Here is a 54927-nt window from a genome sequence, read left to right on the forward strand (position 1 = left end):
TCCAAGGACGATTAGCTCAGCGGGAGAGCGCTTCCCTGACACGGAAGAGGTCACTGGTTCAATCCCAGTATCGTCCACTGGATCTTCTCGAAGGTCCCATCCCGCGCGATTAGCTCAGCGGGAGAGCGCTTCCCTGACACGGAAGAGGTCACTGGTTCAATCCCAGTATCGCGCACGCAGTGCCCATGATCCGCTCCATGGAGTGAACTCGACTGGCGTCGATCGATCGTGGTCCCGAGGACGATTAGCTCAGCGGGAGAGCGCTTCCCTGACACGGAAGAGGTCACTGGTTCAATCCCAGTATCGTCCACACACCGAAGAATCCCCCGGCCGTCTCGTACGGCCGGGGGATTCTTCGTGTCTCAGCTCGAGAAGAGCATGTGGCCGAAGCTCTTGTGGCGGTGGTGTCCGCCGTAGTGGCCGCCTTGGTGGTGGCCGCCGTGCTGCGGGGCGCCCCAGGCCGGCGCGGGCGCGGCGGGGTAGCCCTGTTGCGGGGCGGGCGGCGGCGGGCCGGGCTGGGACCACTGCGACTCCAGGCGGGTCAGCGCCTCCAGTTCGCCGTAGTCGAGGAAGATGCCGCGGCATCCGTTGCACTGTTCTATCTGGATGCCGTTGCGGTTGTAGGTGTGCATCGGCGCATGGCACTTCGGACACTGCATGGTTCGGCTCAACTCCTCGTCCTCGGGTCCTGCTTGGTGTTTCCCCAGGACAGACTCCGTCCTGTCCCGGCCGGTTGCAGCCTATTTGAGGAAATCGGCGGCCAACCGGTCGGGGGCGCCCGGCATTCGGGCACACGCGTCCACGACGGCCTGCTCCACCTCGTCCAGCGGGCGCCCGGCGGTGAGGGCCTTGGTGAGGGCGAGGGCGGCGGTCTGCACGGTGAGCGCGCGGGCGGGGACGTCCAGTACGGGCCAGGGGTCCGCGTCCTTCGGGACGGCGGGGCCGCCGGCGGCCTGGTAGGCGGCCAGGAAGCGGAGCCATTCGTCGGGCGGGAGGAGCCCGCAGGCGTACCAGGCGGCGGGGCGGGCGAGGTCCCAGGCGGGGTCGCCCGCTCCGAGGTCGTCGACGTCGATGAGGTGCCAGGGCCCGTCGGGCGCGGGGTGGCGGACGAGTTGGCCGAGGTGCAGGTCGCCGTGGCAGAGGAACGGGGTGCCGGGGGCGGGTACTTCGGCGCGGGCCCAGGGCGGGAGGGCGGCCCAGGCGGCCAGCACGGGCGGGGCCTCGGTGGAGGGGTGGTCGGCCAGGGTGCGGCGCAGGCGGGACATCGCCAGGGCCGCCTTGGCCGGGCCGCGCATCGGGGGCAGTCCCGTGGGCGGAGGGGTGCGGTGGAGGCGGGCGAGGAGGGTGGCCGTGGCTTCCCAGGGGGCGGCGTCGGGGTCGTCGCGGTCGACGGGGGTGCCGTAGGGCCAGTGGGTGATGAGGCGGCCGTCCAGGCGGGCCGGGGCCGGCGTGAGCGGGGCCAGCAGGATGCCGGGGAGGCGGGCGGCGGTCTCCAGGCGGCGGGTCAGCTCGTGCGGGTCGGTGTCCGGGGCGTGGGCCTTGGCGACGGTCGCGCCGTGCCGGACGACGGTGGCGTCCGGGCGGTCGGCCAGCGCACCGCAGACGCAGCCGCACGGCCCGGCGCCGGGATGCACGGCCGCCCTGAGCCGGGCCGTCAGGGCCGGGGCTGTTTCCGCTGTCACGGGAGGCGAGCGTACCGGGGTGGGCGGAAACGCAATGCCGGCGCAGCTCCCCAGCTACGCCGGCATTGCGTGCCGTCCGTCGCACCCCCGTCCCCACGGGGTTTCCTGGATGTAAGGGAGAGATCCCGCCCGGACCGCTCTTCCGGGCCTGGGCCGCCTCTCAGCGGCCCAGCATCGCACCCACGGACGACGCCTGTGTGGCCACCGTCTCCCAGCCGTCGAAGACGAGCAGGAGCAGGGCCGCCAGGGGAAGGGCCATCAGGGTCGCCACCAGGGGGTGGCGGCGGCCCGCGCGGCGTCGGAGGGGTGTGTCGCGCCTCGGTGCCGTGGGGGCCATGGTTCCTTCTCCCGGCCGATTCGGTTGTTGGCAGCGGCGGGCGTGTGGCCTCGGGGGGCGAGCGCCGGGCCCGCCGCTTGACCTCAAATCTAGGTTCGTGGCGCGGGGCGGGCGTCATGCCCTCGTACCGAATGGCGGGCCTCCCGGAGGATGAGCCTCCTGTCCGCGCGTACTCCCCTGGGTGGAGACGTGCGGTGGAGTCTCAGGGTCTTCCCGGAAGGGTCGCGGGCGAGCGCCCCGGCGTCTCCTCCCAGGGGTGGATTGGCGTGACTTCAGTCACTTTGGCCGTCCGGGGGCGCGGCCGGGAGGAAGGGAGGCGGCGCCCGGCACCGCGGCGGTGGCCGGGCGCTCCTCCCCCGCCTCGCGGGGCGGTGCCCCCTGCTGCCGGTTGACCAAAAGTCAACATCCGCCCCAGGTCAGAGGGTTGACGACGTCCTTACATCAACCACACAGCAAGATCCGTGTCGCTGACCGCGTTTCACCTCGGGCGTGGGGTAGGCGCAATCCATCGGCCCGAGAGGGCGCGGCCTCTGCGCGCGGGCGGCCGTGGAAACGTAAGCTGGGCACGTCACAGGGACCGGGCAGCGGGGATGAACATGGCGATGATGCGCCTGAGGCGCGAGGACCCGCGCGTCGTCGGCTCGTTCAGGCTTCACCGACGGCTCGGCGCGGGCGGGATGGGCGTGGTCTATCTCGGCTCGGACAAGAAGGGCCAGCGGGTCGCGCTGAAGGTGATCCGGCCCGATCTCGCGGAGGACCAGGAGTTCCGGTCGCGGTTCGCGCGCGAGGTGTCGGCGGCCCGGCGCATCCGGGGCGGCTGCACGGCCCGGCTGGTGGCGGCGGACCTGGAGGCCGAGCGGCCCTGGTTCGCCACGCAGTACGTGCCCGGCCCCTCCCTGCACGACAAGGTCGCCGAGGAGGGCCCGCTGTACGCGGCCGACGCGGCGGCGATCGGCGCGGCCCTGTCGGAGGGGCTGGTGGCGGTGCACGAGGCCGGTGTGGTGCACCGGGACCTCAAGCCGTCCAACATCCTGCTGTCCCCCAAGGGCCCGCGGATCATCGACTTCGGCATCGCCTGGGCCACCGGCGCCTCCACGCTCACCCATGTCGGCACGGCGGTCGGCTCCCCCGGCTTCCTGGCGCCGGAGCAGGTGCGCGGCGCGGCGGTCACCCCGGCCACCGACGTGTTCTCGCTGGGCGCGACCCTGGCGTACGCCTCCACCGGTGACTCCCCGTTCGGGCACGGGAGTTCCGAGGTCATGCTGTACCGGGTGGTGCACGAGGAGCCGCATCTGCACGGGGTGCCGGACGCGTTGGCGCCGCTGGTGCGGGCCTGCCTGGCGAAGGACCCCGAGGACCGGCCGAGCACGCTCCAACTGTCCCTGCGACTCAAGGAGATCGCGGCCCGCGAGGCACAGGGTCTCGGTGAGGTACGGCCGCCCGGGCCGCGGGCGCCGGTGTCGGACCGGGCCTCGGTGCGGCTCGCGGACACCTCGCCCGACCAGCAGCGCACCACGCAGCGCCGAGCCGCTCCCGGTACCCCGCCGCCGCGCGGTGCCGCGCCCTCCCGGGGCGGGGCTCCCTCGCGCGGCGGTGTCGCGTCCCGGCCCGGTACCCGGCCGAGCCCGTCCGGGCGCGGTACGGGCAGCCGGCCCGCTCCGCGCAGTGGCGCGGGCCGTCCCGCTCGTACCACGGGGACCAAGCTCCGTCCGGCCAATCCGCGGCTGCTGCGGCAGCGGCTGACCGTGTTCGTGGTGGTGACGCTGCTGGTCGCCCTGGGCATCGCGGTGGCGCAGGGCTGTTCAGGACCGGCACGCGGCCTGGGCGGGGACGGCGGCGAACAGCGTACGGCCGTGCGGCAGGCCCCCGTGTCCGGAGACAATCAGGGGCGGGTGGCGTAGAAGGCGACCGCCGAGGCCGCCGCCACGTTCAGGGAGTCGACGCCGGCCTCCATCGGGATGCGCACATGGACGTCGGCCGCCGCGAGCGCGGCCGGGGAGAGACCGTCGCCCTCGGTGCCCAGCATCAGGGCGAGCTTCTCCGGGCGGCGGGCGGCGAGTTCGTCCAGGGTGATGGACTCGTCCGAGAGGCACAGCGCGGCCAGCTCGAAGCCGTGCGCGCGGAGGGTGTCGGCGTCGTGCGGCCAGGATTCCAGGCGGGCGTACGGCACCGCGAAGACCGTGCCCATGGAGACCTTCACCGAGCGCCGGTACAGCGGGTCGGCGCAGCGCGGGGTGAGGAGTACGGCGTCCACACCGAGGGCGGCCGCGTTGCGGAAGGCGGCGCCCAGGTTGGCGTGGTCGACCATGTCCTCGAAGAGCGCGACCCGGCGCGGGGTGCCGTGGGGGCCGGCGGACTCCAGCAGTTCGGCCGGGGTGGGCAGCGGGTTGCGGGCCATCGAGGCGAGGGCGCCCCGGTGGACGTGGTACCCGGTGACGCTCTCGGCCAGCTCGGGGCTCACCACGTAGACCGGGCAGGTCAGTTCGTCGATGAGGTCGGCCATCGTGTCGACCCACTTGGGGGTGAGCATCATCGAGCGCATCCCGTAACCGGCGTTCCCCGCGCGGCGGATGACCTTCTCGCCCTCGGCGATGAACAGTCCCTCGGCGGGTTCGCGCCTGCGGCGCAGGGCCACGTCGGTGAGGTCGGTGTAGTCGTGCAGGCGCGGGTCGGCGGGGTCGTCGACGGTGATGAGCTGGGCCACGGGGTGCTGCTGCCTCGTTCTTGGTGAGGGGTGCGGTCAGGGGGCGGTCGGGGTCTCGTTCACCACGGCGCCGATGACGATGACCGCCGGGGGCTTCACGGCCTCGGTGCGGACGGTCTCCGCCACGGTGGCCAGCGTCGCGTCCACCCGGCGCTGGGCGGCCGTGGTGCCCTCCTGGACGAGGGCGACGGGGGTGTCGGGGGCCTTGCCGTGGGCGATCAGGGTCTCCGCGATCTTGCCGATCTTGTCGACGCCCATCAGGACGACGAGGGTTCCGGTGAGACGGGCCATCGCGGGCCAGTCGACCAGGGAGCGGGCGTCGTCGGGGGCGACATGGCCGCTGACCACGGTGAACTCATGGGCGACCCCGCGATGGGTGACGGGTATCCCGGCCGCGGCCGGCACTGATATCGAGCTGGAGATGCCGGGGACCACGGTGCAGGGGATGCCCGCCTCCGCGAGCGCCTGCATCTCCTCCATGCCCCGGCCGAAGACGAACGGGTCGCCGCCCTTGAGCCGCACCACGGACCTGCCCTGCTTGGCGTGCTCGATCAGGGCGTTGTTGATGGCCTCCTGGGCCATGTACCGCCCGTAGGGGATCTTGGCGGCGTCGATGACCTCGACGTGCGGCGGGAGTTCGGCGAGCAGGTCGCGCGGGCCGAGCCGGTCGGCGATCACGACGTCGGCCTCGGCGAGGAGGCGCCGGCCCCGGACGGTGATCAGGTCGGGGTCGCCGGGGCCGCCGCCTACCAGGGCGACGCCCGGCGTACGGGTGCGGTGGTGGGGGGCGACCAGGGTGCCGTCGCTCAGGCCCGCCACGACCGCGTCGCGGATGGCGGCGGTGTGCCGGGGGTCGCGGCCGCGCGCGCTGGTGGTGAGGACGGCGACGGTCACGCCCTCGCTGGTGCCGGTGGCGGGCGTCCACGCGGTGGCCCGGTCGGCGTCGTCGGAGCGGACGCACCAGACGCGGTGGTCCTCCGCCTCGGCGGAGGCCGCGGCGTTGGCGACAGGGTCGCTGGTGGCGATCAGGGCGTACCAGGCGCCGGAGAGGTCGCCCTCGGCGTAGGGGCGGCGCTGCCAGGTGATCTCGCCGGCGTCGGCCATCGCCTCGACGGAGGGGGTGGCCTCCGGAGCGACCAGGAGGACGTCGGCGCCCGCCGCGATCAGCGCGGGCAGGCGGCGCTGGGCGACCTGGCCGCCGCCGAGGACGACCACGCGGCGACCGGTCAGGCGGAGGCCCACGGGGTAGGCGGGGTGTTCGGCCATGAGGTGCGGCTCCTCGTGCGGTGTGCGGTGGGCGCGCCGCGCCTTCGGAGCGGCCCTGACGTGCGGATCTTAATGTCCGGGCCCCTGGTGGGGCACGGGTGGTCCGGCTGGTGAACACCGGACCACCCGTGGCCGCGGGCTACTTCTCGGTGACGCTACTTCTCCGTGACGCCTGCCGAGTCGAACGTCGCCACCTCGTGCATCGCGCGGGCCGTGCTCTGCACCAGCGGCAGCGCCAGCAGCGCGCCGGTGCCCTCGCCCAGGCGCAGGTCGAGGTCGACCAGCGGGCGCAGCCCCAGCTTGTTGAGCGCGGCCACATGGCCGGGCTCGGCGCTGCGGTGACCGGCGATGCAGGCCGCCAGCACCTCGGGGGCGATGGCGCGGGCGACCAGCGCGGCGGCACCGGCACTCACCCCGTCCAGGATCACCGGTGTGCGCAGCGACGCGCCACCCAGCAGCAGGCCGACCATGGCCGCGTGCTCGAAGCCGCCGAGGGCCGCGAGGACGCCGATCGGGTCGGCCGGGTCGGGCTGGTGGAGTTCCAGCGCCCGGCGGACGACCTCGGTCTTGCGGGCCAGTGTCTCGTCGTTGATGCCGGTGCCCCGGCCGGTGACCTCGGCCGGGTCGGCGCCGGTGAAGACCGAGATCAGCGCGGCGGAGGAGGTGGTGTTGCCGATGCCCATCTCGCCGGTGAGCAGCGCCTTGTTCCCGGCGGCCACCAGGTCGCGGGCGGTCTCGATGCCGACCTCGATGGCGGCTCTCGCCTCCTCGCGGGTCATCGCGGGGCCGGTGGTCATGTCGGAGGTGCCGCCACGGATCTTGCGGGGCAGCAGGCCGGGCGTGGCGGGCAGGTCGGCGACCACACCGACGTCCACCACGCACACCTCGGCGCCGACCTGGTTGGCGAAGGCGTTGCACACCGCGCCGCCGCCCAGGAAGTTGGCGACCATCTGCCCGGTGACCTCCTGCGGCCACGGGGTGACGCCCTGGGCGTGCACACCGTGGTCACCGGCGAACACGGCCACGGCCGCGGGCTCCGGGATGGGCGGCGGGCACTGCCGGGACAGGCCGGAGAGCTGCGCGGAGATGATCTCCAGCATGCCGAGCGCGCCGGCCGGCTTGGTCATGCGCTTCTGCCGCTCCCACGCCTCCCCGAGCGCCTTGGCGTCGAGCGGGCGGATCTGTGCGACGGTCTCGGCAAGCAGGTCGTGGGGGTCCTCTCCGGGCAGGGCGCGGCGGCCGTACGTCTCCTCGTGCACCACCCAGGACAGCGGGCGGCGCTTGGACCAGCCGGCCTGCATCAGCTCGGGTTCGTCCGGGAACTCGTCGACGTACCCGACGCACAGGTAGGCGACGACCTCCAGGTGCTCGGGCAGGCCGAGCGCGCGGACCATCTCCCGCTCGTCGAAGAAGCTGACCCAGCCGACGCCCAGGCCCTCGGCGCGCGCGGCGAGCCAGAGGTTCTCCACCGCGAGCGCGGAGGAGTACGGGGCCATCTGCGGCTGGGTGTGCCGGCCGAGGGTGTGGCGGCCGCCGCGGGTGGGGTCGGCGGTGACGACGATGTTCACCGGGGTGTCGAGGATGGCCTCGATCTTCATTTCCTTGAACTGCTTCGCCCGGCCCTTGGGCAGCGACTTGGCGTACGCCTCGCGCTGGCTCATGGCGAGGTCGTGCATCGCGCGCCGGGTGTCGGCGGAGCGGATGACGACGAAGTCCCAGGGCTGCGAGTGGCCGACCGAGGGGGCGGTGTGGGCCGCCTCCAGGACGCGCAGCAGCACGTCGTGCGGGATGGGGTCGCTGCGGAAGCCGTTGCGGATGTCGCGGCGCTCGCGGATCACCTTCAGGACGGCTTCGCGCTCGGCGTCGTTGTACGCGGGCGCGGCGGGGCCCAGCGGCAGGGCGTCCTCGGGGTCCTCGTCCTGGTCGGCGTCGGTGGTGGCGAGGTCCTCGGCGTGCTGGACGAGGTCGGGCGTCTCGGGCTCGGGGGCGGCGGCCACGGGGCCCTGCGGGGCGACGGCGTCCGGGTCGGGGAGGATCAGCGGCTGCGGCGGGGTGGGCGCCAGGTGCGGGGTGGTGGGCACCTGTCCGTCGACGGCCACGAACCGGCCGAGCGGCTGCTCCGGGTGCGGCTCCGAGGGCAGCCCGGAGGGCAGCGGCTCCGCCGGGGCGGGCGCCTCCCCAGGGGTCTGGAGCTGGGGGCCGGAGGGGGCTTCGTGCACCTCCGCGGGGGCCGGGGGCTGCACGGCGGCGACCGGAATGTCCCCGGGCTCGGGGAGCAGGAACTCAGGGGCGGCGAGCGGGGCTTCGGGCTCCGGGGCCTCCACGGGAGCCGCGGGGTCCGGTACGGGGGCCTCCGCCACCGGGGCGACCGGGGCGACCGGGGCCTCGGGCACGACCGGCTCGGCGGCCTGCGGGGCCTCCTCGGCCGGAAGCGCCACGGCGTCCTCGGGTGCCTCCTCGGCAGGAACCTCCGCCTCGGCGACCTCGACGAGCGCCTCCTCGATGGCGGCCTCGGCCTCGTGTCCCGGAGCCGTGTCGGGCACGGCCTCCAGCACGGGCTCGGTCACCTCGGGCTCGGGGATCTCGGCCACGAGCGGGGTCTGCGGGGCCTCCTCCACGACGGCCTCGGCCTGCGCGGTCAGCCGGTCCACGGCGGCCTGCGCGGCTTCGGCGGGCGCGGGCTCGGCGGGCGCGGTCTCGGCCTCGGGCAGAGGGGCCTCGGGCAGAACGGCGTCCGGGAGGGCGGCCTCCGGGAGGGCGGCCTCCGGGGCAACCGGCTCCGGGACGACCGGCTCGGGGGCGACGGCCTCGGGGACGACCGCCTCGGGAGCGACCGCCTCGGGCGCGGCGGGCTCGGCGACGACGGGGTTCGGGACCACCGGGTCCGGCGCGACCGGGTCGGGGAGAACCGCGTCCGGAACGGCCTCCGGAAGCACCTCCTCCGGAACAACCGTTTCGTCGGCCGGTGCCACGGCCTCCACCGGACCGGCGCCCCACGGCGCGGCAGGCTGCGGGACCGGGTCGGGCAGCGCCTGCACCTCGAGGTACTCGGGCCCGGCCGGGGGCCGTGCCGGCGCGCCCGCGGGGCCGCGGTCGGCGAGGGAGCGGACGGGGCTGGCGGAGGCGTCCGGGATCGGCGGACCGAGGTGCAGCGGGCGGCGCGGCGGCTGCACGGGGCCGGGGCCCTGCTCGGGCAGCCGTACGCCGCCGAGGTCGACGGAGCCGGTGTCCCGGCCCGCCGTCTCGTGGGCGTCCGGCTCGTGGACGGTCTCGACGATCGGTGCCGGGGCGGGGGGCGGCAGTTCGTTGCCCCACGCGCCCTGAGCGCCCGGCAGCAGCAGGTCCTCGTCCTCGGCGGGCGCCTCGGCGAGGTAGGTGTACGCGCCGTGCCCGAGGCCCGGCTGCTCCACCATGCCTGCGCTCTCCGGCTGTCCCTCGGCCGGGACCTGGCCGGTGTCGGTCATGCGTACCCCTCGCCCATCGGTTTAGTGCTCCTACGACCAGCTCACCCGGAACGGCGCACCGACCGCCCCGTAGTGAGAACGAGCGTCCGTGCGCATCGGCACGAACGACCCGCCAGAAATGGCGACAAAGCCATTCGGTGGCATTCTCGCGGCCGTTCGGTCGTCGTGACAGCGAGATCACGCGACAGCCCGTTGTGGACTGCGCCACGTTGCGCGTCCTCCGGTTTTGCCGTACCTCACCCACCGCCCCAAAGCGGGCGAGCTTTCCGGACATTGACGAACGAACTTCCGGACTGCCGGTGCGGTACAACGATCGGCCAGCCTACCGCGCGCGGTACGACAAACCGATCACGGGGCGAATCCGGCGGGAAGGGCGGCGGGGGTTCAGCGCGGGGTCTCGCGCGGGGGCAGTTCGCCGCCGAGGAGGAAGACGACGCTCCGCTCGTTCTCCGTCCAGGACCTGGTGTCCAGTCCGACGGCCTGGAGCAGGGCGCACTCGACGCGGTAGCCGTGTTCGGCGAGGTCGCGGCCGATGAGTTCGGCGGCGTCCCGGGTGGCCGCGTGGGCGACGATGCGCTGCGGGCGCCGGTCGGCCACGGCCGAGACGACGGCCGCTCCCCCGCCGCCGACGCGTACGACGTCCGGCTCGGGCAGGTTCTCCAGGATGTGCGGGGCCTCACCGCAGACGATCTGGAGCTGGACCCCGAAGTCGCGGGCGGCTGCGTCGGTGCGGGCGCAGGACTCGGGGTCGGCGTCGACGGCGAGCACGGCGGCACCGGCGCGGGCGGCCTCCACGGCGAAGGCGCCGGAGCCGCAGCCGATGTCCCACACCAGGTCACCGGTGCGCGGGCCGAGCCGGGCGAGCTGGGCGGCGCGCAGCAGTTCGTTCTCGCCCTCGCCGAGGACGCCGCCGTACGCCTCGTCGGGCTGGGTCCAGCCGCGCGGGCCGGTGCCGGGGTCGCGGCCGGCGATCCAGCCGTCGCCCACGAGCGCGGGCTGGGGGCCGCCGATGACGATGACGACGTTGGGGTCGCGCCAGGTGTGGTCGGCGGCCTTGTCCGAGGTGAGGACGCTGACCCGCTCGTTCTCGGTGCCCATCTCCTCGCAGACGACGAAGGTGCGGTGCACCCCGTCCAGGAGCAGACCGAGTTCGGCGGGGCCGGCGCCGGGTGCGGTGAGGACGGCCACCTTGCTATGGGCGCGGCACACATTGACCGCGCGGCGCAGGGTGCGGGGGTGTGCGACGACCACATGGGCGTCGTCCCAGGGCATGCCCGCGCGGGCGAAGGCGGCGGCCACGGAGGAGACGCCGGGCACGACCTCGACCTCCAGGCCGAACTCCGGGGCGCGCAGGGTGCGGACTACGCCGAAGAAGCCGGGGTCGCCGTCGGCGAGCACCACGGCGGTGCCGCGGTGGCCGGCGATCCGGCGGGCGGCCAGGCCGACGCTGCCCAGGCGGACGCGTTCGGCGGCGGCCGGGATCTCCTGGAGCGCCAGGTGGTGCGGGGCGCCCGCGACGAGCGTGGCGGCGCCGAGGGCGCCGCGTGCCGCTTCGGTCAGCGGCGAGCCGTCCCAGCCGATCACCGTGACCCGGTCGGCCATCGTCGTCAGTCTCCAGGTGTCGGTGTGTCGTCAGGGGCCGCCCTACTGCGGGCTTGGTGAGGTTACCTGGTGGCCCGGCACGGCGGGGCGGCGGGGCGGGTCAGTTCCACTGGGCGTAGGAGCCGAAGCCCCGGCTGTCGGCGAGCTGTTCGTCGCTGCCCTCGAGGTCCTCGGGCAGCAGGCTCCACACGATGAAGTCGGTGCGCATGTCGGTCCAGGTGCCGTCCTCGGTGCGCACGTGGACTATGCAGGCGTTGCGGAGCACGCCCTCGCTGATGCAGCCGATCTTCTGGGCGACCTGCTGGGAGGCGGTGTTGTCGGCGGCGGTGCGCAGTTCGATGCGCTCGAAGCGCTGGTCGCCGAAGAGCCACTTGGCGGTGGCGAGCGCGGCCTCGGAGGCGTAGCCCTCGCCGCGCGCCCAGGGGGCGATGATGTACGACAGCTCGGTGGACCGGATGCGCCAGTTGGTCTTCCCGAGCTGGACGATGCCGACCAGGCGCTGGGTGAGGAACTCGGTGACGGCGAGGTCGATGCCGCGTCCGGCGGCGCGTTCGGCGGGCGCGTACTGGGTGATCCAGCGGCGGGCGCCGTCCTCGGTGAAGGGCTGGGGCACGTCGGTCCAGGCGGCCACCTGCTCGTCGTTCATCATCTCGGCCAGGGCGGGCAGGTCGTCCTCGTCGAGGGGTCGCAGCACCAACCGCTCCGTCGAGATGGAGATGTTGGGGAAGGTGCTAGTCATGCGCCGCTCCGTAACCTTCGATGATTCGTGAGGGTCCGTCAGGGCCCGCTGAACTGCCCAGCATGCAGCATGACAGCATCCCCGCGCACGTACGGGCCCGCCCCCTGCCACCCGGTACGGGAGGCGGGGGCGGGCCCGTGCGCGGGGATCAGTTGCCGCTGACGGGCAGGACCGACCCCTTGTACTTGTCCTCGATGAACTTCTTCACCTCGGGCGAGGTGAGCAGCTTCGCCAGCTTCTTGACCCGGGGGTCGTCCTCGCTGCCCTTCTTGACCGCGAGGAGGTTGGCGTAGGGGTTGTTCTTCGCGGACTCCAGGTACACGGCGTCCTTGGTGGGGCTGAGGCCCGCGTCCTGGGCGAAGTTGTTGTTGATGACGGCGGCGTCCATGTCGTCCAGGGAGCGCGGAAGCTGGGCGGCCTCCATCTCCTGGAACTTCAGGTGCCGGGGGTTGCCGGTGACGTCGGCCGGGGAGGCGTCGGCGCCCGCGCCCGGCTTCAGCTCGATGACGCCGGCGGAGGCGAGCAGCTTCAGCGCGCGGGCCTCGTTGGTGAGGTCGTTGGGCACGCCGACGGTGGCGCCGTCGCGGAGCCCGCGGATGTCCTTGACCTTGTGGGAGTAGACCCCCATGGGCGGCAGGTACGCCTTCACCACCGAGACCAGGTCCGTGCCCTTGGACTTGTTGAAGTCGTCGAGGAACGGCTGGTTCTGGTAGAGGTTCGCGTCGAGCGTGCCCTCCTGGAGCGCGGTGTTCGGCAGGACGTAGTCCGTGAACTCCTTGATCTCCAGCTTGAGTCCGGCCTTGGCGGCGAGCTTGTCGTCGATGTGGTGGAGCACTTCACCGGCGGGGACGGGGGTGACGCCGACGACGAGCGGGCCGTCGGTGTCACCTCCCTTGCCGGTGGCCGGGCCCGAGCCGCAGGCGGTCAGGCCGAGCGAGAGGGCCGCGGCGGTGGCCGCCGCGAGCCAGGTGGTCTTGCGCATGTGTCGATCCCCTTGAGAGCGGTCGGGGTCTGGCAGCCGGGTGCGGTCAGAACGAAGGATCAGAAGGAGGGGATGACGGAACCCTGGTACTTGTCCTCGATGAACTTCTTCACCTCGGGGGAGGTGAGCAGCTTCGCCAGCTTCTTGACCCGCGGGTCGTTCTCGTTGCCCTTCTTGACCGCGAGGAAGTTGCCGTAGGGGCTGTTCTTCGCGGACTCCAGGACGATGGCGTCCTTGGCGGGCTTGAGGCCGGAGGATATGGCGTAGTTGCCGTTGACGACCGCCGCGTCCACGTCGTCCAGGGAGCGCGGGGTCTGGGCCGCCTCGACCTCCTTGAACTTCAGGTTCTTGGGGTTCTTGGTGATGTCGGCGGGGGTGGCCTCGGAGCCGACGCCGTCCTTGAGGGTGATCAGCTTGTCGGCGGCCAGCAGCTTGAGCGCGCGGGCCTCGTTGACGGCGTCGTTGGGGACGGCGACGGTCGCACCGCTCTTCAGGTCGTCGGCCTTCTTGACCTTGTGGGAGTAGAGGCCGAGCGGTTCCAGGTGAACCGTGACGACGGGCACGATGTGGGTGCCGCGCTTGTTGTTGAAGTCGTCGAGGTACGGCTGGTTCTGGAAGTAGTTGGCTCCGACCGAGCCGTCCTCGGTGGCCGTGTTCGGCGTGATGTAGTCGGTGAACTCCTTGACCTGGAGGTCGAGTCCGGCCTTCTTCGCCAGGTTCTTGCTGACGAAGTTCAGGATCTCGGCGTGCGGGGTCGGGCTCGCGGCGACGATCAGCGGTCCGCTGGTGTCGGTGGAGCCGGAGTCCTTTCCGGAGCCGCAGGCGGAGAGCCCGAGGGTGAGGGCTCCGGCGGCGAGGACGGCGGTGGTGAGCTTGACGGTGTTACGCACGAAAAGTGCCTTTCCATGAAGAGGTGGTGCGACCCCGGACGTGGGTGGCCGGGAAGTCCTGAAGGGGGTACGGCGCTCAGGCGACCTTGGTGATGTCGGCGGCGGCCGGCTCCTTGGCCTTGAGCAGGCGCAGCTTCGGCACCGGCCCGGAGCCGCCGCGGCCGTGCAGGGAGCGGGCGGCGAAGTCGCCGGCGAACTGGATGAGGGAGATGACGACGGCGAGGATGCCGACGGTGATCCACATCAGTCCGGTCTCGAAGCGCTGGTAGCCGTAGCGGACGGCGAGGTCGCCGAGTCCGCCGCCGCCGACCGTGCCGGCCATGGCCGAGTAGCCGATGAGCGCGATGATCGTGGTGGTGGTGCTGGCGATCAGCGAGGGCAGCGCCTCGGGGATGAGCACCTTGCGGACGATGGTCCAACTGTTGCCGCCCATGGCCTGGACGGCCTCGACGAGCCCGCCGTCCACCTCGCGGACGGCCGTCTCGACCAGCCGGGCGAAGAACGGGATGCCGCCGATGGCCAGCGGCACGATCGCGGCGGTGGTGCCGATGGTGGTGCCGGTCACCCAGCGGGTGAAGCTCATCAGCGCGACCATCAGGATGATGAACGGCATCGAGCGGCCGACGTTCACGACCTGGCCGATCACCTTGTTGGCGACGACGTTCTGGAGCAGTCCGCCGCGTTCGGTGAGGACGAGGAGGATGCCCAGCGGCAGGCCGAGGGCGATGGCGATCAGGGTGGACCAGAGCACCATCGAGAACGTCTCGGAACACGCCTGGGACAGCAGCGGCTGTATCTCGGACCAGGTCACTTCGCACCCTCCTTCACCAGCACGGACTCGCCCTCGGTGCCCACCACGTCGACCTGGAGGCCCTGCTCGCGCAGGAAACCGACCGGCACCACGTTGTCCTCGTAGCGGCCGGGCAGTTCGATGCGCATCCGGCCGATCTGGAGGCCGCCGACGGTGTCGATGGCCGCGCCCAGGATCGAGATCTCGATGTTGTAGGTGCGGGCCAACTGGGAGACGACCGGCTGGGTGGCCGCCTCGCCGTGGAAGGTGATGTCGAGGACGGTGCGGTCGTCGGCACTGGCCTCGCCGCCGACCGGGAACAGGGCGGAGGCCAACTGCGAGCCGGGGGTGGCCAGCAGTTCGCTGACGGTGCCGGATTCCACGATGCGTCCCTTCTCCATGAGCGCGGCGGAGTCGCAGATCGACTTCACCACGTCCATCTCGTGGGTGATCAGCAGGACGGTCAGGCCCAGTTGCCGGTTCAGGTCGCGCAGCAACTGGAGGATGGAGCGAGTGGTCTCGGGGTCTAGGGCGCTGGTCGCCTCGTCGGAGAGCAGCACCTTCGGGTCGCCGGCCAGGGCGCGGGCGATGCCGACGCGCTGCTTCTGGCCGCCGGAGAGCTGGGCCGGGTAGGACTTCGCCTTGTCGGCGAGGCCGACGAGGTCGAGGAGTTCCAGCGCCTTGCGGGAGCGCTCCTTGCCGGACTTGCCGAGGATCTCCAGCGGCAGCTCGATGTTGTCCTGCACGGTGCGCGAGGACAGCAGGTTGAAGTGCTGGAAGACCATGCCGATGTGGCTGCGGGCCCGGCGCAGCTCCCTGCCCGCGCGCGGTCCGCGGCCGGCGAGGGCGGTGAGGTCCTGTCCGGCGACGGTCACGGTGCCGGCGGTGGGGCGCTCCAGCAGGTTGACGCAGCGGATCAGGGAGGACTTGCCGGCGCCGGACTGGCCGATGACGCCGTAGACCTCTCCTTCGCGGACGTGGAGGTCGACGCCGTCGAGGGCGGTGACCTCCCGGCCGCGCGAGCGGTAGACCTTGGTCAGGCCCGAGGTGGTGATCACAGGGAGTTTCCGTCACTGTCGAGTGCCGGGCGCGGGTGTGCCGGGCACAGGTGCATGGGGTTGCATTTCAGGGACGCGGCACGGTTCTCGCGGTGGCGAGTGAACCGGGGAGAACAGCGTGTGCGCGAACGGCACGGTGTCCGGTACGCCGGTGTACTCCGGAGCCGGGCCGGGCCATGGCTCTCGCTTCGGGGCGCGAGGCTCTTCGGTGGTGCGGGGGCCCTCTAGAAGGCGCGCATTCGGCACGTCATGCGACACATACAACGAGCACCGGGCGTCTGGGTCGCCTCGGTCGCAAGGGTGCGGCTGCTCGTCGTGGTCATGCGGTCAGTAAACCAGACCGGCCGCGCGGACCGGAGAGCCCTGTCCACATGCTGGACAGCCGTGGATGGCGCCGCCGAGACACAGCGGCCCAGGTGAGCGGGGGGTCGCCCGCGCGGGCAGGGGGCAGGAGGCCGGTCGGGGGCGAGCGGTGGGCGGCCCCGCCCTACGGACGGTTGTGGCCAACGCCACGGTCCCCGTCAGCACGCCGGGGGCGGCGGCGGGCGTCCGATTCGGCCGTAATAAGGTCTCCGCATGCTCAATGCCCTGACGCTGGTGACCGGGATCGCCGCGCTGCTGCTGGCGGCCTGGTGCGGCTGGGCCGCACACCGGGACCAGCCGACCAAGGACTGGCACTTCATCGGCATGGCCGTGGTGTCCCTGCTGGCCTTGGTCCAGTTGGTCACCGGGATCGTGCTGCTGGCGCGGGGCGAGAAGCCGGACCAGGGCACGACGATCTTCGTGGCGTATCTGCTGGGCGCCCTGGCGTGCGTCCCGGCGGCGGGTTTCATGTCGCTGGCCGAGCGCACGCGCTGGGGTTCGGTGACGGTCGCGGCGGGCGGCGTGGTGCTGGCCGTCCTCGAAGTACGGCTCTTCGACATCTGGGGAGGCTGACATGACGGCGCTGGAGGAGAAGCCGGCCCGGCTGATCAGCGGGCCGGGCATGCTGCTGGTCTGGTTCTACGGCGTGATGGTGGTCGGCGCCGTGTCGCGCTCGGTCTACCAGATTGCCACGGAGTTCGACCGGGCACCGCTCGCGTACTCGCTGTCGGCGCTGGCGGGCGTGGTGTACGGGTTCATCACCTACACCCTGGTCCGGGGCGGCGAGAAGGCCCGCCGGGCCGCGGTGGTGTGCTGCGCCGCGGAGCTGGCCGGGGTGCTGATCGTGGGCACCTGGACGCTTCTCGAGCCGTCCGCGTTCCCGGACGCGACCGTGTGGTCGGACTACGGCATGGGGTACGTCTTCATCCCCGTACTACTGCCCCTGACCGCGCTGTACTGGCTGCGCGCGGCGAAGCGGCGGCAGGCGGCCTGAGACCGCCTGCCCCGGCGCCTCAGGCGGTGGCCGCGTAGGCGGCGGCCGGCTTCTCCAGCACGATCATCTCGACGCCGTCGGCACCCAGCGACCGGCCCACGGCCCGGTAGCCCAGCTTGCGGCCGAGCCGCAGCCCGCTCTCGCTGCGGTGCCCGGTGCGCATCCGGTACGTGGTGGCGCCGCGCTGCTCGGCGAGCGCCTTCTCGGCCGCGCCCAGCAGCCGGGCGCCGATGCCGTGGCCCTGGAGGCGGGGGTGGACGCAGAGCATGCCGATGGCGGCCGCGCCGTCCCCGGTGAGCCGGCCGCGCACCGAGCCGACCACCTCGTCCCCGAGCCGGGCGACGAAGACGCAGTCGGCGGCGACCTCCTCGCGCACCTGGTCCAGACTCTGCACCAGCGGATCGATGCGGTAGTTCCCGTAGCGCGCGGCCTCGCTCTGGAAGCAGAGGTACTGGAGCCGGAAGATCTGCTCCGCGTCCGGCTCGGCCGCCGCCGAGATGGTCACGCTCATGCCCATGTGCGCATGCCTCCCGCTCACCTGATCACTGTTGTCCCCCACCTCTATCCCCGTGCTTCGGCGCTGGCAACCTCCGCCGTCAGCATTCGTCGCAGACATCCCAGACATCTGGAGCGTTCCGGCCCGAGGCTGCCCTGTGAGATGCCCAACTCCCCCGCGATCTCGCGGTAGGTGAGGTCGCGCGGGGAGAGCAGCGCCGCCATGATCCGCGGACAGCGTCCGGGCAGCCGACGGACCGCGTCCCGCACCACCCGGTGCCGGGCCGCGCTGAGGGCGAGCTGCTCGGGGCCGGGCCGGGAGTCGTCGGCGGGATCGCCGTCGTAGGGCCGCTCCACGCCGTGGGTACGGCGGCTGAGCCGGCCCTCGTCGCGTACGGCGTCGCGCAGCCAGCCGGAGGGGTCCGGCGGCGGCCCCTGGCTCTCCAGGCGCTCCAGCAGCCGGAGCCAGACGGCCTGCTCCAGATCGCCGGGTTCACTTCCCGAGGCATATGCCTCGGCGGACGCCTCTGCGGTGAGGAGCGGACGCAGATCGGTCAGCAGGTCGTGGGTCATATGCGTCGGGACGCGCCGTCCCGGGCGGCGGGTTTCCGGGACGGCGCGCTGTCACCCGGACCAGCGGGTGCGGGGTGCCGGTGTTGACGCCCCGCGCGGTCTCAGTGGCCCAGGAAGTCGGCGCGGGCCAGCACGCCGGTGTCGGCGTTGTCCGTGAAGACGCCGTCGATGCCGGTGGCGAAGTAGGTGCGGTACGCGCCGAACACGTCGCCGTAGCCGTCCGGGGCGCCGCCCTTGCGGAACTGGGCCGGGAGGAAGGGGTTCTCGTTGCGCATGGTGTACGGGTGCAGGAGCAGGCCGACCTTGTGCGCGTCGGCGACCAGCCGGGTCGGCTCGCCCAGGGTGCCGTCGGCCTTCCTGGGGATGACCAGGTCCAGGGTGGGGCCGATGCCCTGGGCGTAGCCCGCGATCTCCCGCAGCCCCTTGGGCGTGACCAGGTCGGCCACCGTACGGGGGTCGCCGGTAGCGACGAAGTCGTACGGGCGGGTGCCCGCGGCGTCGAGCAGGACGACCAGCGGATTGTCGACGAGCCGGTTGAGCCGCTGGATGCTGGTCGGCTCGAAGGACTGGAGGATCACCGGCGAGTTCCGGGTGTCCTTGTTGTATTTGCGCAGCAGCTTGGCCACCCGCTGCTCCGGGTCCAGGCCGAGGCGGCGGAAGTAGGTGGGGTGCTTCAGCTCGGGGTAGATCCAGACCTGGCGGCCGCGCTCACGGGTGCGGGCGTCCTGCCACTTCAGGACCTCCTCGAACGTCGGGATCTCCCAGCGGCCGTTGTAGAGGGTGTTGTGCGGGCGGTTGGCGGGGATGCGCTCGACGGCCCGCAGCGTCTTCAGCTCGGCGAGCGTGAAGTCCTCGGTGAACCAGCCGGTGACGGAGACGCCGTCCAGGACCTTGGTCGTCTTCCGGCCGGCGAACTCGGGGTGCGAGGCGACGTCGGTGGTGCCGCCGATCTCGGGCTCGTGGCGGCAGACGAGATGCCCGTCCTTGGTGGGGACCAGGTCACCGGCCTCCACGATGTCCGCGCCGAGTTCGAGCGCGAGGTCGTACGAGCCGAAGGTGTGCTCGGGGCGGTAACCGCTGGCGCCCCGGTGGCCGATGATCGTCGGCACCGGCAGGCCCTTCAGGCCGCGTCCGCCCGACCCGGCCGTCCGGGTGCCGGCCGCCTGGGCGGCGGAGGGCAGTCCGAGGACCGCCCCGCCTGCGCCGAGCACCGCCGCACCGAGGACCGCGCGCCGTCCGGTCGCGCGCGAGGGCTGGTTGGTCCGGTCGCTTTCCATACGCGTCTCCCGCTGTCGTTCATTGCGTCTTGTGGGGTCTGACCTGGCTGTGTCTCTGGTGGTGCGCGCCGATCGTAGGGGCGTGGACATGACGGAGGGGAGACCTCGGCGGGAACACGCGGGTGCGGGCTGATGGCCCGTAGGCGGTGAGCCCATGTCAACAACACGTAAGACCTCGGTGAATCGCGCTGCCCGATGTGCGCTTTCCCCGTAGCCGCGAGTAATGTCCTCACCTGCACAGACTCATATCGTCCGCTCGGCCTGGAGGACCCGTTGTCCCGCTTCGCGCTCATCAAGGCAGTGCTCGCGCCGGCCATGCGCCTGATGTTCCGCCCCCAGGTGGAGGGCCTTGAGCGCATCCCCGGTGAGGGCCCGGTGATCCTGGCGGGCAACCACCTCACGTTCATCGACTCGATCGTGCTGCCCGTGGTGTCCAAGCGGCAGGTGCAGTTCATCGGCAAGGACGAGTACGTCACCGGCAAGGGGATCAAGGGGCGGGCGATGGCCTGGTTCTTCACCGGCGTCGGCATGATTCCGGTGGACCGGGACGGCGCGAACGGCGGCGTCGCCGCGCTGATGACCGGGCGGCGGGTGCTGGAGGAGGGGCGGGTCTTCGGGATCTACCCCGAGGGGACCCGCTCCCCCGACGGGCGGCTCTACCGGGGGCGTACGGGGATTGCCCGGCTGACCCTGATGACGGGGGCGCCCGTGGTGCCGTTCGCCATGATCGGCACGGACAAGCTTCAGCCGGGGGGTAAGGGGTTTCCTCGGCCGGGAAAGGTCACTGTTCGCTTCGGCGAGCCGATGGAGTTCTCCCGGTATGAGGGGATGGACCGGGACCGGTATGTGCTGCGCGCTGTGACGGATTCTGTGATGGCTGAGGTTATGCGGTTGTCTGGGCAGGAGTATGTGGATATGTACGCCACCAAGGCCAAGGCCGCGTAAGCCTTCGGCGATTCGGCCGTTTTCAGGGTGCGGGTGCGTCGTGGCTGGTCGCGCACTTCCCCGCGCCCCTAAAGAATCTTGTCCAGCCGTTGGTTCTTGAGCAGGAGCCATGCTGCTGTTGAGGCTGCCAGCAGGACCGCTGCTCCGGCTCCCGACGCCAGGTGCAAGCCGTGTACGAAGGACTCTCTGGCCGCCTCCAGCAGTGCCTGGGACGTGGGGGCGGGGAGGCTCGTCGACGCTTCCACTGCCGCGCCCAGTGACTCGTGGGCCGATTCCGGGGTGCCCGGTGGGGCTGTGAAGTCGCGGTAGGCGGCTGTGACGATGGAGCCGAGTACGGCGATGCCCAGGGCCGCGCCCAGTTCGTAGGCCGTTTCCGAGACGGCCGAGGCCGCGCCCGCGCGGTTCTTGTCGACGCTGGAGAGGATGACGTCGGAGGTGACGGTGAAGGAGAAGCCCGCGCCGATGCCGACGATCAGCAGGGCGGCGCCGAGCAGGGGGTAGCCGGTGGACGCGTCGAGCGTGGTGAGGACCGCGAGGGAGACGCCGATGGCGGCGAGGCCGCCGGAGACCACCGCGCGTACCGAGAAGCGGCGCGCCGCGCGGCCCGCGATCAGGCCGGCCACCACCGCGCCGATCGCCGCGGGCAGTTCCGCGAGGCCCGCCTCGAACGGGCGCCTGCCCTGGACCAGTTGCAGGAACTGGGACAGGAAGAACACCAGCCCCGACATCCCGAGCACCGTCAGCAGATCCGCGAGCACCGCCCCGCTGAAGCCCCGGTGCCTGAACAGCCGCATGTCCAGCAGCGGGGTCGGCAGGGTGAGCTGGCGGCGGACGAAGCCGTACAGCGCGGCGGCGCCCAGCAGGCCGGTGGCCAGGGTGAGCGGGCCGAAGCCGTGGGTGGCGGCCTCCTTGACCGCGTAGACCAGGGCGAGCATGCCGACCAGGGACAGCAGCACGCTGACCAGGTCCCACGGGCCGGGGTTCGGGTCGCGAGACTCGGGCAGGGTGCGGATGCCGACCAGGACCAGGACCGCCATCACCGGCAGGTTGATCAGGAACACCGAGCCCCACCAGAAGTGCTCCAGCAGGAAGCCGCCCACGATCGGGCCGACGGCCGTGCCGGCCGAGGCGGTGGCGCCCCAGATGCCGATGGCGAGGCTGCGCTCGCGCGGATCGTGGAAGAGGTTGCGGATCAGGGCGAGGGTCGCGGGCATCAGGGTCGCGCCGGCGACGCCGAGCAGGGCGCGGGCCAGGATCATCAGGCCGGGCGTGCTCGCGTAGGCGTTCAGCACCGAGATCGCGCCGAACGCGGCCGCGCCGCACAGCAGCACGCGCTTGCGGCCGACGCGGTCGCCGAGGCTGCCCATCGAGACGAGCAGTCCGGCGATGACGAACGAGTAGACGTCCCCGATCCACAGCAGTTGGGTGCCGGAGGGGTGCAGGTCCTCGCTGATGTAGGGGGTGGCGAGGCCGAGGACGGTGGCGTCGACGGCGACGAGCAGGACGGCGAGGACCAGCACCGAGAGCGCGAGCCAGCGGCGGGGGCGCGGCGCGGTCGCGACGGGTACGGGCTGCCGCAGGGTGCTGGTCATGATTCCGCCCTGCGCAGCGCGCCGCCGAGCAGCAGTTCGGCCACCATCGTGGGGAAGTCGCGGGAGGCCACGCGGCCGTCCACCGCGGCCCAGGCGCACGAGGTGATCAGCCCGTAGAAGGCTTCGGTGAGCCAGCCGGGGGTGAGGTCGATACGGAGTTCGCCGTCGCGCTGGCCGCGCTGGAAGAGGGCGCTGATCCGGGTGTCCAGGCCCAGCCAGCCGGTGTTCTGCCCCGCGCCCTCCCAGAGCTGGTTCTCGCCGTAGAGGAAGGCGAGCAGTCCGGCGGCGGGCTGGATCTCGCGGACCAGACGGCGTACGGCGTCGGCGGCGGGGCCCTCGTCAAGACGGGCGCGGTCGAGCGCCGCCTCGCACTCCGCGATGCCGAGCGCCTCCAGCGCGCGGACCAGCGCGTCACGGCCGGCGAAGTGGCGGTGGAGCGTGGCACGGCTGATCCCGGCGGCGCGCGCGACCTCGTCCATCGTCGCGGTGGACTTGCGGGTCAGCAGGGCGGCGGCGGAGCGCAGCACGAGGTCACGGTCGAGAGCCATGAGACAAGGGTACCTCGGGTGAGACACAGGTGTCTCATGGCGGCCATCCGAGTCTCAGTGCCAGGGCAGCTCGCCGCGTCGTGTCCAGTAGGCGTGCGGGTCCTCCGCGAGGGTGTCCAGGCGGGCGCGCTGGTCGTCGGTGAGGTCGACGGCGGCGGCGTGCAGGTTGGAGCCGAGCTGGGCGACGGTCGCGGCGCCGGACAGGGCGACACCGGCCCAGGGGCGGCAGAGGATCAGGGCGAGGGCGACGGCGTCCGTGCCGAGGCCGGTCTCCTCGGCGATGTCCCGCAGGGCGTCGGGGGCGTGCTCGGGGGCCAGCCTGCCGTTGGCCATGCCCTCCTTGACGATCACCGTGAGCCCGGCCTCGTGCGCCTCCGCCAGCGCGGGACCGGCCGAGGTCTCCAGGGCGTTGTACGTGGACTGCACGGTGCCGAAGAGGGGGGTGCCGTCGACGGTGATCTCCAGGGCGGCCCGGATGGTGTCGGCCTGGGCGGGGCCGCTGGTGGAGAAGCCGAGGGTGAGGCCGCCTGCGGCCGCTTCGGCGAGGCGGGCGTGCAGGTCCCGGTCGGTGAGGGCGGGGCTGTCGGGGGTGAGGGAGTGGATCTGGTAGAGGTCCAGTCGGTCCCCGAGCAGTTCGGCCGTCTCGGCGCGCTGCCGGTCGTACGTGGCGAGGGTGTGGTCCTTGACCTCGTGCTGGTCGGCCTCCGTGGACCAGTCGGCGGTGTAGGTGTAGCCCCACTTGCTGCCGACCACCACGTCGTCGGCCTCCGGGTTCGCGTGCAGCCAGGCCGCGAGGAACTCCTCGCTGCGGCCGTAGGAGCGGGCGGCGTCGAAGTAGCGGACGCCTTGGGCGTAGGCGGCGTCGAGGAGTTCGTGCGTGCGGATCTGTAGCGCTTCGGCGCTCCGGTCATCTCCTAGGTCGCGGGCCCGGTTCAGGTTGATGTAGCCGGGGCGGCCTACTGCGGCCAGGCCGAGGCCCAGGTGGCAGGTGGGGGTGGTTGCGGAGGAGAGGCGGTCGAAGGGCATCGCGGCGGGTCCGTTCGGTCGGGCTCGTGGGCGGCTGCGGGTGCTTCGTGGCTGGTCGCGCAGTTCCCCGCGCCCCTAAAAGACCTTGCTCTTGGCCTTTGCCCATTCGTGCTGGTTGGCCAAGTCCCTCTTTACCTCCGCCAGTTGCAGCGCCACCGCGCTCGGTGCGGTGCCGCCCCTGCCGTTGCGGGACGCGAGTGCGCCCTTGACGTTCAGGACCGTGCGGACCTCCGGGGTGAGGTGCGGGGAGATCTTGGCGAACTGGTCGTCCGTGAGGTCGTCCAGTTCCTTGCCGTCGGCCTCCGCGACCTTGACGCACTCCCCCGCGACCTCGTGGGCGACGCGGAAGGGGACGCCCTGGCGGACCAGCCACTCGGCGATGTCGGTGGCGAGGGAGAAGCCGGCCGGGGCCAGTTCCTCCATGCGCTCGCGGTTGACGGTGAGGGTGGCGATCATGCCGGTGAAGGCGGGGAGCAGCACCTCTAGCTGGTCGCAGGAGTCGAAGACGGGCTCCTTGTCCTCCTGGAGGTCCCGGTTGTAGGCGAGCGGCAGCGCCTTCAGCGTGGCCAGCAGGCCCGTGAGGTTGCCGATCAGCCGGCCGGACTTGCCGCGCGCCAGCTCCGCGATGTCCGGGTTCTTCTTCTGCGGCATGATCGAGGAGCCGGTGGAGAACGCGTCGTGCAGGGTGACGAAGGAGAACTCCTTCGTGTTCCAGATGATGATCTCCTCCGCGATCCGCGAGAGGTCGATGCCGATCATCGCGGTGATGAAGGCGAACTCCGCCGCGAAGTCCCGCGAGGCCGTGCCGTCGATGGAGTTGCCCGCGCTCCCCCGCTCGAAGCCGAGGTCGCGGGCGACCGCCTCGGGGTCCAGGCCGAGGGAGGAACCGGCGAGCGCGCCGGAGCCGTACGGCGAGACGGCGGTGCGCTCGTCCCACTGGCGCAGCCGCTCGGCGTCCCGGCCGAGGGACTGGACGTGGGCCAGCACATGGTGGGCGAAGAGCACCGGCTGGGCGTGCTGGAGGTGGGTGCGGCCGGGCATGGCCACGTCCGGGTGGGCCTCGGCGAGGCCGACCAGGGCGTCCTGGAGGTCGGCGATCAGGCCGCCGATGATCCGGGCGTGGTCGCGCAGGTACATCCGGAAGAGGGTGGCGACCTGGTCGTTGCGCGAGCGGCCCGCGCGGAGCTTGCCGCCGAGGTCGGGGCCGAGCCGCTCCAGCAGGCCGCGCTCCAGGGCGGTGTGCACGTCCTCGTCGGCGACGGTGCCGACGAACTCGCCGGAGGCCACGTCGGCTTCGAGCCGGTCGAGCCCGTCCAGCATCCGGGACAGCTCGTCCTGGTCCAGGAGGCCCGCGGTGTGCAGTACGCGGGCGTGGGCGCGGGACCCGGCGATGTCGTAGGGGGCGAGCCGCCAGTCGAAGTGGACGGACGCGGACAGCTTCGCCAGGGCCTCGGCGGGACCGTCGGCGAAACGGCCGCCCCAGAGCCGTACGTCACCGCTGTTGCTGCTCACTGCGTTGCTCCTCAAGCTCGTGGTGTGCCAACGCCTCCCCACCCTTCCGGGTGGAGAGGCGGTCGGCCTACTGCTCAACGACGTCGCTTACGCGAGGTCCCGCTTGGCGGCGATCTTCGACGACAGGCTGTAGATGTCGATGAAGCCCTTGGCCGCGGCCTGGTCGAAGGTGTCGCCGGTGTCGTAGGTGGCGAGGTTGAAGTCGTACAGCGACGACTGGGACCGGCGGCCGGTGACGACGGCGCGGCCGCCGTGCAGGGTCATCCGGACGTCGCCGGAGACGTGCTCGTTGGCCTCGGTGATGAAGCCGTCCAGCGCACGCTTGAGCGGGGAGAACCACTGGCCGTCGTAGACCAGTTCGCCCCAGCGCTGCTCCACCTGCCGCTTGTAGCGGGCGAGTTCGCGCTCGACGGTGACGTTCTCCAGCTCCTGGTGGGCGGTGATCAGGGCGATGGCGCCCGGAGCCTCGTACACCTCGCGGGACTTGATGCCGACGAGGCGGTCCTCGACCATGTCGATCCGGCCGATGCCCTGGGCGCCCGCGCGCTCGTTGAGCTGCTGGATGGCCTGGAGGACGGTGACCGGGCGGCCGTCGACGGCCACGGGCACGCCGCGCTCGAAGGTGACGACGACCTCGTCGGCCTCGCGGGCCTCGGCCGGGTTGGAGGTGTACTCGTAGATGTCCTCGATCGGCGCGTTCCAGATGTCCTCCAGGAAGCCCGTCTCGACGGCGCGTCCGAAGACGTTCTGGTCGATGGAGTACGGGGACTTCTTGGTGGTCGCGATCGGGAGGTTCTTCGCCTCGCAGAAGGCGATCGCCTTGTCACGGGTCATCGCGTAGTCGCGGACCGGGGCGATGCACTTCAGGTCGGGGGCGAGGGCGACGATGCCGGCCTCGAAACGGACCTGGTCGTTGCCCTTGCCGGTGCAGCCGTGGGCGACCGTGGTGGCGCCGTGCTTCTGCGCGGCGGCCACGAGGTGCTTGACGATGGTCGGCCGCGAGAGGGCGGAGACCAGCGGGTACCGGTCCATGTACAGGGCGTTCGCCTTGATCGCCGGGAGACAGTACTCCTCGGCGAACTCGTCCTTGGCGTCGGCCACCTCGGCCTCGACCGCACCGCACGCGAGGGCGCGCTTGCGGATGACGTCCAGGTCCTCGCCACCCTGGCCGACGTCCACCGCGACGGCGATGACCTCGGCGCCCGTCTCCTCGGCGATCCAGCCGATGGCGACGGAGGTGTCCAGTCCGCCTGAGTAGGCGAGTACGACGCGCTCGGTCACGGGTTCTCTCCTCACGTGCATTCGCTGATATGCATGAGTATGCAGAACTCCGCATGATTCGTCAATCGCGGAGGTGGGGTAGGCAGCGGGCATGGGAAAGACATATGAGCGCATCGACGGCAAGGTCCGGAGATTCATCGAGGAGCAGCCCCTCTTCTTCACGGCGACCGCGCCCCTCGCCGCCGACGGCACGGTGAACCTCTCCCCCAAGGGCCTCAAGGGCTCGTTCGTCGTGCTGGACGAGCTGACGGTGGCGTATCTCGACTTCGCGGGCTCCAACGCGGAGACCGTGGCCCACCTGCGGGAGAACGGCCGGATCACCCTGATGTGGTGCGCCTTCCAGGGGCCGCCGAACATCGTGCGCGTGCACGGCCGGGGCGAGCCGGTCTTCCGCGACGACCCGCGTTTCGACGACCTGCTGGCCGCCTTCCCCGGCATCGACCCGGCCCCGCACGGGCTGCGGGCGATCATCGTGGTCCACGCCGAGCTGGTGCGGGACTCCTGCGGGTACGCCGTGCCCCGCATGGCCTACGAGCAGGACCGCGATGCGCACCGGCGGCGGTTCAGCAGGGAGGACGACGCCTCGCTCAGCGACTACTTCACCAGTAAGGAGCACATCGCGACGAGCATCGACGGGCTGCCCGGCCTGCCGTTGCCGCTGCCGCCCTCTACGGTCTGAACCATGCGCCGCCGCCTGGTCACCGCCCTCGTGTCCGCCTCCTTCTGCGCGCTCGGTCTCGCGCCGGCCGACACCCCGCTGCCCGCGCGCCTGGCGGACACCGGCGGCGGCACCCAGCTCATCACCGCCCGGGCCCCCGACGCCGGCTCCACCACCGGCACGCTCACCTGGTGGGACCTGCGGCACGGGCGGTGGACGGCGGCCGGGACAGCGCCCGCGCGGTTCGGCTCGGGCGGGCTGGTGGAGGGCACCTCACGGCAGCAGGGCACCAACACCACCCCGACCGGGCTGTACGACCTGCCCTTCGGCTTCGGCATCGAGGCGCCCCCCGCCGGGACGCGCGTCGAGTACCGCCCGGTCGGCGAGAGTTCGTGGTGGTGCCAGGACAACGACTCCCGCGCCTACAACCGCTGGGTGGACCCCCTCCCCGCCGACTGCCGCGCCTCGGAGTCCGAGCACCTGGTGTCGTACACCACCCAGTACGCCCGCGCCCTCGTCATCGGCTTCAACTACCGCCATCCGGTGCGCGGGCGCGGCGCGGGCATCTTCCTGCACGTCAACGGCCATGCGGCGACGGCCGGTTGTGTCTCCGTACCCGCCGACGCCATGACCGAGATCCTCCGCTGGACCGACCCGTCCAGGCACCCGCACATCGCCATCGGGACCGAGGGCGGGTCCACCGCGCTCGTCCGTCACTGACCCCCGCCAGGTCGCCCGCCGGGACGCTGAACACTCCGCCCGCACCGCACGTATCTGTGGGCCAAGGGTCAAGTCCCCGGAGGAACCGTGACCACCACGCTCGCAGGCGGACGTGCCGCCCGCCGCCAGACGATGCGCCGCATCCGCCCGCGCCGCTCGCCGGCCGTCCCGCTGCTGCTCGCGGTGTGGGCGGGCGCGGCGGCCGTGTTGTGGCTCTGGTGGCACAACACCCCCTCGATCGCCGACAACGCCGGCCGGGTCCTGAACGCCGGGCGGATCACCGGGCTGCTGGCCGGGTACCTGATGGCGCTGGTCGTGCTCCAGATGGCGCGCGTACCGGCGCTGGAGCGGCGGGTCGGCTCGGACCGGGTGGCCCGCTGGCACGCGATGAGCGGCCGCTACACGCTGAGCCTGGTCCTGGCGCACGTCTTTCTCATCATGTGGGGGTACGCCCTCCAGGCCGGGAAGTCGCTGGGCGACATCGTCCAGCAGACCGTCGACTCGGTGAACCAGCTCCCCGACATGGGCAAGGCGGCCATCGGCACCGGCCTGTTCGTGGTGATCGGGCTCTCCTCCATCGGCCCGGTCCGGCGCAGGCTGCCGTACGACACCTGGTACCACGTGCATCTGCTGACGTACGCGGCGGTGTTCCTGACCTTCTGGCACCAGATCACCACCGGCAACGACTTCGCGGTCGAGCCGATGGCGAAGACCTTCTGGTACGCGCTGTACGGCGTGGTGAGCGCGCTGGTGCTCTGGTACCGGGTGATCGTGCCGGTCCGGCTGAACCTGCGGCACCGGATGCGGGTGGAGGCGGTGATCGAGGAGTCGCCGGGCATCGTGTCGGTGCTGATCTCCGGGCGGAAGCTGCACCGGATGGGCGCGGAGGCGGGCCAGTTCTTCCGCTGGCGGTTCCTGGCGCCGGGGATGCGGTTCAGCTCGCACCCGTACTCGCTGTCGGCGGCGCCCCGGCCGGGGATGCTGCGGATCACCGTGAAGGCGATCGGCGACCACAGCGCCCGGCTGCGCGAGCTGACGCCGGGCACCCGGGTGTGGGCGGAGGGCCCGTACGGGGCGCTCACCGCGCAGCGCCGCAGCCGGGGCAAGGTACTGCTGGTGGCGGGCGGGGTCGGGATCACGCCGATGCGCGCGCTGTTCGAGACGCTGCCGGGCGCCTCCGGTGACATCACCCTGCTGTACCGGGCCAACACCACGCAGGACCTGGCCCTGTGGGACGAGCTGGCGGCGATCGCCGAGGAGCGGGGCGCCCGGCTGATGTACGCGGTGAACAGCCCGGAGGGCGAGCGGCCGGACATCTCGGCGGAGAACCTCCGGCGCAAGATGCCCGACATCGACCGCCACGACGTCTTCATGTGCGGGCCGCCCGGCTTCGCGCAGTCGGTGTACGAGGCACTGCGCGGCGCGGGAGTCCCCGCCCGGCGCATCCATCACGAGTCGTTCGAGATGTGAGCGGAGCTCCAGAAGCCATGAGGAAGAGCCACCCCATCCGTCGCGTGATGCTGGCCACCGCGGCCACCGTGTCCGGTGTCGTGCTGCTGCTGTCGCTGAAGCCCGCGTCCGACCCGGCGTCGGCCTCGGCTGCCGCCCCGCCGGCGTCGGCCGCCGCGCAGGAGTCCCCGCAGGGCGGGTCCGGCGGCGGCGCCCCGGCGTCCGACCGGGCCGGCACGGTCACCGGGGACGCGGCACAGACGCCGTACGGCGCTGTGCGCGTCCGGCTGACGGTCAGCGGCGGGAAGATCACCAAGGCGGAGGCCGTCGAGGCGCCGAAGGGCCCGACGAGCGACGAGAAGACCGCGCTGGCGGTGCCCCGGCTGAACCAGGCGGTCCTCGCGACGCAGAACGCGGAGATCGACTCGGTGTCCGGGGCGACCTACACCAGCACGGGGTACAAGAAGTCGCTCCAGTCGGCGCTGGACAAGGTCAAGAAGGCTCCCACGGGCGGGAGTTCCGGCGCGGCGCAGGCGCGTACGGTCACCGGCGGTGCGGAGCAGACGCCGTACGGGGCCGTCCAGGTGCGGGTCACGCTCAGCGGGAAGAAGATCACCAAGGCCGAGGCGGTCCAGGCGCCCAAGGGCCCGACGAGCGACGAGAAGACCGCGCTCGCGGTGCCCCGGCTGAACCGGGCGGCGGTCGCGGCGGGCAGCGCGGAGATCGACTCGGTGTCCGGGGCGACCTACACCAGCACCGGGTACAAGAAGTCGCTCCAGTCCGCGCTGGACCAGGCCGGTGGCTGAGACGGTGGCCGAGCGGGCGGGGACACCGCATGTGCTGCGGCACGCGGAGGAGGTCATGGGCACCGTCTTCTCCTTCGACGTGCGCGGCGGCGACCCCGGTGAGGTGCGCGCGGCGCTGGAGAGGGCGGTCGCGGGACTGCACCGGGTCGACGCCGTGTTCAGCACCTACCGCGCGGACAGCGAGGTGTCCCGGCTGGCCCGCGAGGAGCTGACACCGCAGCAGTGCGCCCCCGAGGTGCGCGAGGTGCTGGCACTGGCGGCCGAGGCGGAGCGGGTGAGCGACGGCTGGTTCAGCACCCGGTACCGGGGGACGCTCGACCCGACCGGGATCGTCAAGGGCTGGTCGGCCGAGCGGGCCGCGCGCACACTGGCCGCCGTCACCGGGGTGTGCGGGGTCAGCGTGAACGGCGGGGGTGACGTCCAGATGGTGGGCGCGCCCGAGCCGCACCGGGCCTGGCGGGTGGGCGTGGCCGATCCGCTCAGGCCGGGCGGCCTGGCGGCGGTGGTGTCGGCGGCCGGCGCGGACGAGCTGGCGGTGGCGACGTCGGGCACGGCGGAGCGGGGCGCGCACATCGTCGACCCGCGCACCGGCCGCTCCGCGGTGACCGACCTGGTCGCCGTGACGGTGGTGACACCCCGGCTGACCTGGGCCGACTGCTGGGCCACCGCCGCCTTCGCGATGGGCTCCCGGGCGGGCCTGGCCTGGCTGGAGTCCCTTCCGGACGTGGAGGGTCTGCTGATCACCGCGGGCGACGAGGTCCGCTGCACGGGGGGTCTGGCGACCCGGCTGGGCTGAGCGGGAGCCTCGCCTACGGCGCGTTCTGGGCCAGCCTCAGCAGGTGGTCCGCGAGGGCCTGGCCGCCGGTGGCGTCCCGGCTGATCAGCATCAGGGTGTCGTCACCGGCGATGGTGCCGAGGACGTCGTGGAGTTCGGCCTGGTCGATGGCCGAGGCGAGGAACTGGGCGGCGCCGGGCGGGGTGCGCAGCACGACGAGGTTGGCGGACGCCTCGGCGGAGATCAGCAGCTCCTGGGAGAGCCGCCGCATCCGCTCCTCCTTGGCGGAGCCGCCCAGCGGGGCGCGCGGGGTGCGGAAACCGCCCTCGCTGGGCACCGCGTAGATCAGGTCGCCGTCGGTGTTGCGGATCTTGACCGCGTTCAGCTCGTCCAGGTCGCGGGAGAGCGTCGCCTGGGTGACGCTCAGCCCGTCGTCGGCGAGCAGCTTGGCGAGCTGGCTCTGCGAGCGCACCGGCTGCCGGTTGAGGATGTCCACGATCCGGCGGTGTCGGGCCGTCCGGGTCTGCGGTACGGCGGGTCCGCCCGCCGCCTGATCGTGGTCCTGCGCCTGGCTCATCGTCGTCTCATTCTCGGGGTCGTCCGTCCTCGGTGCTTGCGTCGAGGATGCCGGGCAGCGCCTGGAGGAAGGCGTCCACCTCGTCGTCGCGGAGGTTCAGCGGGGGCATGATCCTCACGACGTCGGGGGCGGGCGCGTTCACCAGGAACCCGGCCTCCTGGGCCGCCGCCTGCGCGTGCGCCGCGTGCGGCCCGGTGAGCACGATACCCAGCAGCAGGCCCGCACCCCGGACATGGTCGACCAGCGGGTGGCCCAGCGCCTCGATCCCGGCGCGCAGGGCCTCGCTCTGCCGCTTGGTGTTGGCGAGCAGGCCCTCGTCCTCGATGGTGTCCAGGACGGCGAGTCCGGCGGCGCAGGCGACCGGGTTGCCGCCGAAGGTGGTGCCGTGCTGGCCGGGCTGAAGCAGGTCGGCGGCGCGGCCGAAGGCGATGGTGGCGCCGAGCGGCAGTCCGCCGCCGAGCCCCTTGGCGAGGGTGACCACGTCGGGCAGTACGCCCTCGTGGGCCTGGTAGGCGAACCAGTCGCCGGTGCGGCCGACGCCGGTCTGCACCTCGTCCAGCACGAGCAGCGCGCCGGTGGCGGCGGTGATGGCGCGGGCGGCCTTGAGGTAGCCGGGCGGCGGCACCACGACCCCGCTCTCGCCCTGGACCGGCTCGATGATCACCATGGCGGTGTCCGGGGTGACGGCGGCGGCGAGCGCCTGCGGGTCGCCGTACGGGACGTGCGTGACGTCGCCGGGCAGCGGGCGGAACGGCTCCTGCTTGGCGGGCTGGCCGGTGAGGGCGAGCGCGCCCATGGTGCGGCCGTGGAAGCCGCCCTCGGTCGCCACCATGTGGGTGCGCCCGGTGAGCCGGCCGATCTTCAGCGCGCCCTCGTTGGCCTCGGCGCCGGAGTTGCAGAAGAACACCTTGCCGTCCCGGCCGAACAGCCGCAGCAGGCGCTCGGCGAGGGTGACGGGCGGCTCGGCGACGAACAGGTTGGACACATGGCCGAGGGTGCCGATCTGCTCGCTGACCGCGCGGACGACCGCCGGGTGGGCGTGCCCGAGGGCGTTCACCGCGATCCCGCCGACGAAGTCCAGATAGCGCTTGCCGTCGGCGTCCCATACGGCCGTTCCCTCACCCCGTACGAGGGGGAGGCGCGGGGTGCCGTAGTTGTTCATGAGGGCGCCCTGCCAGCGCGCGGTCAGTTCCTCGTTGCTCATGACTCCCCCGGGGTGTCCGGCTCGTCGGGCACGACCATGGTGCCGATGCCCTCGTCGGTGAAGATCTCCAGCAGGATCGAGTGCTGGACGCGGCCGTCGATGACGCGGGCGGTGCGCACGCCGTTGCGTACGGCGTGCAGGCAGCCCTCCATCTTGGGCACCATGCCCGAGGAGAGGTCGGGCAGCAGTTTCTCCAGCTCGGTGGCGGTGAGGCGGCTGATCACCTCGTCGGAGTGCGGCCAGTCCTCGTAGAGTCCCTCGACGTCGGTGAGGACCATGAGGGTTTCGGCGCCCAGCGCAGCAGCGAGTGCCGCAGCCGCCGTATCAGCATTGACGTTGTAGACATGACCGTCGTCCTCGGAGCGGGCGATGGAGGAGACGACCGGGATGCGGCCGTCGGCGAGCAGGGCCTCGATGGCGCCGGTGTCGATCTCGGTGATCTCGCCGACGCGTCCGATGTCGATGAGTTCGCCGTCGATCCTCGGCCGGTGCCGGGTCGCGGTGATGGTGTGGGCGTCCTCGCCGGTGAGGCCGACGGCGAGCGGGCCGTGCGCGTTGAGCAGGCCGACCAGCTCGCGCTGGACCTGCCCCGCGAGCACCATCCGTACGACGTCCATGGCCTCCTCGGTGGTGACCCGGAGCCCGGCCTTGAACTCGCTGACGATGCCGTGCCGGTCGAGCGCGGCGCTGATCTGCGGTCCGCCGCCGTGCACGACGACCGGCTTGAGCCCGGCGTGGCGCAGGAAGACGACGTCCTGGGCGAAGGCGGCCTTCAGGCCCTCGTCCACCATGGCGTTGCCGCCGAACTTGATGACGACGGTCTTGCCGTGGTGCCGGGTGAGCCAGGGCAGCGCCTCGACGAGGATGCGGGCCTTGGGGAGCGCGGTGTGCTTCCGCGTCGGGGTGCTCATGACGAGTACGCGCTGTTCTCGTGGACGTAGTCCGCGGTCAGGTCGTTGGTCCAGATGGTGGCGGTCTCGGTGCCGGCGGCGAGGTCGGCAACGATGTGCACCTCGCGGTAGCGCATGTCGACCAGGTCGCGGTCCTCGCCCACCGAGCCGCCCTTGCAGACCCAGACGCCGTTGATGGCGACGTTCAGCCGGTCGGGCTCGAAGGCGGCCTTCGTGGTGCCGATGGCGGAGAGCACGCGGCCCCAGTTGGGGTCCTCGCCGTGCAGGGCGCACTTGAGGAGGTTGTTGCGGGCGATGGACCGGCCGACCTCCACGGCGTCCTCCTCGGTGGCCGCGTTGATCACCTCGACCTTGATGTCCTTGCTGGCGCCCTCGGCGTCCCCGATGAGCTGGCGGCCGAGGTCGGCGCAGGCCTCGCGGACGGCGTCGGCGAACTCGTCGTAGCCGGGGGTGATGCCGGAGGCGCCGGAGGAGAGCAGCAGGACGGTGTCGTTGGTGGACATGCAGCCGTCGGAGTCGACGCGGTCGAAGGTGACCTTGGTGGCGTCGCGCAGCGCCTTGTCCAGCTCGGCGTCGGTGAGGTCGGCGTCGGTGGTGAGGACGACCAGCATGGTGGCGAGGCCGGGGGCGAGCATGCCGGCGCCCTTGGCCATGCCGCCGACCGTCCAGCCGTCCCGGCTCACCACGGCGGTCTTGTGGTGGGTGTCGGTGGTCTTGATGGCGAGGGCGGCCTTCTCGCCGCCGTGCTCGCTCAGCGCGGCCGCGGCCTTCTCGACGCCGGGGAGCAGCTTGTCCATGGGCAGGGTCACGCCGATGAGGCCGGTGGAGCAGACGGCGACCTCGATGGCGCCGCGGCCGAGGACCTCGCCGGCCTTCTCGGCGGTGGCGTGGGTGTCCTGGAAGCCCTGGGGGCCGGTGCAGGCGTTGGCGCCGCCGGAGTTGAGGACGACCGCGCTGATCTGGCCGCTCTTGAGGACCTGCTCGGACCACAGCACCGGGGCGGCCTTGACGCGGTTGGCGGTGAAGACGCCGGCGGCGGCTCGTCGGGGGCCGGTGTTGACCACGAGGGCCAGGTCGGGGTTGCCGTTCTGCTTGATCCCGGCGGCGATGCCCGCCGCGGTGAATCCCTTGGCCGCTGTGACGCTCAAGGCGCGACTCCGATCGTGGAAAGCCCGGTGGTCTCGTCGAGCCCGAGGGCGATGTTCATGCTCTGTACGGCACCGCCCGCGGTGCCCTTGGTCAGGTTGTCGATGGCGCTGATCACGATGACCCGGCCGGTCTCCGCGTCCAGGGCGACCTGCGCCTGGACGGCGTTGGAGCCGGTGACGGCGCCGGTGGCCGGCCACTGCCCCTCGGGCAGCAGCCTGAGAAACGGCTCGTCGGCGTACGCCTTCTCGTAGACCGCGCGGACCGTCTCCGCGGTGACCCCGGCGCGTGCCCTGGCGCTGCACGTGGCGAGGATGCCGCGGGGCATGGGCGCGAGGGTCGGGGTGAACGAGACGCTCACCCGCTCCCCGGCGGCCGCGCTGAGGTTCTGGATCATCTCGGGGGTGTGCCGGTGCCCGCCGCCGACGCCGTACGGGCTCATGGAGCCCATGACCTCACTGCCGAGCAGATGCGCCTTGGGCGCCTTGCCGGCCCCGGAGGTGCCGGAGGCGGCGACGATCACGGCCTCGGGCTCGGTGAGTCCGGCTTCGTAGGCGGGGAAGAGGGCGAGGGAGACGGCGGTCGGGTAGCAGCCGGGTACGGCGATGCGCTTGGCACCCTCCAACGCGGCCCGTGCGCCAGGGAGTTCGGGCAGGCCGTAGGGCCAGGTGCCGGCGTGCGGGGAGCCGTAGAACCGCTCCCAGTCGGCGGGGTCCGTGAGCCGGAAGTCGGCGCCCAGGTCGATCACGAGCACGTCCGGGCCGAGCTGCTCGGCGACGGCGGCGGACTGGCCGTGGGGCAGCGCCAGGAACACCACGTCATGCCCGGCGAGGGCCTCGGCGGTCGTCTCCGCCAGCACCCGCTCGGCCAGCGGCGCGAGCTGCGGCTGCAGCTCACCGAGCCGTCGCCCCGCACTGGAGTGCCCGGTGAGCGTCCCGACCTCGACCCCGGCATGCCCGAGGAGCAGCCGCAGCAACTCCCCACCCGCATACCCACTGGCCCCGGCCACCGCCGCGCGCACCACCATGTCAGCCTCCTTCGACTGGCATGACTATACGTAGCGCCGCAGATTTATGCAATCAGGTGTACGAAGAAGGCGGGTGGGGCGGGTGGGGCGCGCCCGCTAGGACCGGATCGCCCTCCCGCACTCGTCCGCCCTGGACGTGCCGCCCGACTCGAACGGCTTGTCGGTGTCGTACGGGTCGACCCGCCTGTCGGACTCGTTCGCCGGGTGGGAGGGGCCGAAGGGTGGGACGAAGTAGCCCGTGGGGGCGCCGCAGCCGCCGTTGGTCACGTCGTACTTGTAGGAGGCGATCGAGAAGGTGCCCGGTTCGGTGTGCACCTTGTCGGGGTCGTCCCAGCTCAGGACCAGTTCGCGGCGGACGATCGTGCGCACGATCTCGTCGTCGGCGGGGCGGGCTACCGGGTAGACGAAGGTGACGTCGGCGGTCACCCGGAGCGCGCCGCGCTCGCCCTCGCGGTAGGTGAGGCCACCCCGCGTCTTCACGACGTCGCCCACCAGGTGGGCGTGGGAGGGCTGGAACCGGCTGAAGAGGAAGAGGGGGTCGTGCTGCTCCGTCGGGGTGCGGAAGGCGGTCTTCAGCAGGGCCTGGACGTCCTTCTGGTGCGGGTTGATCAGTGCGATCGCCTTCTCGGGCCGCTCGCCCCGCAGCACCGCGCGGTCCAGGCTGGACGCGACGAGGAAGTCCCGGCTGCGGGCGAGGGCCCGCTCGACCTCGGCCGCGCTCATCCAGCCGACCGCCTTGGCCTTCGGCATGGTGATCCCGGCCGCTTCGCTCGCCCAGTTCGCCGCCGGCGAACCGCGGAACGGCTCCCGCGCGGTGGGCTGCTGGGGGTCCGGCGTCGGGGAGTCGGAACCGGTGACGAGGTCCAGCACCCGCCCGGGGGCGAGCCCCACCACGAGCAGCGCCAGCACGGCCAGCAGTCCGACCACGTACCAGCCGACGCGCCGCTTGTGCCGCGCGGGCGGGTGGCTGCGCCAGCCCTCGGCGCTCCGGTCGGGCTCCGTGCGCAGCCGTCTCGCCACCTCGCGGGCCCGCGCGGACGGCTCCTTGGGCGCGTCGGCGCTACCCGCGACCGACTCGCGCAGAAACCGCTCCCACTCCTCGTCGGACCTCGACGAGCCGTCCGGCTCCGTACCCGCGCCCATTCCAACCCCCTGATCATCAGCAGACCGCGACCCACTCTCCCCTGGGACGCGTCCGCATAATGACACAGAGCACCGACAGCCAGGCCGGCCCATAAGATCACCGCCATGGGACTGCGACCTGTGCACGTCAATGTCAAGGCCGTTGATGCCTCGGGGGTCGGGCGGTTCTGGGCCGAGGCGCTCGGGTGGACCGCTTACCGTCCCGGTGTGACGACCTATGTGGGGCCTGCCGGCGGGCTGGTGTGGCCGGACCCGGTGGTGGTCGGGGTGGATGTCGTGCCCGTGCCGGGGGGCAAGGGGACGGCGAAGAACCGTACGCATCTCGATCTCGCCACGACCTCCCTGGAGCACCAGGCGGAGCTGGTCGCGCGGCTGAAGGAGCACGGGGCCACGGCCCTCGACATCGGGCAGGGGGACGTGCCGTGGGTGGTGCTCGCCGATCCCGAGGGGAACGAGTTCTGTGTGCTGGAGCCCCGGGAGCGGTACCGGGACACCGGGCCGATCGCGGCGGTGGTCGTGGACTGTGTGGAGCCGTCGGCGATGGCCCGGTTCTGGGGTGAGGCGCTGGGGTGGACCGTGCACCGGGCGACCGACGACCTCGTACTGCTGAGGGCGGCCAACGGCACTGGCCCGTACATGGAGTTGTTCCGCTCGCCCACAGCGGACACCGCGCCCGACCGCGTCCACCTCGACCTGCTCCCCCACTCCGGCGACGACCAGGCGGCGGAGGTCGCCCGGCTGAAGGCGCTCGGCGCCGTCGATCTCGACCTCGGACAGGGCGACGTCCCGTGGACCTGCCTCACCGACCCCGAGGGAAACGCGTTCTGCGTGCTCGCGCTGCCCTGAGGGCTCAGTCCTTCGCCGCCTCGACCAGCACGTCCGCCGACAGCAGCCCCAGCGCGTTGGAGGCGAGCGGGCTGTCGCCGGTGAGGAGTCCGCGGTCCTGGTGGGTCTGGCCGGTGATGTCGGAGTTGAGGACCTCGATCCCCTGCTTCTCCAGCAGATCGGCGACCAGCCACCGCAGCGGGCCGGGAAGGTAGCCCATCTCCAGGTTGGGACCGGTGTCGAGGGCGTCGGGGAAGACGCAGAGCGAGTAGCCGGCGAAGGGCGACCTGTCCTTGCCCCGTGCGGCGGCGAGCAGCGCGGCCGGGCCGTGGCAGAGCGTGATCACGTACTTGTCGTTGGCGAGCGCCCAGTCCAGCGTCTCGGTCACGTCCTCACTCTCCGCGAGCCCGATCACCGCACCGTGCCCGCCGGGGATGAAGACGGCGAGGTAGTCCGACTCGGGCCCGAGCTTGTCCGCGACCACCTCGGAGAGCTTCAGCGGCTGCTTCAGCTTGGGTTTGATCGCCTCGTACGTCTCCATGACGGCCTTGTCCTCCTCCGGCAGGGCCCACAGCTCCAGCTTCACGGGGTTGCCGCTGAGGGTGGCCACGTCGACGTCGAAGCCCGCCTCCATCATGTGGTGCAGCGGGAGCAGCATCTCGACGGGATGGTTGCCGGTGGAGAAGAACTTGCCGTCCTCGGTGAGCAGATACCGCTCGTCCGTGCCGATCATCAGCACCTTCCACCGCCCGCCGGTGTAGGCGCCCTTGTGCTGGACTCCGTCGAAGTCGGTCTTCGGCGCGGTGTACTTGCTCAGCGAGTACGGGGACGGGAAGTACGCGTTGTCCTCGGCCGGGTCGGGAGCCGGGTCCTTGCTCAGGTCGGTCGCGTCCGACATGGGAAACCTCCGTGGGGCAGGGGCTGCCAGGCGAAACGTCCTTCTCTCCAACGTAGACACCGCCCCGGTCACCCGCACGATGTGGCGGGCGCGGCCCCACGGGTGCACAGTGGCCGGGGGGAGCGCGTGGAGGAGACGGGATGCCTCAGCAGCCACCGGACACCACTCAGGAATTCGACTTCGTCGTCGTCGGCTCGGGTGCCGGCGGCGGCCCCCTGGCCGCGAACCTCGCCCTGGCCGGTCACCGGGTCCTGGTGCTGGAGGCGGGCGACGAACACGACTGCCCGTACTACTCGATCCCGATCATGCAGGCGTTCGCCAGCGAAGATCCCGACATGGCGTGGAACTTCTTCGTACGCCACTGGGACGACCCGGCGACCCAGCGTGAGGACTCCAAGTTCACCGGTGCCGAGGACGGCGTGCTGTACCCGCGCGGCAGCTCGCTCGGCGGGAGTACGACGGTCAACGCGCTGATCATGCTGTTCCCGCAGGGCAGGGAGTGGCAGCGGCTGGTGGAGCTGACCGGTGACTCCGGGTGGAGCCAGGAGGCGATGCGGGAGCGCTTCCGGCGTCTGGAGAACTGGCAGGGCCAGGACGCAGAGCCGCTCCCCGGTGAGACTCCGGCCGAGCGGGACGCCAAGTCCCGGCACGGCAGGGACGGCTGGCTCGGTACGACCCGCGCCGCCCCCTCCCTCGCGTCCCGCGAACCCCGCTTCCTCGACATCATCGGCGCCGTCGAACGCACCGCCCGCGACCGCTTCGGCATTCCCGACGGCGTCCCCCTCCCCCGCGACCCCAACGCGGCCGACACCCCGCCGGACTTCCAGGGCATGGGCTTCATCCCGGTCTCCGTCGACGGCGGCGCCCGCAACGGCGCCCGCGAGCGGCTGCTCGACGTCCGCCACCGGGTCGGGGACCTGCTGACGATCAGGACCAACACCCTTGTCACGCGCGTGTTGTTCGACGGCGACCGTGCGGTGGGGGTCGCGTACCGCGAGCAGCACCGCGCGTACGGCGCCTCGTCGGACCGTACGTGCCGGCTGCGGCCGGACGCGGCGGACCGGGACGAGGACGCGGTGAGCGAGGGGACGGCGTACGCGCGCAACGAGGTCATCCTGGCCGGGGGCACCTACAACACCCCCCAGTTGCTCATGCTGTCCGGCATCGGGCCGCGCGAGGAGCTGGAGCGGCTCGGCATCCCCGTACGCGTCGACGCGCCCGGCGTGGGGCGCAATCTGCACGACCGGTACGAGGCGTCGGTGGTGGCCGAACTCGACCAGGACTACCCGCTGTTCCAGGGCTCGTCGCTGGACGTGCCGCTCGCGGACGAGGAACAGGACCAGTTGATCGGCGAGTGGTACGCCGACCGGGGCGGCCCCTACGGCACCAACGGCCAACTCGCCGCCCTCATCGGCAGATCGAGCGTCTCGGACGGCGACTCCGACCTCATGCTGCTGGCGATGCCGCTCGACTTCCACGGCTACTACCCCGGTTACGCCGAGGAGGCCACCCACGGCCGGAACCGGCTGGGCGTGGTCGTGCTCAAGGGACACACCAAGAACCGGGGCGGCACGGTGACCCTGCGCTCCACCGATCCCACCGAGCCGCCCGAGATCCGGTTCCACTACTTCTCCGAGGGCACACCGGGCTGGGAGGAGGATCTGGACGGCTTGGTGGACGGGCTGCGGATGGCGCGTGACGTGATCGGCAACGCCTCGGAGGCGGGCGTGAAGGGCGAGTTGGTGCCGGGTCCCGAGGTCCAGACCGACGACCAGCTCAAGGAGTGGGCGCGGACCCAGTCCTGGGGCCACCACGCGTGCGGCACCGCCAGGATCGGCCCGGTGGACGATCGACTGGCGGTACTGGACGGCGACTTCCGGGTGCGCGGAGTGGAGGGGCTGCGGGTGGTGGACGCGTCGGTGTTCCCCGACATCCCCGGCCTGTTCATCGCCTCCGCGGTCTACCTGGTCAGCGAGAAGGCGAGCGAGGCGCTGCTGGCTGAGTACCCGGCGCCGTGACCCCGGCCTCGCCGAACCACCTGGGCAGGTGGGCGAGCAGCTCCTCCTGGCTCTCCCCCGCCCAGGCGACATGGCCGTCCGGGCGCAACAGCACGGCGGGTACGTCGAGTTCTCCGCCGGCGTCGACGAGATGGTCCACGCGGTCCGCCCAGCCGTCCACCGAGAGCTTGCCGGTCCGGTCGAGGAGCAGGCCGCGGGCGCCGCGGGTGTGCTCGTAGAGGCGTCCCTGTTCGAGCTCGACGTCCCGGAGCCGCCGGCCGACGAGTTCATGGTCGCCGCCCAGGTCGTAGCGGATGTCGACAGCGGTGATCATGCCGGTGATGTGGCGGTTGACCTCCTCGAAGTCCATGAGTCGGGCGAAGAGTTCACGCAGTGCGGTGGCGCCGGGGTCGGTGCCGAGGAGGGTCATCGCGGCGCGGGTGGTCTCCAGCACCCGGGCGCCGACCGGGTGGCGTTCGGCGTGATAGGTGTCCAGCAGGCCGTCCGGGGCCCAGCCGCGCACCTCGGCGGCGAGCTTCCAGCCGAGGTTGAAGGCGTCCTGGACGCCGAGGTTGAGTCCCTGTCCGCCGGCCGGCGGGTGGATGTGGGCCGCGTCTCCGGCCAGCAGGACCCGGCCCACGCGGTAGCGCTCGGCCTGCCGGGTGGCGTCGCCGAAGCGGGACAGCCAGCGGGGTGAGTGCACGCCGAAGTCGGTGCCTGCGACCGCCCGCAACTGCTGCTGGAACTCGGCGAGGGTCGGGGCGGCACGGTCCTCGGAGACGCCGTCGGCGGGCACGATGACGCGGTAGACCCCCTTCTGGCCGTCGACATCGGGTGAGAGGCCGAAGCGCAACTGCGTCTTGCGGACCTCCTCGACGACCGCCGCGATGGTCGCCGGGTCCTCGGTGGCCTCCATGTCGCCGAGCAGCGTCTCGACCGAGGCGGGCTCGCCGGGGAAGCCGACGCCGAGCAGCTTGCGTACGGTGCTGCGGCCGCCGTCGCAGCCGACGGCGTACCGGGCGCGGAGGTCGGTGCCGTCGGCGAGCCCCACGGTGACCCCGTCCGCGTCCTGGCTCAGGGCGACCACTTCCTGTCCGCGCCGGATCTCGGCGCCGAGTTCACGGACCCAGTCGCCGAGCAGCCGCTCGGTGACGGCCTGCGGGGTGGCGAGGCCGTACGGATGGGCCGTGTCCAGCCGGTCCGGCCACGGCTTGACGATGCCGCCGAACAGGCCGCCGGCCTGGAACTTCTCGCTCTCCGCGAGGAACCTGTCCAGCAGGCCCCGCTGGTCCATCACCTCGACGCTGCGCGCGTGCAGGCCGCGGCCGCGGGACTGGCTGCTCGGCTCGGCCAGCCTCTCCAGCACCACCACATCCACCCCGGCCAGCCGCAGCTCCCCGGCCAGCATCAGCCCGGTCGGCCCGCCGCCGACCACGATCACATCGAACATCAACCCGCCCCATCAACGAAATCACCTGTCGGCCGGGCAAGAAGGAGCAAACTCCACGAGAGCCCCATATCCCTCACTCCCGACCGCGGCCGCCCATTCTGCGCCACCGAGAGGGCCTTGCCGCAAGGCCCCCTGTGCGCTATATCTTGAAAGTGGCAGGAGGTGTACAACCTCTTGCCTTCGTTGTTTTCCGGGGGAAGAGCAGAGCCGGGGTGGCGTTGCGCGAGTTCATCTACCTGTCCGACGCCAAGCTGCGGCAGTTCATCCCGCACCCGCGCCGGCTCCGGCGTCCCGGCGCCCTCCGCCTGACCACACCCGTCGGCGGGATCGACCTCGACGCCCCGACGGGCGACGCGGACAGCGCGCGCGGGCGGCAACTGGACCAGGTGGTCGGGCACTTGGCGGAATCGGCGCGCTGGTTCGCCGAGCCGGATCTCCGGCCCGGCGGGTGGGTGTGGTTCGAGGCCCCGTTGCTGTACTTCACGCTCCGGGACGCCGACCGGGACCTGGTCCTCTTCACCGACCCGGTTCCAGGCACCGACCCGCAGTACCCGGCGCCCGGCTGCCGCCTGCTCCTGCACGGTTCCGTCCGTCACCTGCTCGGTGTGATCCCGGTTCCGGTCGAGGGCGCGCAACTGGTGGAATACGGCGGGGGCGGAGACAGTGGGGGGACCCCCTTCATCACCGCGGCCGGACACGTCGTCCGTGCCCTGACCGGTACCGATGCCCCGGCGCCTCCGGGCGCCCAGGGCGTGCGCGACCTCCTCGCCGCTCTGGACGCACTCCAGCCGGATCTCCCCACCGCACCCTGGACCCAGGGCTACGCCCGCGTCACCGCCTCCCTTCCCGCGACCGCGACCGCACCCCGGTGCCTGGTGGCGAGCCCCCTGACGGTGGAGTACATGCCGTAGGCACCCGACAGAATCGGGCACGGAATGTCGGGTCCGGGGTGCTTCCGCGCGCCTAGCGTTCCCGGTGTCAGAGGGAAGGGAACGGGGCGTGCTGGAGCGGTTGAACCAGGCGATGGAGCGGATCGAGCTGGGGCTCGGTGCGGGGGTCGACGCGGAGGAACTGGCGCGGGTTGCCGGGACCTCGGTGTATCACCTGCGGCGGATGTTCTCCGCGCTGGCCGGGATGCCGTTGTCGGAGTACGTGCGGCGCAGGCGGCTGACGCTCGCGGCGGCCGAGGTGGCCGCGGGGCGGGAGACCCTGCTCGACATCGCGGTGCGGTACGGGTACGGGTCGGGCGAGGCGTTCGCCAGGGCGTTCCGCGCGATGCACGGGGTCGGCCCGAGCGAGGCCCGGCGGGCCGGTGTGACACTCAGTTCGCAGCCCCGGATGTCCTTCCGCCTCGTCGTCGAAGGGAACAGTGACATGCGGCACCGGATCGAGCGGAAGCAGGCGTTCGGCGTGGTCGGATACAAGGCGCGGGTGCCGTTGGTGCACGCCGGGCCGAACCAGGCGATCATCGACTTCGTCCGGGGGATCGGCCGGGAGGATCTGGCGCGGCTGGCGGAGCTGTCGGACCAGCAGCCGGAGGGTGTCGTCGCGGTCTGCGACGACCTGGACCCGAGCCGGGCCGAGGGCACGGAACTCGACTACTACCACGGTGTGGTGACGTCGGCCCCCGCCCCTCAGGGGCTGGACGTGCTGGCCGTCCCGGCAGGCACCTGGGCGGTGTTCACGGCCTCCGGTCCGATGCCGCTCGCGGTCCAGACGCTGTGGCGGGACGTGTTCACGCAGTGGTTCCCGTCGAACCCGTATGTCAGCCGCCCCGGCCCGGAGATCCTGCGCGTCCGGCCGACCGGGGACGGGAGCGGGGCGGACGCCGAGCTGTGGCTGCCCGTGGAGGGCGCGGTGACCGGCTGAGGGGCGGGCCGTAAGCTCGGGGTATGGATGTGTGGGTGCCGTACCTGGTCTTGTGCGGCGGGCTGGCGGTGGTGCTGGGGGCGCTGAGCCGGCTGGCGCTGTACGTGCGGCGGCGGGGCGGCGCCGGGGGCGTGCTGGCCGCGTACGAGGAGGCGTTCCGGGCGACCAGCCATGCCGCGCATCAGGAGATCCGGGCGGAGGCCGTCCGCAGGACGCCCGCGGACTCGCCGGACGGGCCGTTCCGGAGGACGCGGTGACGGGCGGCGCGTGGTGGCCGGTGGCGGACACGCTCGGGTTCCTCGCCGGGCGGTGGCGGGTCACCCGTACCGTGCGGGACCTCGCGGGCGCGGACGAGGGGTACTTCGCCGGGCACACCGAGTTCGGACCGCTGGACGGCGGGCTGCTGCACGAGGAGGCCGGGGAGTTCACCTGGCAGGGCGTGACGCGGCCGGCGACGCGGACGCTGCGGTTCCTGGCGGGGCCCGAGCCGGGCACGGCGGACGTGCGGTTCGCGGACGGGCGGCCCTTCCACGACCTGGACCTGCGCAGCGGGCGGCACATCGCCGGGCACCCCTGCGCGGCCGACTTCTACCGGGGCGAGTTCACCGTGACCGACGCCGACCACTGGCGTTCGGTGTGGCGGGTCGGCGGCCCGGAGAAGGACCTCGTGCTCACCACGGACTACGTGCGCGAGGGCTGAGGCGACACCGCGTCCAGCCGCAGGGTCCAGCGGCCCGCGCGCCCGGCGACCGTGATGGTGGAGAGCGGGCGTACGTCGATGCTCCAGAAGGCGGACGGCGGCGCCTGGAGGGCGTAGACGAGGGCCGCGCGGATCACGGCCGGTTCGGCCACCGCGACGATGCGGGCGTGGTCGTCGCCGGGCCGGGTGTCCAGCCAGCCGCCGACCCGTGAGATGAAGGCGAGCATCGACTCGCCGCCGTGCGGACTGGCCCTCGGGTCGGCGAGCCAGGCGTCCACCGCCTGCGGCTCGCGGGCCATCGCCTCGGGCAGCGTCAGCCCCCGCCAGCGCCCCATGTCGCAGTCCCGCAGGGCGAGTTGGGCGAGCGGGGCGTAGCCGAGCGCGTCGCCGGTGGCGCGGCTGCGCGGGGTCGGGGAGCAGTAGCGCAGCTCCGCGGCCGCGAGCGGCAGCAGATACCCGACGACGCGCTGCACCTCGTCCCAGCCCGCCTGGTCCAGCGGCCGGTCGTCCTGGAACCGCTCCGCCTGCGACGGGGAACCGTGCGCTGCGGCCACGAACGTCACCCGAAGTGGCATGCGGTGATGGTGATCCCCGGACGGGGGCCGGTCAAGAGTCCTCACCCCGGCCGTCGCGAGCGTGACCGGAAAACACCGCCCCTGCTGTCTCAACACCCTTATTTCGCATGCGACTTGGCGGACTTCATCGCACTTCGTCCCACGCCGACCGCAGCCGCCGCACCCCCTCCGCGATCTCCCCCGTGCTCGCTACGGCGGCGAAGCTCAACCGGATGTGCGCCGCCGGGGGTTCGGCGCTGAAGTAGGGCCGGCCGGGCGTGACGGAGATTCCCGCGCGCAACGCGGCGGCGGTCAGCGCGGACTCCGTGACCCCCTCGGGCAGCCGGAGCCAGAGGTGGAAGCCGCCGAACGGGATGTGCGGCAGGGCCAGTTCGGGCAGGTGCAGCCCGAGCGCCCCCGTCATCGTCTCCCGGCGCACCGCCAACTCGGCGGACAGCGACCGTAGATGGCGCGGCCAGGCCGGTGAGCCGACGAGTTCGAGTGCCGCTTCCTGGAGGGGCCGGGGCACGAAGAAGCTGTCCACGACCTGGATGGCGCGCAGGCGTTCCAGCACCGGCCCGCGCGCGGCGAGGGCGGCCACCCGGAAGCTGGGCGAGGTCGCCTTGGTGAGCGAGCCGACGTGCACCACGACGCCGTCCGGGTCGTCCGCCGCCAGCGGCCGGGGCAGCGGGGGCGCGTCGGCGTGCGCGAGACGGCGTACGAAGTCGTCCTCGATGACGAAGGCGCCCGAGGCGCGGGCGATGCGCAGCACCTCGGCACGCCGGTCGGGGGCGAGCACGGCGCCGGTCGGGTTCTGGAACAGGGGCTGGCAGACGAAGACGCGGGCGCCGGTGGCGCGGAAGGCGTCGGCCAGCAGGTCGGTGCGTACGCCGTCGGCGTCGACCGGCACCGGTACGGGCCTGAGGCCCGCCGCGCGGGCGAGGTCCAGCATGCCGGGGTAGGTGGGCGACTCGACCAGGACCGGCGCGCCGGGTGGGGCGAGCGCGCGCAGCGCGGTGGCGAGCGCGGACTGGCCCCCGGCCGCGACGAGTACCTCGGCGGCGGTGACGGACCCGCCGATGCCGCGCGCGAACCACTCCCGCAGCTCGGGCAGCCCCTCCAGCGGCGGACGCCCCCAGGCACCGGGCCGCCGTCCGGCGCGGGCGAGCGCGGCGGCCATGGCCTGCTCGGGCTGGAGGCCGGGGTGCGGGTAACCGCCGCTCAGCTCCAGCACGCCGGGCGGCGGCGCGGGCAGCGACACCATCACCCCGGAGGCGTCCACGGTGCGGGGTACGACGTCCCCCGCGGCGTCGGCGCTCAGCGCGACCTCCTGCCAGGAGGTGTCCCCGGCGGGCGGCGGCGCGGCACGCGGCCCGGCACGGAAGGCGCCCGCGCCGGGCCGGGTGACGACGAGCCCCTCGGCGGCGAGCTGGGCCAGCGCCCGCGAGACGGTCACCGGGCTGACCCGGAACCGCTCGACCAGCGCACGGCTGGACGGGAGCTTTCCACCAGGTGAGTAGCGGTCCAGCTCCCTCCGCAACCGTTCCGCCAGTTCCCGCACACTGCTACGCTCGTTCATGAGAGCACAGAGTAGCGCTACCGATACGACCGCGATAACAGTCGACGCCCCCCGCGAGCCCCTCCTCGTGGGCACCGGCCAGGCGGCCCTCGGCGTGATCGCCTTCTCCCTCACCTTCCCCGCCACCGCCTGGGGGCTGGAGAGCTTCGGCCCCTGGTCGCTCGTGGCGGTCCGGGGTGTCCTCGCGGCCCTGGTCGCGGGCGCCTGCCTGCTGCTCCTGCGAATACCGCTGCCCGCCGCCCGCCATCTGCCGGGGCTCGCGACGGTCGGGATCGGGACGGTGCTGGGCTTCCCGCTGCTGACCACGCTGGCGCTCCAGACCTCCACCACGGCGCATGCGGCCGTCGTCGTGGGCCTGCTGCCCCTGACCACCGCCGCGGTGTCCGCCCTGCGCACCGGCGTACGCCCCTCGCGCCGCTTCTGGACGGCCGCGCTGGTCGGCGCCGCGGCCGTAGTCGCGTTCACGGTCACCCAGAGCGGCGGCGCCCTGACCAGGGCGGACGTCTATCTCTTCGGTGCCCTGCTGGTGTGCGCGGCCGGATACACCGAGGGCGGGCGGCTGGCGCGGGTGATGCCGGGCTGGCAGGTCATCGGCTGGGCGCTGGTGCTGTGCCTGCCGCTGAGCGCGCTCGGCACCGCGCTGGCTCTCGGCCACGAGCCGGTGCGGCTCACCGCGCACGGGATCGCCGGGGTGCTCTGGGTCGCGGTGGGCTCGCAGTTCCTCGGGCTGCTCCTGTGGTACCGGGGCATGGCGGCCGTCGGCATCCCGCGGGCCAGCCAGTTGCAGTTGGCCCAGCCCCTGCTCACACTGGTGTGGTCGGCACTGCTATTGGGCGAGCACGTCCCCGCGGCGGCACCGCTGACCGCGCTCGCCGTGCTCGTGTGCATCGCCGTCACCCAACGGTCGTGACCGTGAGGAGGGCCCGACAATGCGCGCGTCCAAGGGCGATCACCTGGTCCAGCACGGACGAGTGGTCGGCCAGCACGATCAGGTCACCGAAGTGGTGGAAGTGATTGGCGAGGAGGGCGAACCGCCCTACCGCGTCCGCTTCGAGGACGGGCACGAGGCCATCATGTCGCCCGGCCCGGACTGCCAGGTCCGCCACCACGAGGACGAGACGAAGTAACCGGAGCACACGGACAACCCGGAGCACACGGACAACGGGGTCAGCGCGGGGGTCTCGCCGGCCGGCGGTAGTGGTCGGCGACCACCCGTGCCATCGCGCCCAGCGGGTCGCGGGCCACGTCCTGGGCGGCGAAGAACACATGCCCGCGCACCTGCGGATATTCATCGGCCAGGGTGAGATGCCGGGACAGTTCGGCGGGGTCCTGCCAGGCGGGGGGCCGCCCCGCCGCGCCCGGCTTGTACAGCGCCTCCCCCACGTACAGCCGGGTCCGGGTGCCCGCGGCCTCGGCCGCCCACCAGTCGAGGAGCTTGGCGTAGTCGGCGGCGGGGAAGCCGATGTTCCAGTAGATCTGCGGGACGATGTAGTCGATCCAGTGCTCACGGACCCACTTCCGGGTGTCCGCGTACAGGTCGTCGTACGTCTGCACGCCCGCCTGGGTGTCGGAGCCGCGCGGGTCGGTCGCCGCGTTGCGCCAGACGCCGAAGGGGCTGATCCCGAAGCGGGTGCCGGGCCGCACCCGCCGGATGTCCGCCGCGACCTCCCGCACCAGCCGGTCGATGTTGTCGCGCCGCCAGGCGGCCCGGTCGGGGAAACCGCCGCCGTACGCGTCGTAGGCCGCGTCGTCGTCGAAGGTCTGCCCGGCCACCGGGTACGGGTAGAAGTAGTCGTCGAAGTGCACGGCGTCCACCGGGTACGCGGCGACCGCGTCCAGCATGGCCAGCCGGACGAAGCGCCGGACCTCGGGCAGGCCGGGGTTGTAGTACAGCTTGCCGCCGTAGGGCACCACCCACTCCGGATGGAGCCGCGCCGGGTGGTCCGGGGTGAGCCGGCCGGGGTCGGTGTGGTTGGCGATGCGGTACGGGTTGAACCAGGCGTGCAGTTCCAGGCCGCGCGCGTGGGCCTCGCGCACGGCGGTGCCCAGCGGGTCCCACGCGGGGTCGCGGCCCTGGGTGCCGGTCAGGTACTGCGACCAGGGCTCGTACGGCGAGGGCCACAGGGCGTCGGCGGTCGGGCGCACCTGGAAGATCACGGTGTTCAGCCGGCCGGCCACCGCCCGGTCCAGATGCGCGATCAGCTCGGCCCGCTGCTCCTCGGGCGGGAGCCCCGGCCGCGAGGGCCAGTCCCGGTTGGCGACGGTGGCGAGCCAGACGCCGCGCATCTCCCGGCGGTGCCGCCCGGAGGCGTACGCCGGGGCGCTCCCGGCGGCAGTCGTCAGAGCGGCCAGCGCGCCCAGCGCGAGCGTCCGCCGCGAGACGGCCCCCGCCCCCGCACGCGCCCCGGTCACCGCGCGGTCCGCCATCGGTACCTCCCACACGCTCCGAGTCCGCCCCGTGACGGATCGTCCCGGAGGCACGGCTTGTCCCTACCCCGTCGATCGATCATCGATACTTGGCGGTAACGTGCACGATCGGAGCAGGCACCGAAACCGGACGCCCTGCACGAGCCGGAGAACCAGCGAAGGGGACGATGTGACGGACTTCCGAGCCGGAGACATCTCGCGCGTCGGAGTCGTGGGCTGCGGCCAGATGGGCGCGGGCATCGCCGAGGTGTGCGCACGCGCGGGACTGGACGTGAGGGTCGCCGAGACCACCGGCGACGCCCTGGAGTACGGCCGTACCCGGCTGCACAACTCCCTGGCCAAGGCGGCCGAGCGCGGCAAGATCAGCGAGGAGGAGCGCGACGCGGCCCTCTCCCGGCTGAGCTTCACCACGGACCTGGGCGAGTTCGCCGACCGCGATCTGGTGATCGAGGCCGTGGTGGAGAACGAGCAGGTGAAGACGGAGATCTTCCAGGTGCTCGACCAGGTGGTGACCCGCCCGGACGCGATCCTGGCCTCCAACACCTCCTCCATCCCCCTGGTCAAGCTGGCGGTCGCCACCTCGCGCCCCGACCACGTGATCGGCATCCACTTCTTCAACCCGGCCCCGGTGCAGAACCTGGTCGAGCTGATCCCGGCCCTCACCACCTCCGAGGGCACGCTCAGCCGGGCGCAGATCTTCGCCGAGAAGACGCTGGGCAAGCACGCCATCCGCGCGCAGGACCGCTCCGGCTTCGTCGTCAACGCGCTGCTGGTGCCCTACCTGCTCTCCGCGATCCGCATGTTCGAGTCCGGTATCGCGAGCCGCGAGGACATCGACAACGGCATGGAGATGGGCTGCGCCCACCCGATGGGCCCCCTGAAGCTCTCCGACCTCATCGGCCTCGACACGATCGTGTCGATCGCCAACTCCATGTACGGGGAGTACAAGGAGCCCCTGTACGCCGCTCCCCCGCTGCTCCAGCGCATGGTCGAGGCGGGCCGGCTGGGCCGGAAGTCGGGCTCGGGCTTCTACTCGTACTGAGCGAAGTATGGAGCGATCGCATACGCGTTGATCGCATACGTGTGGATCGCACACGTGTGGCTCGCACACGTGCTGACCGCACATGGACCCGGCACTCAGATGGGTGCCGGGTCCATGTGTTTCACACTCCGTGTGCGCCGGGGGCTCGCATATGCCGCTCGCACACACTCCCCACGGGCCCACCAGGGCGGTTGACTCTGCATGCGCATGCAAGGGATGCGGAGTCGTCCCGTCCGACCACGGAAAGGAGTGGACCCGTGACCGTCGAACCGGAGCAGGCCGTGGTTCACGGAGAACTGGCCGAGTTACGCCGCCGCCTCGATGTCGCCTACGCGCGCGTCGAAGGCGGGCTGGCACTGCTCAGCCACCGTACCGAGGAGACCGCCAAGGAGCTGGACGAGCTGAACTTGCGGGTGAAGTCCCTCGAACACGCCCGTTGGCCACTGACCTCGGTGGCCGCGCTCACCGCCCTGGGGGCGCTCGCCGTCGCCGTCTGGCAGGCGCTGGCTCACTGACCGTCGGCGAGCCGGAGATGGTGCAGCAGGAGTAACGCGGCCGCCATGTTGGCGGCCGGGACCTCCCCACGGGCGATCATGTCGGGGACGAGCTTGAGCGGGACCCATTCACGGCGGTCCGACTCGAAGTCGTCCACGGGGTGACCGGTGTACTCACCCTGGTCGGACCAGTAGACGTGGTGCCGGGCGTCGGTGAGGCCGTTGGACGGCTCCACACTCATCAGGTGGTGCAGAGGCCCCGGCCGCCAGCCGGTCTCCTCCTCCAGTTCGCGCGCGGCCGCGGTCATGATGTCCTCGCCGTCCTCCACGACCCCCGCGGCCAGTTCCCAGCCCCAGCTATCGGTGATGAAGCGGTGCCGCCACAGCAGCAGGACCTCGTTGGCCTCGTTGACCACCGTGGCGACGGCGACCGGACGGAGCCGGATCAGGAAATGGTCCAGATGTGAGCCGTTGGGCAGCTCCACATCCGCCAGATTGACGCTGAACCAGCGGTTCGCGTACACAGTTTGTTCGTTCTGTTTCGTCCACTGCACGGTTCTGCCACCTTCCGCCGAGTAAGTGGCAATATCGCAGCAGGGACTCTTCCCGGCCCACAGGGCGCTCGCTACAGCAGCGCGCGCCCCCCGCCCGCTACAGCGGGACGCGCAGCGCGCCGTCGATCAGTTCCGCCGCGTCCGCGGTACCGGCCGAGCCGCAGCGCACCAGGTACTCGCGCACCGCCCGGAGCCGGTCGCGCAGCCGCTGGGACTCCATGCCGCGCGCCTGCTCAGCCATCTGCACGGCGGTCGCCACCGCCTTGTCGGCATTGCCCTGCCGCAGCTCGATCGTGCTCAGCATCGCCAGCCGGTGCACCCGGCCGCGGTCGTGCGCCGGGGTGTCCACGGCCGCCGCCGCGTGCTCCCGCGCGGCCGACAGCTCCCCGAGGCTCAGCAGCGCCTCGGCCACCTGGACGTTGACCAGACCCGGCTGCACATATCCCGTCTCGTCGGGCTCGGTGCCCGGGCGGATCTGCCCGGCCGCCGACTCCGCCCGCCGGATGCACGACAGCGCGCCGCCCCCGTCGCCGAGGTGCGCGTACGCCTTGGCCTGCATCGCGTACAGGTCGGAGGCGAGCGCCGGGGTGATGTGCCGGCCCGCCGTACGCAGCGCGGCCTCCGCGAAGGCGACCGCCTGCCGGTACTCCCGCATGAACAGCGACTGGTTGACCAGCAGCGCTATCACGTACGCGCCGAGCCCCCGGTCCCCGCTCGCCTTCGCCAGCCGGAGCGCCTGGTGGAAGTAGCGCTGGGCCAGGCCATGCGCGTCGGAGTCGTAGGCGCAGATACCCGCGATGGCCACCAACCCGCCCGTCGCGCGGTGCAGTTGGCGGCCGGTGTCGTCGGGGTAGCTGCCGCGCAGCAGGGGTGCGGCCTCGGCGTTGAGGAAGCCGACGATGCGAGTGCGGGTCGCGACCCCGCCGGTCTTGCGGTACATCTGCTCGTAGTGGGCGCGGGCGGCCCGCAGGGTGCCGATGTCGGCCTCGGTGACCCGGAGTTGGCCGCCGCGCGAGACGTCGACGTCCTCCGGCGGGTTCTCCCACTCCCACACCGGCATCACCGCGGGCGTACCGGTGACCGCGGGGGCGCCCAGGACATGCGGGCGCTGCTGTTCGTCGGAACGCCACAGCGCGGTGGCCCGCTCCACGAAACCGGAGAGCGAGCCGGCGTGCGCGGTGGCCGGTTCACCCGGTACGCCGAGACCGATGTCGTCCAGCGTGACCGGGCGCCGTAACCGCCCCGCGAGCACCTCGCAGATCAGATCCGGCACCTGGCCTCTGGGCCGCTGGCCCTTCAGCCACCGGGCGACGGCGGTGTGTTCGTATCTGAGGGCGAGTCCCCGGCGGCGGCCCGCCTGGTTGACGTGGGCGGCGAGCCCGGCGTGCGAGATCCCCGCCTCGTCCAGGATCGCGTCGAGCAGAGTGTTGGGCTGCATGGTGGCCCCCCGAGTGGCGTGGTGCCGTAAGCGTAGTGCGAACGGGTTCACACGGGGTGTGAACGGAGTGCGCGCATCCGCACCCCGCGCGCACTGTCCGGCGCGCGGGCCGGACCGCTTCACTTGGGTCCCCGCCTCACCAGAGGCGGGCCGGGCCGCCCGCTCCCCCTCACAAGGCGGCGGTCCGGCCGAGCGCCCCCGGGCGTCGGGCGGAGCCCCGCACTCCCGCCGCCGCGCGGAACCGGTACCGCGTCGCCGGTACGGCCCTTCGGCCACCGGCCCGCGTTCGCGCGGCGGCGGCCGGGCACCCGGCCCGGCGGGCGCCGGGAACGGCGCCGGCCGGCCACGGATCGAGTCCGTGACCGGCCGGTGCCTTCAGGCTCTCGCGGGGGTCAGCCGCGCAGCTCCGCGCCCGTGCGCTCGCCAGCCAGGGCGACCGCGGCGTCCCGCGCGGCGGACGCCTCGTCCACGGTCAGCGTGCGGTCGCCGGCCCGGAAGCGCAGCGCGTACGCCAGGGACTTGCGGCCCTCGCCGAGCTGCTCCGGGTTCTCGTAGACGTCGAACAGCCGGATGGACTCCAGCAGTTCGCCCGCGCCCTCGCGCAGCGCGGCCTCGACGTCGGCGGCGGGCACCGGCTTGTCGACGACCAGCGCGACGTCCTGTGTGGCGACCGGGAAGGTCGAGATACGGGGCGCCTGCGGGGTGTCGTCGCCGGCCTTCTCCAGGGCGTCCACGTCGACCTCCATCGCCGAGGTGCGCTCGGGCAGTCCGAGGGCCTTGAGCACGCGCGGGTGGAGTTCGCCCGCGTGGCCGACGACGCGCTCGGCGCCGTCCACCACGACCGCCAGCTCGGCGCAGCGGCCGGGGTGCCAGGGGCCGTACTGGGCCTTGCGCACGATCAGCTCGGCGCCCGCCTCGCGGGCGACCGTCCGGGCGGCCTCGACGGCGTCCGCCCAGTCGGCCGGGCGGCCGTTGCCCCACCAGCCGGCCTGCTCGCGGGCCCCGGTGAGGACGACGGCCGCGTGGCGCGGCTGCTCGGGCAGCGCGGCGTCCAGGCGGGCGATCTCCTCGTCGGTGGGCCGGCGGTCGACCGGCAGGTGCCCGGCGACGGCGGTGGTCTCGCGCGGCAGGAAGACCAGGCCGGTCTCGAAGAGCGCCAGGTCGTGCGAGCCCCGGCCGTCGTTGCGGCGCAGCGCGCCCAGCAGGCCGGGCAGCAGCGTGGTGCGGAGCGCGGGCTCCTCGTCGCTGAGCGGGTTGGCCAGCCTGACCACGCGGCGGGCCGGGTCGTCGGCGTCGAGACCGAGCTGGTCGAAGACCTGCTCGGCGACGAACGGGTAGTTCGGCGCCTCGACGTAGCCCGCGCCGGCCAGGGCGCGGCCGATCCGGCGGTGCAGCCGCTGCCGGTGGGTCAGGCCGCGGCCGGAGGTGGGCCTGGGCAGCGTGGAGGGCAGGTTCTCGTAGCCCTCCAGCCGGATGACCTCCTCCGCCAGGTCGTTCGGCTCGGTGAGGTCGGGCCGCCAGGACGGGACAGTGACGATCAGCTCGTCCTGGCCATAAACATCGCAGCCGATCTCCTGAAGGCGGCGGACGACGGTCTCGCGGCCGTAGGTGACGCCCGCGACCTTGTCCGGGTGGTCGGCCGGGAGTGCGATCGTGCGCGGCGCGGACGGCGCGATGATCTCGGTGACGCCGGCCTCGGCGGTGCCGCCCGCGAGCAGCACCAGCAGGTCCACGGTGCGCTGCGCGGCAGCGGCGGCGGCCTCGGGGTCGACCCCGCGCTCGAAGCGGCGGGACGCCTCCGAGGACAGCTTGTGGCGGCGGGCCGTACGCGCGACGGAGACGGCGTTGAAGTGGGCCGCCTCCACCACGACGTCGGAGGTTGAGCGCTCGGTGTCGTCGTGGTCGGCGATCTCCGTGTTCGCGCCGCCCATGACACCGGCCAGGCCGATCGGGCCGCGCTCGTCGGTGATGACGAGGTCCTCGGCGTGCAGCGTGCGCTCGACCCCGTCGAGGGTGCGCAGCTTCTCGCCCTCCTCGGCGCGGCGGACCCCGAGGGCGCCCTGGACCGAGGTGCGGTCGTAGGCGTGCAGGGGCTGGCCCAGCTCCATCATCACGTAGTTGGTGACGTCCACGGCCAGCGAGACCGGGCGCATGCCGACCTTCTGCAGGCGGCGGCGCAGCCAGATCGGGGACCGCGCCTCGGGGCTGAGCCCGGTGACGGTGCGGGCGGTGAAGCGGTCGCAGCCCATCGGGTCGGAGACCTTCACCGGGTAGCCGTAGGCGTTCGGCGCGGGCACGTCGATGAGGGCCGGGTCGCGCAGCGGCAGGCCGTAGGCGATGGCGGTCTCACGGGCGACGCCGCGGATGGACAGGCAGTCGCCGCGGTTGGCGGTGACGGCGATGTCCAGGACCTCGTCGACCAGCTCCAGGAGCTCGATGGCGTCCTTGCCGGTCTCGGTCTCCGGCGGCAGCACGATGATGCCGTGCGTGCCGTCGTCGCCCATGCCCAGCTCGTCGGTGGAGCAGATCATGCCGTGCGAGGTCTTGCCGTACGTCTTGCGGGC

General features: G+C 72.5%; 53 protein-coding genes and 4 tRNA genes (2 of these 57 running past the window's edge). 23 read left to right on the plus strand and 34 right to left on the minus strand.

The genetic code is table 11. The features are described from left to right. From ACZ3HQ_RS25750 to ACZ3HQ_RS25765, 4 genes are all read left to right on the plus strand, one after another. A tRNA-Cys gene (locus ACZ3HQ_RS25750) sits at positions 1-4 on the plus strand; it begins 70 nt to the left of the window's first position. A gap of 1 nt (position 5) precedes the next feature. Further along, positions 6-77 (plus strand) — tRNA-Val (locus tag ACZ3HQ_RS25755). A gap of 26 nt (positions 78-103) precedes the next feature. Beyond that, positions 104-175, plus strand: a tRNA-Val gene (locus ACZ3HQ_RS25760). A 63-nt stretch (positions 176-238) separates the two neighbouring features. Continuing rightward, a tRNA-Val gene (locus tag ACZ3HQ_RS25765) sits at positions 239-310 on the plus strand. Positions 311-362: 52 nt separating this feature from the next. Here ACZ3HQ_RS25765 and ACZ3HQ_RS25770 read toward each other — a convergent pair. The 3 genes from ACZ3HQ_RS25770 to ACZ3HQ_RS25780 form a co-directional block, all read right to left on the minus strand. Further along, positions 363-659, minus strand: coding sequence for a TFIIB-type zinc ribbon-containing protein (locus ACZ3HQ_RS25770; RefSeq protein ID WP_467514410.1), 297 nt, complete (start codon positions 657-659; stop codon positions 363-365). Between the two features lie 81 nt (positions 660-740). Continuing rightward, a complete protein-coding gene (locus ACZ3HQ_RS25775) occupies positions 741-1682 on the minus strand; it encodes a phosphotransferase family protein (RefSeq protein WP_467514411.1) in 942 nt (313 codons plus the stop codon). Positions 1683-1842: 160 nt separating this feature from the next. Next, the gene (locus ACZ3HQ_RS25780; RefSeq protein WP_467514413.1) at positions 1843-2019 is read right to left on the minus strand and encodes a hypothetical protein; all 177 of its coding nucleotides are present in this window, start codon (positions 2017-2019) and stop codon (positions 1843-1845) included. A 590-nt stretch (positions 2020-2609) separates the two neighbouring features. On the opposite strand from ACZ3HQ_RS25780, the gene ACZ3HQ_RS25785 reads away from it, so the two are divergent. Then, complete coding sequence (locus ACZ3HQ_RS25785; protein WP_467514414.1) at positions 2610-3920, plus strand: serine/threonine-protein kinase; 1311 nt, start codon at positions 2610-2612, stop codon at positions 3918-3920. On the opposite strand, the gene ACZ3HQ_RS25790 is transcribed toward ACZ3HQ_RS25785, so the two are convergent. The 9 genes from ACZ3HQ_RS25790 to ACZ3HQ_RS25830 form a co-directional block, all read right to left on the minus strand. Continuing rightward, positions 3902-4723: a TrmH family RNA methyltransferase gene (locus ACZ3HQ_RS25790; RefSeq protein ID WP_467514416.1), complete on the minus strand. Its 822-nt coding sequence runs from the start codon at positions 4721-4723 to the stop codon at positions 3902-3904. The genes ACZ3HQ_RS25785 and ACZ3HQ_RS25790 overlap by 19 nt on opposite strands. A gap of 36 nt (positions 4724-4759) precedes the next feature. Next, entirely contained in the window at positions 4760-5989 is a 1230-nt protein-coding gene (gene cobA / locus ACZ3HQ_RS25795; RefSeq protein ID WP_467514417.1) for a uroporphyrinogen-III C-methyltransferase, read from the minus strand. Positions 5990-6144: 155 nt separating this feature from the next. Then, positions 6145-9453, minus strand: a complete 3309-nt coding sequence (gene cobT, locus ACZ3HQ_RS25800; protein WP_467514419.1) for a nicotinate-nucleotide--dimethylbenzimidazole phosphoribosyltransferase — start codon at positions 9451-9453, stop codon at positions 6145-6147. Between the two features lie 384 nt (positions 9454-9837). Next, positions 9838-11055, minus strand: coding sequence for a precorrin-6y C5,15-methyltransferase (decarboxylating) subunit CbiE (cbiE, locus tag ACZ3HQ_RS25805; RefSeq protein WP_467514420.1), 1218 nt, complete (start codon positions 11053-11055; stop codon positions 9838-9840). A gap of 100 nt (positions 11056-11155) precedes the next feature. Then, entirely contained in the window at positions 11156-11794 is a 639-nt protein-coding gene (locus ACZ3HQ_RS25810; protein ID WP_399572557.1) for a GNAT family N-acetyltransferase, read from the minus strand. A gap of 148 nt (positions 11795-11942) precedes the next feature. Continuing rightward, entirely contained in the window at positions 11943-12776 is an 834-nt protein-coding gene (locus tag ACZ3HQ_RS25815) for a MetQ/NlpA family ABC transporter substrate-binding protein (RefSeq protein WP_467514422.1), read from the minus strand. A gap of 59 nt (positions 12777-12835) precedes the next feature. After that, a complete protein-coding gene (locus ACZ3HQ_RS25820) occupies positions 12836-13666 on the minus strand; it encodes a MetQ/NlpA family ABC transporter substrate-binding protein (protein ID WP_467514424.1) in 831 nt (276 codons plus the stop codon). A gap of 76 nt (positions 13667-13742) precedes the next feature. Further along, positions 13743-14477, minus strand: a complete 735-nt coding sequence (locus ACZ3HQ_RS25825) for a methionine ABC transporter permease (RefSeq protein WP_467514426.1) — start codon at positions 14475-14477, stop codon at positions 13743-13745. Further along, entirely contained in the window at positions 14474-15514 is a 1041-nt protein-coding gene (locus ACZ3HQ_RS25830) for a methionine ABC transporter ATP-binding protein (RefSeq protein ID WP_467514428.1), read from the minus strand. Before ACZ3HQ_RS25830 ends, ACZ3HQ_RS25825 begins: the two co-directional genes overlap by 4 nt. Positions 15515-16090: 576 nt before the next feature. Here ACZ3HQ_RS25830 and ACZ3HQ_RS25835 point away from each other — a divergent pair. Together ACZ3HQ_RS25835 and ACZ3HQ_RS25840 are read left to right on the plus strand one after the other, a co-directional pair. Next, entirely contained in the window at positions 16091-16450 is a 360-nt protein-coding gene (locus ACZ3HQ_RS25835) for a hypothetical protein (RefSeq protein WP_467514429.1), read from the plus strand. A gap of 1 nt (position 16451) precedes the next feature. Beyond that, the gene (locus ACZ3HQ_RS25840) at positions 16452-16871 is read left to right on the plus strand and encodes a hypothetical protein (protein ID WP_467514431.1); all 420 of its coding nucleotides are present in this window, start codon (positions 16452-16454) and stop codon (positions 16869-16871) included. Between the two features lie 19 nt (positions 16872-16890). Here the strand turns inward: ACZ3HQ_RS25840 and ACZ3HQ_RS25845 are convergent, their stop codons facing one another. From ACZ3HQ_RS25845 to ACZ3HQ_RS25855, 3 genes are all read right to left on the minus strand, one after another. Beyond that, a complete protein-coding gene (locus ACZ3HQ_RS25845) occupies positions 16891-17388 on the minus strand; it encodes a GNAT family N-acetyltransferase (RefSeq protein ID WP_467514764.1) in 498 nt (165 codons plus the stop codon). Positions 17389-17432: 44 nt separating this feature from the next. Then, on the minus strand, positions 17433-17939 hold the full coding sequence (locus ACZ3HQ_RS25850) for a sigma-70 family RNA polymerase sigma factor (RefSeq protein WP_467514432.1): 507 nt from the start codon (positions 17937-17939) through the stop codon (positions 17433-17435). A 101-nt stretch (positions 17940-18040) separates the two neighbouring features. Then, positions 18041-19216, minus strand: coding sequence for a glycerophosphodiester phosphodiesterase (locus ACZ3HQ_RS25855; RefSeq protein ID WP_467514434.1), 1176 nt, complete (start codon positions 19214-19216; stop codon positions 18041-18043). A 315-nt stretch (positions 19217-19531) separates the two neighbouring features. On the opposite strand from ACZ3HQ_RS25855, the gene ACZ3HQ_RS25860 reads away from it, so the two are divergent. Beyond that, a complete protein-coding gene (locus ACZ3HQ_RS25860; protein ID WP_374201406.1) occupies positions 19532-20161 on the plus strand; it encodes a lysophospholipid acyltransferase family protein in 630 nt (209 codons plus the stop codon). Between the two features lie 68 nt (positions 20162-20229). Here ACZ3HQ_RS25860 and ACZ3HQ_RS25865 read toward each other — a convergent pair whose 3' ends face one another. From ACZ3HQ_RS25865 to ACZ3HQ_RS25885, 5 genes are all read right to left on the minus strand, one after another. After that, positions 20230-21753 (minus strand): MFS transporter, encoded by a 1524-nt coding sequence (locus ACZ3HQ_RS25865; protein ID WP_467514436.1) that lies wholly within the window; start codon positions 21751-21753, stop codon positions 20230-20232. Further along, positions 21750-22301, minus strand: a complete 552-nt coding sequence (locus tag ACZ3HQ_RS25870) for a TetR/AcrR family transcriptional regulator (RefSeq protein ID WP_467514437.1) — start codon at positions 22299-22301, stop codon at positions 21750-21752. Before ACZ3HQ_RS25870 ends, ACZ3HQ_RS25865 begins: the two co-directional genes overlap by 4 nt. Before the next feature lie 54 nt (positions 22302-22355). Further along, positions 22356-23327 carry an aldo/keto reductase gene (locus ACZ3HQ_RS25875; protein ID WP_467514439.1) on the minus strand — a complete coding sequence of 324 codons (972 nt, stop codon included), beginning with the start codon at positions 23325-23327 and terminating at the stop codon, positions 22356-22358. Between the two features lie 75 nt (positions 23328-23402). Next, positions 23403-24839, minus strand: coding sequence for an argininosuccinate lyase (gene argH / locus ACZ3HQ_RS25880; protein ID WP_467514440.1), 1437 nt, complete (start codon positions 24837-24839; stop codon positions 23403-23405). An 87-nt stretch (positions 24840-24926) separates the two neighbouring features. Next, the gene (locus tag ACZ3HQ_RS25885) at positions 24927-26120 is read right to left on the minus strand and encodes an argininosuccinate synthase (RefSeq protein WP_364930090.1); all 1194 of its coding nucleotides are present in this window, start codon (positions 26118-26120) and stop codon (positions 24927-24929) included. Between the two features lie 91 nt (positions 26121-26211). Between ACZ3HQ_RS25885 and ACZ3HQ_RS25890 the strand changes: the two genes are divergently transcribed. The 5 genes from ACZ3HQ_RS25890 to ACZ3HQ_RS25910 all read left to right on the plus strand — a co-directional run bounded on the left by ACZ3HQ_RS25890 (position 26212) and on the right by ACZ3HQ_RS25910 (position 30549). Then, on the plus strand, positions 26212-26799 hold the full coding sequence (locus tag ACZ3HQ_RS25890; RefSeq protein ID WP_467514442.1) for a pyridoxamine 5'-phosphate oxidase family protein: 588 nt from the start codon (positions 26212-26214) through the stop codon (positions 26797-26799). A gap of 3 nt (positions 26800-26802) precedes the next feature. After that, positions 26803-27498, plus strand: a complete 696-nt coding sequence (locus tag ACZ3HQ_RS25895) for a L,D-transpeptidase family protein (protein WP_467514443.1) — start codon at positions 26803-26805, stop codon at positions 27496-27498. An 87-nt stretch (positions 27499-27585) separates the two neighbouring features. Then, positions 27586-28968: a ferredoxin reductase family protein gene (locus tag ACZ3HQ_RS25900; RefSeq protein ID WP_467514445.1), complete on the plus strand. Its 1383-nt coding sequence runs from the start codon at positions 27586-27588 to the stop codon at positions 28966-28968. A 17-nt stretch (positions 28969-28985) separates the two neighbouring features. Continuing rightward, positions 28986-29753 carry an FMN-binding protein gene (locus ACZ3HQ_RS25905; RefSeq protein ID WP_467514447.1) on the plus strand — a complete coding sequence of 256 codons (768 nt, stop codon included), beginning with the start codon at positions 28986-28988 and terminating at the stop codon, positions 29751-29753. 55 nt (positions 29754-29808) lie between these two features. Beyond that, entirely contained in the window at positions 29809-30549 is a 741-nt protein-coding gene (locus tag ACZ3HQ_RS25910; RefSeq protein ID WP_467514767.1) for an FAD:protein FMN transferase, read from the plus strand. A 13-nt stretch (positions 30550-30562) separates the two neighbouring features. Here ACZ3HQ_RS25910 and ACZ3HQ_RS25915 read toward each other — a convergent pair whose 3' ends face one another. The 6 genes from ACZ3HQ_RS25915 to ACZ3HQ_RS25940 form a co-directional block, all read right to left on the minus strand. Beyond that, entirely contained in the window at positions 30563-31105 is a 543-nt protein-coding gene (locus ACZ3HQ_RS25915) for an arginine repressor (RefSeq protein WP_030812919.1), read from the minus strand. A gap of 7 nt (positions 31106-31112) precedes the next feature. Continuing rightward, positions 31113-32309 (minus strand): acetylornithine transaminase, encoded by a 1197-nt coding sequence (locus tag ACZ3HQ_RS25920; protein WP_467514449.1) that lies wholly within the window; start codon positions 32307-32309, stop codon positions 31113-31115. Then, entirely contained in the window at positions 32306-33220 is a 915-nt protein-coding gene (argB, locus tag ACZ3HQ_RS25925) for an acetylglutamate kinase (RefSeq protein ID WP_467514450.1), read from the minus strand. The genes ACZ3HQ_RS25920 and argB overlap by 4 nt, the downstream gene beginning before the upstream one ends. Beyond that, the gene (gene argJ / locus ACZ3HQ_RS25930; RefSeq protein WP_467514452.1) at positions 33217-34368 is read right to left on the minus strand and encodes a bifunctional glutamate N-acetyltransferase/amino-acid acetyltransferase ArgJ; all 1152 of its coding nucleotides are present in this window, start codon (positions 34366-34368) and stop codon (positions 33217-33219) included. The genes argB and argJ overlap by 4 nt, the downstream gene beginning before the upstream one ends. Then, entirely contained in the window at positions 34365-35393 is a 1029-nt protein-coding gene (gene argC, locus ACZ3HQ_RS25935; RefSeq protein ID WP_467514454.1) for an N-acetyl-gamma-glutamyl-phosphate reductase, read from the minus strand. Before argC ends, argJ begins: the two co-directional genes overlap by 4 nt. Before the next feature lie 96 nt (positions 35394-35489). Next, on the minus strand, positions 35490-36536 hold the full coding sequence (locus tag ACZ3HQ_RS25940; RefSeq protein WP_467514455.1) for a hypothetical protein: 1047 nt from the start codon (positions 36534-36536) through the stop codon (positions 35490-35492). Between the two features lie 105 nt (positions 36537-36641). Here ACZ3HQ_RS25940 and ACZ3HQ_RS25945 point away from each other — a divergent pair, with 105 nt between their 5' ends. After that, positions 36642-37382, plus strand: coding sequence for a VOC family protein (locus ACZ3HQ_RS25945; RefSeq protein WP_467514456.1), 741 nt, complete (start codon positions 36642-36644; stop codon positions 37380-37382). A gap of 4 nt (positions 37383-37386) precedes the next feature. Here ACZ3HQ_RS25945 and hchA read toward each other — a convergent pair whose 3' ends face one another. Further along, positions 37387-38259, minus strand: a complete 873-nt coding sequence (gene hchA, locus ACZ3HQ_RS25950; RefSeq protein WP_467514458.1) for a glyoxalase III HchA — start codon at positions 38257-38259, stop codon at positions 37387-37389. Between the two features lie 140 nt (positions 38260-38399). Between hchA and ACZ3HQ_RS25955 the strand changes: the two genes are divergently transcribed. Then, positions 38400-40277: a GMC family oxidoreductase gene (locus ACZ3HQ_RS25955; protein ID WP_467514460.1), complete on the plus strand. Its 1878-nt coding sequence runs from the start codon at positions 38400-38402 to the stop codon at positions 40275-40277. On the opposite strand, the gene rox is transcribed toward ACZ3HQ_RS25955, so the two are convergent. Next, positions 40228-41706 carry a rifampin monooxygenase gene (gene rox / locus ACZ3HQ_RS25960; RefSeq protein ID WP_467514461.1) on the minus strand — a complete coding sequence of 493 codons (1479 nt, stop codon included), beginning with the start codon at positions 41704-41706 and terminating at the stop codon, positions 40228-40230. The genes ACZ3HQ_RS25955 and rox overlap by 50 nt on opposite strands. Before the next feature lie 212 nt (positions 41707-41918). Between rox and ACZ3HQ_RS25965 the strand changes: the two genes are divergently transcribed. The 4 genes from ACZ3HQ_RS25965 (at position 41919) to ACZ3HQ_RS25980 (ending at position 44275) form a co-directional block, all read left to right on the plus strand. Continuing rightward, positions 41919-42617: an SAVMC3_10250 family protein gene (locus ACZ3HQ_RS25965; protein WP_467514463.1), complete on the plus strand. Its 699-nt coding sequence runs from the start codon at positions 41919-41921 to the stop codon at positions 42615-42617. 88 nt (positions 42618-42705) lie between these two features. After that, positions 42706-43575 carry an AraC family transcriptional regulator gene (locus ACZ3HQ_RS25970; RefSeq protein WP_467514464.1) on the plus strand — a complete coding sequence of 290 codons (870 nt, stop codon included), beginning with the start codon at positions 42706-42708 and terminating at the stop codon, positions 43573-43575. Positions 43576-43598: 23 nt separating this feature from the next. Then, positions 43599-43832: a hypothetical protein gene (locus tag ACZ3HQ_RS25975; protein ID WP_467514466.1), complete on the plus strand. Its 234-nt coding sequence runs from the start codon at positions 43599-43601 to the stop codon at positions 43830-43832. Next, positions 43829-44275, plus strand: a complete 447-nt coding sequence (locus tag ACZ3HQ_RS25980) for a DUF6314 family protein (RefSeq protein ID WP_467514467.1) — start codon at positions 43829-43831, stop codon at positions 44273-44275. Before ACZ3HQ_RS25975 ends, ACZ3HQ_RS25980 begins: the two co-directional genes overlap by 4 nt. Here the strand turns inward: ACZ3HQ_RS25980 and ACZ3HQ_RS25985 are convergent. Both ACZ3HQ_RS25985 and ACZ3HQ_RS25990 read right to left on the minus strand, forming a co-directional pair. Continuing rightward, on the minus strand, positions 44257-44850 hold the full coding sequence (locus ACZ3HQ_RS25985; RefSeq protein WP_467514469.1) for a histidine phosphatase family protein: 594 nt from the start codon (positions 44848-44850) through the stop codon (positions 44257-44259). The genes ACZ3HQ_RS25980 and ACZ3HQ_RS25985 overlap by 19 nt on opposite strands. Positions 44851-44974: 124 nt before the next feature. After that, positions 44975-46408, minus strand: a complete 1434-nt coding sequence (locus ACZ3HQ_RS25990) for an aminotransferase-like domain-containing protein (RefSeq protein WP_467514470.1) — start codon at positions 46406-46408, stop codon at positions 44975-44977. Between ACZ3HQ_RS25990 and ACZ3HQ_RS25995 the strand changes: the two genes are divergently transcribed. Both ACZ3HQ_RS25995 and ACZ3HQ_RS26000 read left to right on the plus strand, forming a co-directional pair. Beyond that, a complete protein-coding gene (locus tag ACZ3HQ_RS25995; RefSeq protein ID WP_467514472.1) occupies positions 46407-47318 on the plus strand; it encodes a DMT family transporter in 912 nt (303 codons plus the stop codon). The genes ACZ3HQ_RS25990 and ACZ3HQ_RS25995 overlap by 2 nt on opposite strands. Before the next feature lie 19 nt (positions 47319-47337). Beyond that, complete coding sequence (locus tag ACZ3HQ_RS26000; protein ID WP_161149172.1) at positions 47338-47535, plus strand: DUF1918 domain-containing protein; 198 nt, start codon at positions 47338-47340, stop codon at positions 47533-47535. Positions 47536-47575: 40 nt separating this feature from the next. Here ACZ3HQ_RS26000 and ACZ3HQ_RS26005 read toward each other — a convergent pair whose 3' ends face one another. Next, positions 47576-48835, minus strand: coding sequence for a glycoside hydrolase family 10-like protein (locus ACZ3HQ_RS26005; RefSeq protein ID WP_467514474.1), 1260 nt, complete (start codon positions 48833-48835; stop codon positions 47576-47578). A 169-nt stretch (positions 48836-49004) separates the two neighbouring features. On the opposite strand from ACZ3HQ_RS26005, the gene ACZ3HQ_RS26010 reads away from it, so the two are divergent. Together ACZ3HQ_RS26010 and ACZ3HQ_RS26015 are read left to right on the plus strand one after the other, a co-directional pair. Continuing rightward, positions 49005-49877, plus strand: coding sequence for a 3-hydroxybutyryl-CoA dehydrogenase (locus ACZ3HQ_RS26010; RefSeq protein WP_467514475.1), 873 nt, complete (start codon positions 49005-49007; stop codon positions 49875-49877). Positions 49878-50134: 257 nt separating this feature from the next. Continuing rightward, entirely contained in the window at positions 50135-50392 is a 258-nt protein-coding gene (locus ACZ3HQ_RS26015; RefSeq protein WP_467514477.1) for a hypothetical protein, read from the plus strand. Here ACZ3HQ_RS26015 and ACZ3HQ_RS26020 read toward each other — a convergent pair. From ACZ3HQ_RS26020 to pheT, 3 genes are all read right to left on the minus strand, one after another. Continuing rightward, entirely contained in the window at positions 50386-50925 is a 540-nt protein-coding gene (locus ACZ3HQ_RS26020; protein WP_086691947.1) for an NUDIX hydrolase, read from the minus strand. The genes ACZ3HQ_RS26015 and ACZ3HQ_RS26020 overlap by 7 nt on opposite strands. 97 nt (positions 50926-51022) lie before the next feature. Continuing rightward, positions 51023-52363: a transcriptional regulator gene (locus tag ACZ3HQ_RS26025; RefSeq protein ID WP_355198705.1), complete on the minus strand. Its 1341-nt coding sequence runs from the start codon at positions 52361-52363 to the stop codon at positions 51023-51025. 392 nt (positions 52364-52755) lie between these two features. Next, on the minus strand, positions 52756-54927 hold the 3' portion of the coding sequence (gene pheT, locus ACZ3HQ_RS26030; RefSeq protein ID WP_467514479.1) for a phenylalanine--tRNA ligase subunit beta. The gene runs 342 nt beyond the window's last position; 2172 of the gene's 2514 nt are visible here — the last part of the coding sequence; its start codon lies beyond the right edge, outside the window; it ends in the stop codon at positions 52756-52758.

It is taken from the genome of Streptomyces sp. NPDC018263 (genome assembly GCF_055562575.1).

Coding starts and splice junctions, on each gene's coding strand:
- ACZ3HQ_RS25770 (WP_467514410.1), bottom strand. CDS start 659: ATGCAGTGTCCGAAGTGCCATGCGCCGATGCACACCTACAACCGCAAC.
- ACZ3HQ_RS25780 (WP_467514413.1), bottom strand. CDS start 2,019: ATGGCCCCCACGGCACCGAGGCGCGACACACCCCTCCGACGCCGCGCG.
- ACZ3HQ_RS25785 (WP_467514414.1), top strand. CDS start 2,610: ATGAACATGGCGATGATGCGCCTGAGGCGCGAGGACCCGCGCGTCGTC.
- cobA (WP_467514417.1), bottom strand. CDS start 5,989: ATGGCCGAACACCCCGCCTACCCCGTGGGCCTCCGCCTGACCGGTCGC.
- cobT (WP_467514419.1), bottom strand. CDS start 9,453: ATGACCGACACCGGCCAGGTCCCGGCCGAGGGACAGCCGGAGAGCGCA.
- cbiE (WP_467514420.1), bottom strand. CDS start 11,055: ATGGCCGACCGGGTCACGGTGATCGGCTGGGACGGCTCGCCGCTGACC.
- ACZ3HQ_RS25810 (WP_399572557.1), bottom strand. CDS start 11,794: ATGACTAGCACCTTCCCCAACATCTCCATCTCGACGGAGCGGTTGGTG.
- ACZ3HQ_RS25815 (WP_467514422.1), bottom strand. CDS start 12,776: ATGCGCAAGACCACCTGGCTCGCGGCGGCCACCGCCGCGGCCCTCTCG.
- ACZ3HQ_RS25835 (WP_467514429.1), top strand. CDS start 16,091: ATGCTCAATGCCCTGACGCTGGTGACCGGGATCGCCGCGCTGCTGCTG.
- ACZ3HQ_RS25840 (WP_467514431.1), top strand. CDS start 16,452: ATGACGGCGCTGGAGGAGAAGCCGGCCCGGCTGATCAGCGGGCCGGGC.
- ACZ3HQ_RS25845 (WP_467514764.1), bottom strand. CDS start 17,388: ATGGGCATGAGCGTGACCATCTCGGCGGCGGCCGAGCCGGACGCGGAG.
- ACZ3HQ_RS25850 (WP_467514432.1), bottom strand. CDS start 17,939: ATGACCCACGACCTGCTGACCGATCTGCGTCCGCTCCTCACCGCAGAG.
- ACZ3HQ_RS25855 (WP_467514434.1), bottom strand. CDS start 19,216: ATGGAAAGCGACCGGACCAACCAGCCCTCGCGCGCGACCGGACGGCGC.
- ACZ3HQ_RS25860 (WP_374201406.1), top strand. CDS start 19,532: ATGCGCCTGATGTTCCGCCCCCAGGTGGAGGGCCTTGAGCGCATCCCC.
- ACZ3HQ_RS25865 (WP_467514436.1), bottom strand. CDS start 21,753: ATGACCAGCACCCTGCGGCAGCCCGTACCCGTCGCGACCGCGCCGCGC.
- ACZ3HQ_RS25870 (WP_467514437.1), bottom strand. CDS start 22,301: ATGGCTCTCGACCGTGACCTCGTGCTGCGCTCCGCCGCCGCCCTGCTG.
- ACZ3HQ_RS25875 (WP_467514439.1), bottom strand. CDS start 23,327: ATGCCCTTCGACCGCCTCTCCTCCGCAACCACCCCCACCTGCCACCTG.
- ACZ3HQ_RS25890 (WP_467514442.1), top strand. CDS start 26,212: ATGGGAAAGACATATGAGCGCATCGACGGCAAGGTCCGGAGATTCATC.
- ACZ3HQ_RS25895 (WP_467514443.1), top strand. CDS start 26,803: ATGCGCCGCCGCCTGGTCACCGCCCTCGTGTCCGCCTCCTTCTGCGCG.
- ACZ3HQ_RS25905 (WP_467514447.1), top strand. CDS start 28,986: ATGAGGAAGAGCCACCCCATCCGTCGCGTGATGCTGGCCACCGCGGCC.
- ACZ3HQ_RS25910 (WP_467514767.1), top strand. CDS start 29,809: ATGGGCACCGTCTTCTCCTTCGACGTGCGCGGCGGCGACCCCGGTGAG.
- ACZ3HQ_RS25915 (WP_030812919.1), bottom strand. CDS start 31,105: ATGAGCCAGGCGCAGGACCACGATCAGGCGGCGGGCGGACCCGCCGTA.
- ACZ3HQ_RS25920 (WP_467514449.1), bottom strand. CDS start 32,309: ATGAGCAACGAGGAACTGACCGCGCGCTGGCAGGGCGCCCTCATGAAC.
- argB (WP_467514450.1), bottom strand. CDS start 33,220: ATGAGCACCCCGACGCGGAAGCACACCGCGCTCCCCAAGGCCCGCATC.
- argC (WP_467514454.1), bottom strand. CDS start 35,393: ATGGTGGTGCGCGCGGCGGTGGCCGGGGCCAGTGGGTATGCGGGTGGG.
- ACZ3HQ_RS25940 (WP_467514455.1), bottom strand. CDS start 36,536: ATGGGCGCGGGTACGGAGCCGGACGGCTCGTCGAGGTCCGACGAGGAG.
- ACZ3HQ_RS25945 (WP_467514456.1), top strand. CDS start 36,642: ATGGGACTGCGACCTGTGCACGTCAATGTCAAGGCCGTTGATGCCTCG.
- hchA (WP_467514458.1), bottom strand. CDS start 38,259: ATGTCGGACGCGACCGACCTGAGCAAGGACCCGGCTCCCGACCCGGCC.
- ACZ3HQ_RS25955 (WP_467514460.1), top strand. CDS start 38,400: ATGCCTCAGCAGCCACCGGACACCACTCAGGAATTCGACTTCGTCGTC.
- rox (WP_467514461.1), bottom strand. CDS start 41,706: ATGTTCGATGTGATCGTGGTCGGCGGCGGGCCGACCGGGCTGATGCTG.
- ACZ3HQ_RS25975 (WP_467514466.1), top strand. CDS start 43,599: ATGGATGTGTGGGTGCCGTACCTGGTCTTGTGCGGCGGGCTGGCGGTG.
- ACZ3HQ_RS25985 (WP_467514469.1), bottom strand. CDS start 44,850: ATGCCACTTCGGGTGACGTTCGTGGCCGCAGCGCACGGTTCCCCGTCG.
- ACZ3HQ_RS25995 (WP_467514472.1), top strand. CDS start 46,407: ATGAGAGCACAGAGTAGCGCTACCGATACGACCGCGATAACAGTCGAC.
- ACZ3HQ_RS25990 (WP_467514470.1), bottom strand. CDS start 46,408: ATGAACGAGCGTAGCAGTGTGCGGGAACTGGCGGAACGGTTGCGGAGG.
- ACZ3HQ_RS26000 (WP_161149172.1), top strand. CDS start 47,338: ATGCGCGCGTCCAAGGGCGATCACCTGGTCCAGCACGGACGAGTGGTC.
- ACZ3HQ_RS26005 (WP_467514474.1), bottom strand. CDS start 48,835: ATGGCGGACCGCGCGGTGACCGGGGCGCGTGCGGGGGCGGGGGCCGTC.
- ACZ3HQ_RS26025 (WP_355198705.1), bottom strand. CDS start 52,363: ATGCAGCCCAACACTCTGCTCGACGCGATCCTGGACGAGGCGGGGATC.